Source organism: Priestia sp. HNGD-A6, assembly GCF_045784335.1.
In the GTDB taxonomy this organism is placed as follows: domain Bacteria; phylum Bacillota; class Bacilli; order Bacillales; family Bacillaceae_H; genus Priestia; species Priestia zanthoxyli.
The window spans coordinates 4,346,101-4,403,771 of record NZ_CP138621.1 but is presented as its reverse complement, the minus strand read 5'-3'; the positions used below and the strand labels follow the sequence as shown (position 1 = coordinate 4,403,771).

The 57,671-nt window shown below is 35.8% G+C and carries 60 protein-coding genes and 1 pseudogene (2 of these 61 only partly in view); 20 read left to right on the top strand and 41 right to left on the bottom strand.

Annotated features, from left to right (window positions below; translation table 11 throughout):
* Positions 1-422, bottom strand: the start of a protein-coding gene (locus SCI76_RS22585) for a DMT family transporter (RefSeq protein ID WP_221832310.1). 493 nt of this gene lie to the left of the window's left edge; 422 of the gene's 915 nt are visible here — the first part of the coding sequence; its start codon is at positions 420-422; its stop codon lies off the left edge, out of view.
* A 514-nt stretch (positions 423-936) separates the two neighbouring features.
* On the opposite strand from SCI76_RS22585, the gene SCI76_RS22580 reads away from it, so the two are divergent.
* Complete coding sequence (locus SCI76_RS22580; RefSeq protein WP_221832307.1) at positions 937-1,779, top strand: C40 family peptidase; 843 nt, start codon at positions 937-939, stop codon at positions 1,777-1,779.
* Between the two features lie 57 nt (positions 1,780-1,836).
* On the opposite strand, the gene SCI76_RS22575 is transcribed toward SCI76_RS22580, so the two are convergent.
* Together SCI76_RS22575 and SCI76_RS22570 are read right to left on the bottom strand one after the other, a co-directional pair.
* Positions 1,837-2,508: an MOSC domain-containing protein gene (locus SCI76_RS22575; RefSeq protein WP_221832305.1), complete on the bottom strand. Its 672-nt coding sequence runs from the start codon at positions 2,506-2,508 to the stop codon at positions 1,837-1,839.
* 54 nt (positions 2,509-2,562) lie between these two features.
* On the bottom strand, positions 2,563-2,778 hold the full coding sequence (locus tag SCI76_RS22570) for a hypothetical protein (RefSeq protein ID WP_063247517.1): 216 nt from the start codon (positions 2,776-2,778) through the stop codon (positions 2,563-2,565).
* A gap of 467 nt (positions 2,779-3,245) precedes the next feature.
* Here SCI76_RS22570 and SCI76_RS22565 point away from each other — a divergent pair, with 467 nt between their 5' ends.
* Entirely contained in the window at positions 3,246-4,421 is a 1,176-nt protein-coding gene (locus SCI76_RS22565) for a NupC/NupG family nucleoside CNT transporter (RefSeq protein WP_025750788.1), read from the top strand.
* 51 nt (positions 4,422-4,472) lie between these two features.
* On the opposite strand, the gene SCI76_RS22560 is transcribed toward SCI76_RS22565, so the two are convergent.
* The 9 genes from SCI76_RS22560 to SCI76_RS22520 form a co-directional block, all read right to left on the bottom strand.
* A complete protein-coding gene (locus tag SCI76_RS22560; protein ID WP_048019387.1) occupies positions 4,473-4,793 on the bottom strand; it encodes a hypothetical protein in 321 nt (106 codons plus the stop codon).
* A gap of 761 nt (positions 4,794-5,554) precedes the next feature.
* Positions 5,555-7,027: a GntP family permease gene (locus SCI76_RS22555; RefSeq protein WP_407545247.1), complete on the bottom strand. Its 1,473-nt coding sequence runs from the start codon at positions 7,025-7,027 to the stop codon at positions 5,555-5,557.
* A gap of 182 nt (positions 7,028-7,209) precedes the next feature.
* On the bottom strand, positions 7,210-9,198 hold the full coding sequence (locus SCI76_RS22550) for a YjhG/YagF family D-xylonate dehydratase (protein ID WP_168761099.1): 1,989 nt from the start codon (positions 9,196-9,198) through the stop codon (positions 7,210-7,212).
* Positions 9,199-9,304: 106 nt separating this feature from the next.
* On the bottom strand, positions 9,305-10,234 hold the full coding sequence (locus tag SCI76_RS22545; RefSeq protein ID WP_168761100.1) for a dihydrodipicolinate synthase family protein: 930 nt from the start codon (positions 10,232-10,234) through the stop codon (positions 9,305-9,307).
* Between the two features lie 308 nt (positions 10,235-10,542).
* Positions 10,543-11,847 (bottom strand): MFS transporter, encoded by a 1,305-nt coding sequence (locus tag SCI76_RS22540; RefSeq protein WP_098999713.1) that lies wholly within the window; start codon positions 11,845-11,847, stop codon positions 10,543-10,545.
* A gap of 101 nt (positions 11,848-11,948) precedes the next feature.
* Positions 11,949-13,415, bottom strand: a complete 1,467-nt coding sequence (gene gucD, locus SCI76_RS22535; RefSeq protein WP_168761101.1) for an alpha-ketoglutaric semialdehyde dehydrogenase GucD — start codon at positions 13,413-13,415, stop codon at positions 11,949-11,951.
* A gap of 103 nt (positions 13,416-13,518) precedes the next feature.
* Positions 13,519-14,412, bottom strand: a complete 894-nt coding sequence (locus SCI76_RS22530) for a fumarylacetoacetate hydrolase family protein (RefSeq protein ID WP_108674813.1) — start codon at positions 14,410-14,412, stop codon at positions 13,519-13,521.
* Positions 14,413-14,486: 74 nt separating this feature from the next.
* Positions 14,487-15,251: an IclR family transcriptional regulator gene (locus tag SCI76_RS22525; protein WP_140451195.1), complete on the bottom strand. Its 765-nt coding sequence runs from the start codon at positions 15,249-15,251 to the stop codon at positions 14,487-14,489.
* A gap of 355 nt (positions 15,252-15,606) precedes the next feature.
* On the bottom strand, positions 15,607-16,611 hold the full coding sequence (locus SCI76_RS22520) for an AbaSI family restriction endonuclease (protein WP_407544395.1): 1,005 nt from the start codon (positions 16,609-16,611) through the stop codon (positions 15,607-15,609).
* A 433-nt stretch (positions 16,612-17,044) separates the two neighbouring features.
* Between SCI76_RS22520 and SCI76_RS22515 the strand changes: the two genes are divergently transcribed.
* A complete protein-coding gene (locus SCI76_RS22515; RefSeq protein ID WP_168761103.1) occupies positions 17,045-17,596 on the top strand; it encodes a DUF4352 domain-containing protein in 552 nt (183 codons plus the stop codon).
* A gap of 354 nt (positions 17,597-17,950) precedes the next feature.
* Entirely contained in the window at positions 17,951-18,610 is a 660-nt protein-coding gene (locus SCI76_RS22510) for a Crp/Fnr family transcriptional regulator (protein ID WP_168761104.1), read from the top strand.
* Positions 18,611-18,780: 170 nt separating this feature from the next.
* On the opposite strand, the gene SCI76_RS22505 is transcribed toward SCI76_RS22510, so the two are convergent.
* Positions 18,781-19,023, bottom strand: a complete 243-nt coding sequence (locus tag SCI76_RS22505) for a hypothetical protein (RefSeq protein WP_168761105.1) — start codon at positions 19,021-19,023, stop codon at positions 18,781-18,783.
* Positions 19,024-19,393: 370 nt separating this feature from the next.
* Positions 19,394-19,783 carry a carboxymuconolactone decarboxylase family protein gene (locus SCI76_RS22500; RefSeq protein ID WP_168761386.1) on the bottom strand — a complete coding sequence of 130 codons (390 nt, stop codon included), beginning with the start codon at positions 19,781-19,783 and terminating at the stop codon, positions 19,394-19,396.
* Positions 19,784-19,891: 108 nt separating this feature from the next.
* Here SCI76_RS22500 and SCI76_RS22495 point away from each other — a divergent pair, with 108 nt between their 5' ends.
* Positions 19,892-20,275: a MerR family transcriptional regulator gene (locus tag SCI76_RS22495; protein WP_168761106.1), complete on the top strand. Its 384-nt coding sequence runs from the start codon at positions 19,892-19,894 to the stop codon at positions 20,273-20,275.
* Between the two features lie 279 nt (positions 20,276-20,554).
* On the opposite strand, the gene SCI76_RS22490 is transcribed toward SCI76_RS22495, so the two are convergent.
* Both SCI76_RS22490 and SCI76_RS22485 read right to left on the bottom strand, forming a co-directional pair.
* Positions 20,555-21,403 (bottom strand): sialate O-acetylesterase, encoded by an 849-nt coding sequence (locus SCI76_RS22490; RefSeq protein WP_048019639.1) that lies wholly within the window; start codon positions 21,401-21,403, stop codon positions 20,555-20,557.
* 91 nt (positions 21,404-21,494) lie between these two features.
* Positions 21,495-21,722 carry a hypothetical protein gene (locus SCI76_RS22485; protein WP_034267138.1) on the bottom strand — a complete coding sequence of 76 codons (228 nt, stop codon included), beginning with the start codon at positions 21,720-21,722 and terminating at the stop codon, positions 21,495-21,497.
* 501 nt (positions 21,723-22,223) lie between these two features.
* Between SCI76_RS22485 and SCI76_RS22480 the strand changes: the two genes are divergently transcribed.
* Entirely contained in the window at positions 22,224-22,412 is a 189-nt protein-coding gene (locus tag SCI76_RS22480) for a hypothetical protein (RefSeq protein ID WP_014458940.1), read from the top strand.
* A 263-nt stretch (positions 22,413-22,675) separates the two neighbouring features.
* On the opposite strand, the gene SCI76_RS22475 is transcribed toward SCI76_RS22480, so the two are convergent.
* The 7 genes from SCI76_RS22475 to SCI76_RS22445 form a co-directional block, all read right to left on the bottom strand.
* Positions 22,676-23,161 carry a tetratricopeptide repeat protein gene (locus SCI76_RS22475; protein ID WP_048019386.1) on the bottom strand — a complete coding sequence of 162 codons (486 nt, stop codon included), beginning with the start codon at positions 23,159-23,161 and terminating at the stop codon, positions 22,676-22,678.
* 123 nt (positions 23,162-23,284) lie between these two features.
* Positions 23,285-23,578, bottom strand: coding sequence for an RNA polymerase alpha subunit C-terminal domain-containing protein (locus SCI76_RS22470; RefSeq protein WP_048019385.1), 294 nt, complete (start codon positions 23,576-23,578; stop codon positions 23,285-23,287).
* 148 nt (positions 23,579-23,726) lie between these two features.
* Entirely contained in the window at positions 23,727-24,434 is a 708-nt protein-coding gene (locus SCI76_RS22465) for a DNA alkylation repair protein (protein WP_407544390.1), read from the bottom strand.
* A 40-nt stretch (positions 24,435-24,474) separates the two neighbouring features.
* Complete coding sequence (locus SCI76_RS22460; protein WP_407544388.1) at positions 24,475-24,846, bottom strand: iron chaperone; 372 nt, start codon at positions 24,844-24,846, stop codon at positions 24,475-24,477.
* 140 nt (positions 24,847-24,986) lie between these two features.
* Positions 24,987-25,580, bottom strand: a complete 594-nt coding sequence (locus tag SCI76_RS22455; RefSeq protein ID WP_047750227.1) for a YdeI family protein — start codon at positions 25,578-25,580, stop codon at positions 24,987-24,989.
* Between the two features lie 165 nt (positions 25,581-25,745).
* Positions 25,746-26,051 carry a hypothetical protein gene (locus SCI76_RS22450; RefSeq protein ID WP_034267166.1) on the bottom strand — a complete coding sequence of 102 codons (306 nt, stop codon included), beginning with the start codon at positions 26,049-26,051 and terminating at the stop codon, positions 25,746-25,748.
* A gap of 94 nt (positions 26,052-26,145) precedes the next feature.
* Entirely contained in the window at positions 26,146-26,313 is a 168-nt protein-coding gene (locus tag SCI76_RS22445) for a hypothetical protein (RefSeq protein WP_407544385.1), read from the bottom strand.
* Between the two features lie 271 nt (positions 26,314-26,584).
* On the opposite strand from SCI76_RS22445, the gene SCI76_RS22440 reads away from it, so the two are divergent.
* Positions 26,585-27,493 carry a DMT family transporter gene (locus SCI76_RS22440; RefSeq protein ID WP_407544383.1) on the top strand — a complete coding sequence of 303 codons (909 nt, stop codon included), beginning with the start codon at positions 26,585-26,587 and terminating at the stop codon, positions 27,491-27,493.
* Positions 27,494-28,062: 569 nt separating this feature from the next.
* A complete protein-coding gene (locus tag SCI76_RS22435) occupies positions 28,063-28,263 on the top strand; it encodes a cold-inducible protein YdjO-related protein (protein WP_033580116.1) in 201 nt (66 codons plus the stop codon).
* A gap of 234 nt (positions 28,264-28,497) precedes the next feature.
* Here the strand turns inward: SCI76_RS22435 and SCI76_RS22430 are convergent, their stop codons facing one another.
* The 3 genes from SCI76_RS22430 to SCI76_RS22420 form a co-directional block, all read right to left on the bottom strand.
* Positions 28,498-28,698: a cold-shock protein gene (locus tag SCI76_RS22430; RefSeq protein ID WP_033580115.1), complete on the bottom strand. Its 201-nt coding sequence runs from the start codon at positions 28,696-28,698 to the stop codon at positions 28,498-28,500.
* Between the two features lie 1,071 nt (positions 28,699-29,769).
* Positions 29,770-30,960 carry an MFS transporter gene (locus tag SCI76_RS22425; protein WP_407544380.1) on the bottom strand — a complete coding sequence of 397 codons (1,191 nt, stop codon included), beginning with the start codon at positions 30,958-30,960 and terminating at the stop codon, positions 29,770-29,772.
* 357 nt (positions 30,961-31,317) lie between these two features.
* Positions 31,318-31,596 (bottom strand): helix-turn-helix transcriptional regulator, encoded by a 279-nt coding sequence (locus SCI76_RS22420; RefSeq protein ID WP_034267237.1) that lies wholly within the window; start codon positions 31,594-31,596, stop codon positions 31,318-31,320.
* Positions 31,597-31,879: 283 nt separating this feature from the next.
* On the opposite strand from SCI76_RS22420, the gene SCI76_RS22415 reads away from it, so the two are divergent.
* On the top strand, positions 31,880-32,758 hold the full coding sequence (locus SCI76_RS22415) for a LysR family transcriptional regulator (RefSeq protein WP_168761113.1): 879 nt from the start codon (positions 31,880-31,882) through the stop codon (positions 32,756-32,758).
* Positions 32,759-32,937: 179 nt separating this feature from the next.
* Here SCI76_RS22415 and SCI76_RS22410 read toward each other — a convergent pair whose 3' ends face one another.
* The 3 genes from SCI76_RS22410 to SCI76_RS22400 form a co-directional block, all read right to left on the bottom strand.
* Positions 32,938-33,357 carry a MarR family winged helix-turn-helix transcriptional regulator gene (locus SCI76_RS22410; RefSeq protein ID WP_168761114.1) on the bottom strand — a complete coding sequence of 140 codons (420 nt, stop codon included), beginning with the start codon at positions 33,355-33,357 and terminating at the stop codon, positions 32,938-32,940.
* Positions 33,358-33,585: 228 nt separating this feature from the next.
* Positions 33,586-34,773: a CynX/NimT family MFS transporter gene (locus SCI76_RS22405; RefSeq protein WP_168761115.1), complete on the bottom strand. Its 1,188-nt coding sequence runs from the start codon at positions 34,771-34,773 to the stop codon at positions 33,586-33,588.
* 436 nt (positions 34,774-35,209) lie between these two features.
* Entirely contained in the window at positions 35,210-35,701 is a 492-nt protein-coding gene (locus SCI76_RS22400) for a hypothetical protein (protein ID WP_154973988.1), read from the bottom strand.
* A gap of 259 nt (positions 35,702-35,960) precedes the next feature.
* Between SCI76_RS22400 and SCI76_RS22395 the strand changes: the two genes are divergently transcribed.
* Complete coding sequence (locus tag SCI76_RS22395) at positions 35,961-36,128, top strand: gamma-type small acid-soluble spore protein (protein ID WP_033580113.1); 168 nt, start codon at positions 35,961-35,963, stop codon at positions 36,126-36,128.
* A 51-nt stretch (positions 36,129-36,179) separates the two neighbouring features.
* Here the strand turns inward: SCI76_RS22395 and SCI76_RS22390 are convergent, their stop codons facing one another.
* Complete coding sequence (locus SCI76_RS22390; protein ID WP_221832282.1) at positions 36,180-37,220, bottom strand: zinc-binding dehydrogenase; 1,041 nt, start codon at positions 37,218-37,220, stop codon at positions 36,180-36,182.
* Between SCI76_RS22390 and SCI76_RS22385 the strand changes: the two genes are divergently transcribed.
* Both SCI76_RS22385 and SCI76_RS22380 read left to right on the top strand, forming a co-directional pair.
* Positions 37,206-37,745, top strand: a complete 540-nt coding sequence (locus SCI76_RS22385) for a nucleotide disphospho-sugar-binding domain-containing protein (protein ID WP_260505721.1) — start codon at positions 37,206-37,208, stop codon at positions 37,743-37,745. The genes SCI76_RS22390 and SCI76_RS22385 overlap by 15 nt on opposite strands.
* A gap of 234 nt (positions 37,746-37,979) precedes the next feature.
* Positions 37,980-38,441, top strand: a complete 462-nt coding sequence (locus tag SCI76_RS22380) for a hypothetical protein (RefSeq protein ID WP_407544376.1) — start codon at positions 37,980-37,982, stop codon at positions 38,439-38,441.
* Positions 38,442-38,473: 32 nt separating this feature from the next.
* Here SCI76_RS22380 and SCI76_RS22375 read toward each other — a convergent pair whose 3' ends face one another.
* Together SCI76_RS22375 and SCI76_RS22370 are read right to left on the bottom strand one after the other, a co-directional pair.
* Positions 38,474-38,695, bottom strand: coding sequence for a response regulator transcription factor (locus SCI76_RS22375; protein WP_407544374.1), 222 nt, complete (start codon positions 38,693-38,695; stop codon positions 38,474-38,476).
* 376 nt (positions 38,696-39,071) lie between these two features.
* On the bottom strand, positions 39,072-40,172 hold the full coding sequence (locus SCI76_RS22370) for an L-dopachrome tautomerase-related protein (RefSeq protein ID WP_221832280.1): 1,101 nt from the start codon (positions 40,170-40,172) through the stop codon (positions 39,072-39,074).
* Positions 40,173-40,603: 431 nt separating this feature from the next.
* On the opposite strand from SCI76_RS22370, the gene SCI76_RS22365 reads away from it, so the two are divergent.
* A complete protein-coding gene (locus SCI76_RS22365; protein WP_407544371.1) occupies positions 40,604-41,383 on the top strand; it encodes an SDR family NAD(P)-dependent oxidoreductase in 780 nt (259 codons plus the stop codon).
* A 374-nt stretch (positions 41,384-41,757) separates the two neighbouring features.
* A complete protein-coding gene (locus tag SCI76_RS22360) occupies positions 41,758-42,246 on the top strand; it encodes a CBO0543 family protein (protein ID WP_255219759.1) in 489 nt (162 codons plus the stop codon).
* A gap of 780 nt (positions 42,247-43,026) precedes the next feature.
* On the opposite strand, the gene SCI76_RS22355 is transcribed toward SCI76_RS22360, so the two are convergent.
* The 9 genes and pseudogenes from SCI76_RS22355 to SCI76_RS22315 form a co-directional block, all read right to left on the bottom strand.
* Complete coding sequence (locus SCI76_RS22355) at positions 43,027-44,304, bottom strand: MFS transporter (RefSeq protein ID WP_407544369.1); 1,278 nt, start codon at positions 44,302-44,304, stop codon at positions 43,027-43,029.
* A gap of 129 nt (positions 44,305-44,433) precedes the next feature.
* Positions 44,434-45,405, bottom strand: coding sequence for a sugar phosphate isomerase/epimerase family protein (locus SCI76_RS22350; protein ID WP_407544367.1), 972 nt, complete (start codon positions 45,403-45,405; stop codon positions 44,434-44,436).
* Positions 45,402-46,580 (bottom strand): Gfo/Idh/MocA family protein, encoded by a 1,179-nt coding sequence (locus SCI76_RS22345; protein WP_221832270.1) that lies wholly within the window; start codon positions 46,578-46,580, stop codon positions 45,402-45,404. Before SCI76_RS22345 ends, SCI76_RS22350 begins: the two co-directional genes overlap by 4 nt.
* Before the next feature lie 182 nt (positions 46,581-46,762).
* Positions 46,763-47,944: a Gfo/Idh/MocA family protein gene (locus SCI76_RS22340; RefSeq protein WP_221832268.1), complete on the bottom strand. Its 1,182-nt coding sequence runs from the start codon at positions 47,942-47,944 to the stop codon at positions 46,763-46,765.
* Between the two features lie 131 nt (positions 47,945-48,075).
* Complete coding sequence (locus tag SCI76_RS22335) at positions 48,076-48,897, bottom strand: sugar phosphate isomerase/epimerase (RefSeq protein ID WP_221832266.1); 822 nt, start codon at positions 48,895-48,897, stop codon at positions 48,076-48,078.
* A 352-nt stretch (positions 48,898-49,249) separates the two neighbouring features.
* The gene (locus SCI76_RS22330) at positions 49,250-50,251 is read right to left on the bottom strand and encodes a LacI family DNA-binding transcriptional regulator (protein ID WP_221832264.1); all 1,002 of its coding nucleotides are present in this window, start codon (positions 50,249-50,251) and stop codon (positions 49,250-49,252) included.
* 193 nt (positions 50,252-50,444) lie between these two features.
* A complete protein-coding gene (locus SCI76_RS22325; RefSeq protein WP_221832262.1) occupies positions 50,445-51,155 on the bottom strand; it encodes a LytTR family DNA-binding domain-containing protein in 711 nt (236 codons plus the stop codon).
* Positions 51,130-54,117: a substrate-binding domain-containing protein gene (locus SCI76_RS22320; RefSeq protein WP_221840393.1), complete on the bottom strand. Its 2,988-nt coding sequence runs from the start codon at positions 54,115-54,117 to the stop codon at positions 51,130-51,132. The genes SCI76_RS22325 and SCI76_RS22320 overlap by 26 nt, the downstream gene beginning before the upstream one ends.
* A 295-nt stretch (positions 54,118-54,412) precedes the next feature.
* Positions 54,413-54,705, bottom strand: a pseudogene (locus tag SCI76_RS22315) (arsenate reductase); the annotation flags it as partial.
* A 281-nt stretch (positions 54,706-54,986) separates the two neighbouring features.
* Between SCI76_RS22315 and SCI76_RS22310 the strand changes: the two are divergent.
* From SCI76_RS22310 to SCI76_RS22285, 6 genes are all read left to right on the top strand, one after another.
* On the top strand, positions 54,987-55,232 hold the full coding sequence (locus tag SCI76_RS22310) for a hypothetical protein (protein ID WP_048019374.1): 246 nt from the start codon (positions 54,987-54,989) through the stop codon (positions 55,230-55,232).
* A gap of 16 nt (positions 55,233-55,248) precedes the next feature.
* Positions 55,249-55,617 (top strand): spore coat protein, encoded by a 369-nt coding sequence (locus tag SCI76_RS22305; protein WP_016766279.1) that lies wholly within the window; start codon positions 55,249-55,251, stop codon positions 55,615-55,617.
* Positions 55,618-55,635: 18 nt separating this feature from the next.
* Complete coding sequence (locus SCI76_RS22300; RefSeq protein WP_048019373.1) at positions 55,636-56,772, top strand: zinc-dependent alcohol dehydrogenase; 1,137 nt, start codon at positions 55,636-55,638, stop codon at positions 56,770-56,772.
* A gap of 17 nt (positions 56,773-56,789) precedes the next feature.
* Complete coding sequence (locus SCI76_RS22295) at positions 56,790-56,984, top strand: hypothetical protein (RefSeq protein ID WP_048019372.1); 195 nt, start codon at positions 56,790-56,792, stop codon at positions 56,982-56,984.
* Between the two features lie 18 nt (positions 56,985-57,002).
* The gene (locus tag SCI76_RS22290; protein ID WP_048019371.1) at positions 57,003-57,302 is read left to right on the top strand and encodes a spore coat protein; all 300 of its coding nucleotides are present in this window, start codon (positions 57,003-57,005) and stop codon (positions 57,300-57,302) included.
* A gap of 152 nt (positions 57,303-57,454) precedes the next feature.
* Positions 57,455-57,671, top strand: the 5' end (the start) of a protein-coding gene (locus SCI76_RS22285; RefSeq protein WP_168761117.1) for a DUF3231 family protein. It continues 818 nt past the right edge of the window; 217 of the gene's 1,035 nt are visible here — the first part of the coding sequence; its start codon is at positions 57,455-57,457; the stop codon falls past the right edge of the window.

Here is a 57,671-nt window from a genome sequence, read left to right as displayed (position 1 = left end):
ATGCTGATGGTAGCTACACCTACAAAACCAAGAAGCAAGCCACCTATCTTGACAGCGTTCATGCTTTCTCCAATCCACATCCATGCAATGATGCCGATGAGCACCGGCTGCAAGTAGACAATCACGCTGAAGACCCCTGCTGGCATAAACATAAGTCCAATCGTTTGCAGACCGTAGAATAAGATTGAATTAAATAGACCTGATACCATATATTTACGCCAGTTCTGCTTCCAGTGAAGCTGTTTAGATCTTGGCAGTGCGACTGCTAATAAGATGATTCCCGCACTTAATGACCGCAGTCCAGATAACAAAATAGGCGATGAATAGCCAAGCGCCAGCTTCGACATCGGCCACGTTAATCCCCAAATCAGTACAAGAGCAGCTAAAAGAATTCCATTAATAAAAGATGATGACTGTTTCATACAACAACCACTCCTACATATATGAATGTAAATGATTCACGCGTTCATTACTCCTTGTATACTACGCTTCTTTTTCACTCGCTTCAACTGGATGCTTTTGATGTAATTTATGTATAGCAGTTAGTAACTGAGTTTCTTTTATGACAGCGTATCTTTCTTCTCTATGTGTTCATTTAGAAAAAAATAAAATGCGTCGCTAGGGAACAATATCACTTTTTACCTATAGCTTTTATACATCCTAAAAGCCTTGAAGCCATTCAGCTGCTGGGTTTCTGCTCCCCTTTTTCATTTAGCTGACATATTTTCTAATAAATCTATGAATCTCCTAAACATTTCTACCTAGATGAATTGTCAGAATTATTACAGAGAAGGTGACAATTCTACTTATATCGCCCTTTAATATTAAAACTATGTTACAAAATGTCGTAATTTGGAATTAGATGTTTACTTTTCCTTTCAGGATTGATAGACTCACAGTTGTGAATAAAACAAGTTATGGAAAGGGAGAAAGAACATGCTAAAGAAAGCAAATCGTACAGTTATGAATATGGGGTTAGCAGCATTACTTGTTCCCGCTGCCCTAACATTTAGCACAACTTCAGCAAGTGCAAATGACGGAGGCGCTGCACCAGCACCCGTACAAGAAAAGGTAACGCCAAGCGTACCTCAACAACAAGCAACTACTACTAATCAAAAAGTCATCGTAAACGTGAGTGCGTTAAATATTCGTCAAGGAGCTAGCTTTTCATCTCCAGTTGTTGGAACGGCAACACAAGGCCAAGAGTTTGCTATTTTAAAAGAAGCAAACGGCTTAGTTGAAATTGCACCAAACAAATGGATTTCAAAAAGCTCAAGCTACGTAACAATTGCATCAGGTAAACCAAGCGCAAGCCAAGTAAAAGGTGTAAGCACATCAACTCCTTCTACTTCTACTTCTACAGCATCTACATCTGCAGCAAAAGAAACTAGCACACCAGCACCTGCTCCAACAACAAGCACGGCTTCTGGAAGCACAGTAAATGTTGCACGTAGTTTAGTAGGATCACCTTACCAATGGGCAGGAAACACACCAAGCGGATTTGACTGCTCAGGCTTTATCGCATACGTGTTCAACCATAGCGGTCACAGCATTTCACGTACAAGCGTAGCCAACTACTGGAACATGGCGACAAAAATTTCGTCTCCACAACCAGGCGATCTAGTATTCTTCCAAAACACATACACAAGCGGCCCATCTCACATGGGAATCTACATCGGAAATGGCCAAATGATTCACGCTGGTTCACACGGTGTAGCTGTAGCTGACCTGGATGTTTCTTACTATCAAGATCATTTCTTAGGATACGGACGCTTCTAAGAAAAAAATGCCCTCCAATCGTTAGATACGTTCTAACGATTGGAGGGCATTTACTTTTTATCGCTGCGCGACAGAAAGCGCCTTTTCAATCCGCGTTTGAAATTTATTTTTCCAGTCTTCCGCAAGCTCAGCCACTTCTAAAGCCCGCTGCATTCCTTCTACATCTTTTGAATGATGGAAATATAAATCAAGCGTGAACCACACGGATACTTGGTCCGGATGAGCTTGAATTAATTTCACTTCCGCGTCTTTCGTAATCGTACCTTCTTTCAGCACGCGGCAAAGATAGCCGGTATAGCTTGTCTCAATCATTCGTTTTAAAATCCCTTTAACGCCCGTTCTCTTTGTAATCGTGTCGCATGGATTTCGCCCTTGCGTCACTTGAATAACGGCGTCTCCCACTTGATAAACGTCTCCAATGCATACGTCTTTTTCAACCATGCCCGCTAAGACAAGATTTTCTCCAAACGCAGACATGGGCAGCTCCGTATCAAACTCTTCGTTCCATTTTTTGTAGTGCTCATACGGATACACGCACACCGCACGATCCGGTCCGCCGTGATACCTTAAGTCCGCTACGCCGTCGCCTTGAAACCCTTCTTTTGCTAAAAACGTTTCGTCTACTTGCTTTTTGCATATACCTGTCCGCATTTCTTTGTCAGAGCCGTATGCCATTTGTTCGGGCATGCCGGTTGCTAAATGAATCAGCTTTCTCTCAGGTGTTGTCATTATGTTTACACCTCTTTTATCATTTTTACTAGTTTACCACATTTATAGAGCGTTTTATTTACTGGATGTACTCATGAGCTGTCTCAGCGGTTTCCACTTAAGTCCTAGTGCATAATTAATAGCGGTAGCTGCGACAAATCCAAGCAGCACTCCCGAAACGGTCGGCATAAATAAAGATGGAAACACGGCTACGCACGCTAGTGTTACCACAAAATTTCCTGTATACGACCATTTTGGATGCTTTGAAAAAAATGTTTGAATACTATTCATTGTTAACTCCTTTATGCGATTGCTTTATAATCCCTCATGAATATTCTACCATTAAAAAGGAAAAGTTTCTCTAAAACGACGTATTATAGGTCATTTTGTCTCTTTTTTACTTCTCATGCTGTAATTCCAAGAACCGGAAGTATCATAAATTTTTAAAAATATTTCACAATTATATTAAAAATATCTTCATTTCCCCTTTTTCTTTTGTTCAAAATGATTTAAGATAGTAGAGGCTGTCGAAATATAAGTTATTATGTCAGTTCTGCATGTTTTTTTACATATTAGCACATAGTAAATATTATTTTACAATTACGTCATTTTTTATAATGGCCTAAAAAATTTTGCCCATTTTTAACAAAATTGGCGTAGAAGTTCCGTTTTTGTATAAAATAGAGGCCGATTTACATAGTCATTTCTATGCACGTCCCTCTTTTATAAATATAGAATACATGTAAGGAGAAAAGTAAATGTCAATTTTAATGGGAATTATCGGGATTGTAATTATCTTAGCAGTTGCATTCCTCATGTCAAACGACAGGAAACTTATCAACTATAAAGGCATCGCAGTTATGCTTGTCATCCAGCTTGCTATCTCTGCTTTTATGATGAATACATCGATTGGTCGCAAGGTGCTTGACTTTATCACAAGTGTATTTACAAAGATCTTATCATTTGGTAACGACGGAATTTCGTTCGTGTTTGGAGATCTTGCAGGAAAAGGCATTTTCTTTATCCAAACGTTAGTTATGATTGTATTCGTTTCAGCATTATTAAGTATTTTAAACTACTCTCGTATTTTACCCTTTGGGATCAAATATATTGGAGGACTTGTTTCAAAAATTACCGGACTTCCCCAAATTGAAAGCTTCACAGCCGTGAATGCGATGATCTTTGGTGATACAACGGCGCTAATTGCGGTGAAAAACCACATCGGAGGTTTAACACCAAACCGTTTATTTATCGTTACAACAACATCTTTAGTATCCGTTTCTTGTTCAATTCTTGGTGCATACATGCAGATGATTCCGGCTGAGTACGTATTAATTGCCCTTCCGCTAAACGTATTCTCTGGCTTAATCGTTTCTTCTATCGTTGCACCAGTAAAAGTAGAAGATGAAAACGAAGTCGATATTAAAGCGCCTGCTAAGCAAGGCACGCTGTTTGAAGCAATCGGTGACGGTGCCCTAGACGGCGGACGCGTTGCGTTAATCGTAGCAGCTATGCTTGTAACGTACGTTGGTCTTTTAGCATTAGTGAACTACGTATTAAACGGCGTAATCGGATTAACGGTTCAAGACATTTTAGGCTATATCTTCTACCCAATTGCCTTTATCATGGGTATCCCGGCAGACGAACTGATGAGAGCCGGCGGCGTAATGGGAACAAAAGTAGTGGCAAACGAATTCGTTGCGATGCTTGACTTCCAAAAAATGATGCCTCACCTTTCTGAAAAAACAGTCGGTATCGTATCAGCTTACTTAATCTCATTTGCAAACTTCAGCTCAATCGGGATCGTTCTTGGTACGATCCAAGCAATCAACGGCGAACAAGCTTCACGCGTTGCGAAATTCGGCTTGAAGATGCTGTTAGTCGCTACAATGGGATCGATTTTAACAGGGATTATGGTTGGATTGTTTATTTAATGAGGAAAGCACTCACGTTGGTGAGTGCTTTTTTAGCTTTTATATCTATTTTTAATTCATATCAACAATAGAAGTAACGCGGTAGTTATCATTGTAGCTGACGTTTACTACGTATTGCTTCGATTCGCCTTCTTTCACCTTTCCCGTTACCTCTATATACTCAAAACCACGGTCCGCAAAATCTGCTTTTTCCACCACTAAGTCTTTATGTCTTTTTTCTTTAAAGTATGTAACGGCTGCCTGCTCTGCCTTATGGAACATTTGATCATTTTGTTTTTGCTCCATTTGTTTTTCTCTAGAATGATCTATGTAAATCCCTCCTCCTAAGAGTAGGAGTATAAGAACTGAACAAAAAATGAGAGCTTTTTTCATTATTTTTCTCCTTCTTTATATGGTTACAGACTGCATTCTCAATATCCATATAAGAGATTTTCACCTTTTACGGAGATTTTGAAGTAAGCTGAATTGCGATTGGGGCATTGCCTACTTCCCTTATCTAGACATTCATTGGATTAATACACTTTATCAAGATTTATCTCTTCCAAGCTAATCACTCTTTTCTAATTGCCTATTATTAAATTATCACACATAAGAGTAAATAAAGGTTAGAATTTAATTATCCTATTTATCATTTTGCAAACCTTATCATACATCATAATTTTAAAAACTGAAATAGCTAATAATATGATTTTTCGGTGAGTTTTGTTTCTATTTTTTATGAATCACCCTGTTTTTTTCTAAAGGTCACTGTAGACACTGGTAGTCTACGTATCGTTTAAACCTTAATGAATACGGTCTTTGGGATTTAAAAATAAAGACTAGTATTAGCTGGGGCACTATTTCGTTGGTAATAGTTTGCATAGAGGGTTTTAAAAAAGATAATTATGTTTGAGGGGGAACTGATGAATAAATTACATGGTAAATTATACAGTAAGTAATGATACGAAAAGAAAAATTGAAAAAGTTAAGTATTATGGACTCAGATATATTTCGAGTGCAAATGATCGTACAAGGAATGTAATTCAAATTGTTCAATTTCACTAACAAGGCAACCAAATATATAGCTGCCTTGTTTAACTCCATATCTTCAAAAATATAAAATCACTATTTGTCTTTTAAAAAGCTTTACACCTTTATACGTCTAAAACGTCGTTTTTATCCTTAGGTTGCTTGAAAGGTTTGTTAAATATACTGAGATACATTGCTACTGTGCTAATGGAAATTATTAATATTATTGAGATAATTACAGATGTATCTAATAATAAAATAAACCCTAATCCTGCTATGGAAGTAATAGTTGAAAGTATTGTCCATGTTGAAAATGTTTCTTTCATACTTAACCCGAAATATTCTTTAATCATCCAAAATCCTGCATCATTAACATGTGAGCATATTGAGCTTCCCGCTCCAGTTGCAAGAGTTACTAAGGCTAAATTAGCATCGTATTGAGACAGCATTGGAATAACTAATCCTGCAGTGGATATAGCGGCAACTGTGGCTGATCCTAAAGAGATACGTAATAATGCAGCAACTACCCAAGCAAGTATGATAGGTGACATTGAAGTTCCTTTAAACAATTCTGCTACATAATCTCCTACACCACCATCAATTAGTACTTGCTTGAAGGCACCCCCGCCTCCAATAATTAATAGCATCATACCAATTGCAGCAATTGATGATGCACAGGAGTTCATAACTTCTTTTATAGGAGTATTTCTTGCTATTCCCATTGTATAAAATGCAAGAATTAAAGATATCAACATTGCAGATGAAGGGTTTCCTATAAGACGAATTATTTCAATCGTTGTATCATCTTCAAATCCTACTGATTTTTGAATCATATCAAGAATTGTAGATATAGACATTAATAAAACAGGAAACATTGCAGTTAATACGCTTATGCCGAAACCTGGTGTTTCGTTAAGTTTGAACGTTTTTTGTTCACCTAAAGAAGCTATATTACCCGTCTTCTTGAATGCATCAGGTACGATTTTTTTAGCCATCTTAGTATATAGAGGACCTGCTATAATGACGGTTGGTATTGCAACAATAATACCGTAGAGTAAAACTAATCCAATGTCAGCACCATACTCACCAGCTATGACTGTTGGTCCTGGGTGTGGGGGAAGGAAACTATGAGTTGCTAATAAAGCTGCAGCCATAGGAATACCTAAGTGCAAGATAGAGGCTCTTAATTCTTTCGCAATCGAAAATACAATTGGGATTAATAAAACTAATCCTACTTCAAAAAATAAAGCTATACCTACAATAAACGAAGCAACTACAACAGCCCACTGAATTCTTTTTTCTCCAAATTTGTTAATTAGAGTCATGGCGATACGCTGAGCTCCCCCGGCGTCAGCAATTAATCTACCAAGCATTGCACCAAGTCCAAATATTAAAGCTATATGACCAAGTGTACCTCCTAATCCAGCTTCAATTGATGTGACAACCTTTTCCATAGGCATTCCAAGTGCTAAAGATACAATAAAAGATAAAATTATTAATGAAACAAATGTATTTAATTTAAATCCAGTAATCAAAATTAGCAACAAGATAATCCCAATCGCTACTATAAATAACGGCATGATATACCTCCAAAAAATAATTAAAATATTTTCACTTGCTTGCTCCACTTACTGAAACACTGACGCTATATTTTAATTAGTAAGTAACTCTAGGACGCTTATTCTATTTTGTTTACTAGTCATAAAGTACAATTGTTTGAAAAAACGCCCTTTAGTAAACGCTTTCAATTAAGACCTTAAATATCTTTAAAATTAATAGGTTAATTCTGGACTAGTGTTTTTTCTTTGTCTAATGCTTCTACCCCTGCTTTTAGAACCTCAATAATTCGATCTGTGTCATAGATATTTCCACGCCACGTTCCTCCACTAACTGATTGAAGCGCAGCCCACAAACGAGTATCATCTGGAAGACCCGGATCCGGTTTTAGCTCTGGATGAAGGTCACGTTCTTGCAAGACTTTAGTTGCTTTTTCTAAAGAAAGTCTTGTATTCTCAGTTCCAACAAAATTAACTGAACCCACTAATTGATTACGGTCAATAATGATTTCAATTATGTCTCCATCACGTAATCTTCCAATTGGTCCCCCAGCTAATGCCTCAGGTCCAATATGCCCGATACAGGCACCAGTAGAAACACCAGAGAAACGCGCGTCTGTAATTAAGGAAACATGTTTTCCAAAAGACAAATGTTTTAAGGCCGATGTTAATTGATATGTTTCCTCCATTCCGGTTCCTGAAGGACCACCGCCCATAACTACCATTATATCTCCTGCTTCTATGCCTCCTGTTTTAATCGATTTTATGGCTGCTTTTTCTGAAGTAAAGACCTTTGCTTTTCCTCTATGTCGATATACCCCGTCTTCTCCTACCACAGATGGATCAATAGAAGTTGATTTAATTACTGATCCTTCAGGGGCGATATTTCCTTTCGGGAATGTAACTGTGGAAGTTAGACCTTTTTCTTTTGCTTTGGCTGGATCCATAATAATATCATCAGGATTGATTCCATCAGCCTCTAACAATTGTTTTTTCATCATTGCACGTCTTTCTGATTTTTCCCACCAATCTAGGTTTGAACCAAGAGTTTCTCCAGTAACTGTTAGCACATCTTCATGCAAGACACCTAATTTTCTCAAATGAAGCATTACCTCCGGTACTCCACCTGCTAAGAATACCTTAACAGTTGTATGACCTACAGGACCATTTGGTAGTACATCGACTAAACGAGGAACTTTTTTATTGATTCTAGTCCAATCTTCAACGCTAGGTATCTTACAATTAGCTGCATGAGCAATTGCTGGAATATGAAGTAATAAATTTGTTGAACCCCCGAAAGCTGCATGAATTACCATAGCATTCTCTATAGCTTTATCTGTAATTATATCTTTGGTGGAAATCTTTTTCTTCTCCATTTCTAAAGCCGCACGTGCTGATTGCTTAGCCATCTCCATCCATACTGACTGGCCTGAAGGTGCTAGTGCCGAGTGGGGTAAAGCCATTCCAATTGCTTCTGCAACAACTTGAGAGGTACCAGCTGTCCCAAGAAATTGACATCCTCCTCCCGGTGTAGCACAAGCACGACATCCGAGATCAGCAGCTTCTTGCAAAGTAATTTCGTTATTTGCGTATCTTGCCCCAATTGTTTGAATCTTGCCTGCATCTTCTCCATTTGTAGGTGGAAGAGTAACACCTCCAGGAACAATGATAGTTGGCAAGTCATGCATTGATGCCAGAGCTACCATCATTGCTGGAAGACCTTTATCACATGTAGCTACTCCGATAATTGCTCTGCGAGTAGGCAATGAACGAATTAATCTTCGATAAACTATAGCCGCATCATTTCGAAAAGGCAGTGAGTCAAACATACCAGTAGTTCCTTGGGAGCGGCCATCACATGGATCACTTACGAAACCTGCAAAGGGCACGCCGCCTTGTCTACTAATCTCTTGGGCTGATGCCTTCATTAATAAACCTATTTCCCAGTGCCCAGTATGATAGCCTAATGCAATTGGAGTACCATCATGATTCCTGATTCCACCTTGAGTACCGAGAATTAGAACTTGTTTTCCCAGTAGATTTGAAGGTGCCCAGCCCATACCAACATTTTGGGATAATCCAAAAAGGTCACCACTTGGTGAGTCTAACAACATTTCGGGTGTAAGTGGGAGTGAACCATCTGCTCCCTTCGAATGAGTTTGAATTTTATAAAGAGATACATCCTCTTTGCCAAATATCGATTGCAATGACATATGTATTCCTCCATTAATAATTTTTTTTTTTTTAAAATATATGTTTTGCTGCTCATACCCTCCTTTATTAACTAGAGAATATAAGTTTCTTGAAAAACACTTTTTATTAATAATTGGTAAAATTTTTTTCTGCCCCTAATACTTGACCTAGTATTTGTTTTACTTGTTCTTTTTTTTCTTCACTAAGTTCACGAGCCGGAGCTATCATGTTTGTAGAAACTTTTATCCCTCTTAAGGAAAGAGCTTCTTTAATCACACTTACAAAAGGCTTATCTATTTGATATAAGGATAATAAACTTGATAACAGACGATGAGCTTCAATTGCGCGGGCATAGTCTTTTTCCATAAAAGATTGATAAATATTTATGGAAATCTCTGGTGCAAAATTAGCAGTACCAGGAATGGAGCCATCTCCGCCAAGAGATAACGTATTTAAAAAGTGATCATCGTATCCTGAGAAAACAGCGAAATCAGGATAGGTAGCCTTTACAGTCAAGATCATTTCCCTTGTATGAGCAACTGCATCAACAGTTTCTTTAATACCTACAATGTTGGGATAAGATTCGACTAACTTAAGAACAAATTCCGGAGATAAATCTTGGCCTGTTAATGCTGGAAAATTATATAAAAGGGTGGGCATATTTACTTTTTCAGCAATTTGGGCAAAATGCTGAAAAAGATTATCCTCGGATAAAGGCCAATAATATGGGTTAATGACTACGATTCCATCCGCCCCTATTTCTTTGGCATGCATACTTAGTGAGATAGTCCCTTTTGTACTTGGAGTACCAGTGCCAATTAGAACTGGCAGACGTCCATTTACATATTCCACTGCAAATTCCGCTACTTTTTTCCTTAAAGAAACTGACATTTGACTGAATTCTCCACCTGATCCTAAAAAAAACAGCCCATTCACTTTAGAATCAATTAGAAAATCAATTAAATTTTTCATTCCTTTTTCATCTAAACATTCATTTTGATCTACTATTGTAGAGACAGGCGGAATTACCCCATGAAACCTTGTTATTTTTCTCATTATATTTCCATCCTTTTAAAATTTAATAAAAACAAATTTTTTAAGCTCATATAAAAACTCAACTTAATTATTTAAATATAATTTTGTTGTATTTTGGCAAAAAGATATAGGAGATTGCTATATCTTCTATTTGTTAAGAGGTAACTTTCTTCTAGTAAAGGATCTCTTTAGATACGTGTAGTAGCTAGAATTGTTTCTTTTTAAATGCTTTAATTAACCTAATAAAAATTTAGTTATTATTGGCTAAGCAATATTATTATAAATCTTTGCTTAGCCTTATTAATATCACATCGTTTATAATCATTTTATTATTCTACTCTCTCTTGAATAGGGTTTTTCACTAAAAACCAATAACAAAATGCTGCACATCCTGCAATAATACCACCGGATATGAAGGCAAGAGAGTAAGATCCAGTCTTATCTACAATTAAACCTGCTATAAAGGGTGAAAGTGCTCCTCCAAAATAACCTCCAAAGTTTTGTATAGCGCCTACAGATGCAACCATAGAAGGAGGGGCAATATCTCCGGCAAGCGCCCAAGCACTTCCTGTAATTGCCGAAATAAAACAAAGTGCCAGTGTGAATAAAGTTATTTTCATAGTAAGACTATCCACAAAAGGAACAAAAATCACCACAATAGCAGCTAATATAGCACAGATGCTAATTAGCGCACGTTTTGCCTTAACTGGAGACGTTATACCCTTATCTACTAGCTTTTTTGTAAGATACCCTCCAAAAATAGCACCAAATATTCCACCCACCCACGGGATACTTGCATAAATGCCTAGCTCTTGAAGGGTAACTCCATGCACTTCAACGAGATACAGAGGAAGAAAGACTAAGAAGATATTCCAAATCCAAATGGTACAGAAGAATCCTAAAATCATTCCCCAAACAGTTTTGTATTTAAATAACGATCTCCATTTAATCTTTGAATTTACTAGGTTTTCCTCAAAGCCAGCACCCTCTGATTGAATATATTCAAATTCTTCTTTAGAAAGTTTTCTGCTATGTTCAGGGTTTTTATAAAAAATCCAAAAAGCAATACTAAATAACACTCCTGCAATACCGGTAATATAAAATAATGATCTCCATCCAAAAGCCAACATGATTGCGACTAAAAGAGGAGGAGCAATAGCCGGACCCCATTTCGATGACGAATCCCAGAGGCCTGTTGCAAATCCTCTTTCTTTTTTTGGAAACCAGTAAGATGTTATTTTTGCACCTGTTGGCCAGCAAGGGGCTTCACCAGCCCCTAGAAGTAACCTTACAATAATAAATGAAGGTAGCTTACTGAAGAGCCCCATCATAAATGTAGCTCCACTCCACCACAAGACTGCAATTGAATATATCTTTTTTGTACCAAAACGATCAATTAGCCAACCAGCAGGAAGTTGCATTAAAGCATAAGACCATGAAAAAACTGTACCTAAAAGTCCTATATCTGTTTTTGTTAAATTTAACTCTTTCATCATTTGCGGAGCAGCAATAGATAGATTTGCCCTATCTAGGTAGTTGATAAACCCACCTATGATTAACCAGATTACAACCGTCCATCTCCAATTTTTTTTGGGTGCAGCAGAAAGCACGGGCTCTTTAGTTTCAATTTGCATTTATTTATCTCCTAATCAATTAAAATAGATGAAAATAAAGGAAGTGATAGTTATGCACCTCCTTATCATTATTTGATTTCATACATTGATTAAAAATGGAATTACGGTTTTACAAATACGGTTTTAATAGAAGTAAAAAATTCAATTGCAGCTTGCCCTTGCTCACGAGAATGAGAGCTAGATTGTTTCATTCCTCCGAATGGTGCTTGCAATTCTACTCCAGCAGATTCCGCATTGATACGCACAAGGCCAGCATCCATCTCACTTACGAATGAAAGCATACGCCCAATTGATTTCGTAAAAATGGAAGCACTCAGTCCAAACTTTACATCATTTGCAACATCCAGTGCTTCTTCTAACGTTTCAACCTTCATAAGTGCAAGTACTGGACCGAAAATTTCCTCTTGAGCAATAGTCATTCCACTAGTCACATTTTCAAATATAGTAGGCTCCACATAAAAACCATCAGCCAGCTCTCCTTCATCTAGACGCTTACCACCATAAGCTAACGAAGCCCCTTCTTCAACACCTTTTTCTACGTAGGCGAGTACTGTGTTAAGCTGGTCTTCACTTGCACAAGGTCCCATCCAAACATCTTTTTCAAGGCCGTTCCCAACTTTTATTTCTTTCACTTTATCAATCAGCTTTTCTTTAAACTCTTCATAAATTTTACTTTGTATAATTACCCGACTCGTAGCTGTACATTTTTGGCCAGTGGAACGCAAACCTCCACTAATAGTTGCCTCTACTGCTTGTTCAATATCAGCATCGTTAGCAACGATAACTGGATTTTTCCCTCCCATCTCTAATTGATATTTTGCACCACGTTTTAGTGCACCCAAACCAACTTGTTTACCAACTGCATCGGATCCTGTAAATGTAATTCCTTTAATATCTGGATGATCAATAATGCCTTGTCCAATAACAGAACCAGAACCCGTTACCATATTAACCACGCCACTTGGCAAACCTGCCTCTGCAAAACATTCCATAACTTTTGCAGCAGTAACTGCTGCTTCTCGAGCTGGCTTCAATATGATAGCGTTTCCATATATAAGCGCGGGAGCAATCTTCCAAATAGGAATAGCTACTGGAAAGTTCCAAGGTGTAATAACACCCACTACCCCAAGGGGAGCTCGAGTCGTGTACATAAATGCTTCAGAGTCTGTTGAAGGTAAAACATCTCCTATCTTTCTTAGACCCTCTCCTGCATAATAGCGTAGAATTGCAACGCCTCTTGCAGTTTCACCTTTTGCTTCTGAGAATGTTTTTCCCATCTCGCAGGTCATTGTCTTTGCTATTTCATCTAAGCGCTGCTCAAGCATATTCGCTACTTTATATAAATACTGACCACGATCGGCCCCCGATAGTTTGCTCCAAGCAATTTGAGCTTTTTTAGCAGAATTGACAGCCCTATCTAAATCTTCTTTTCCAGAGTGCTGTACATACCCCACTACTTCATTCCGGTTGGCTGGATTAATGCTGCTATCAACTCTCTTAACAGAACCAGGTACCCACTCGCCAGCAACATAATTTAAATACATTTTTTCTTCCGTTTTTATACTCATCGTATTTTCCTCCATATATCTAAATTAAAAGTTATTTAATTCTTAAATTTCTGATATTTAAAAATAGAAAAGTAGTTTAATAATTAAGTTTGAATTTATTTAATTAGACCGAAATTTTATTTGGTAACGTTACACTATTTTTTAATATACCAATACTGGGAATTTCAATTTCAATCTGATCACCCTCTAATAATGTAAAGTCATTTGGTGGTACAATACATGTGCCCGTTAATAGTACGGTCCCATCAAAAATTTCATTATCACGAGCTAAGAAGGAAACCAATTCTTCAAATTTTCTTTTTAATTGACGCGTACTAGCTGTTCCTTCTACTACAAGGTTTTCATGGCGATAAATACGACATGTAATATCAAAGTTATATGGATCTTTTACGGATTCCGCGAGAAGAATAGCTGGTCCAATAGAACAAGAGTGCTTCCACATTTTTGCCTGTGGAAGATAAAGCGGATTTTCTCCCTCAATATCACGGCAGCTCATGTCGTTTCCAATTGTATAACCAAGGATTTCGCCTTCCTGACTAATAATCAAACCGAGTTCTGGTTCAGGAATTTGCCATTTAGAGTCACTACGAATATAGACTTCCTGATTAGGTCCAACTGTGCGAGCAGCTGTAGATTTAAAGAAAATTTCTGGACGTTCTGCGTCATATACTTTGTCGTAAAATGTGGTAGCGTCTAAATTTCCATCTGTAGCTTCATAGTTTCTGGCATCTCGGCTCCGTTCGTAAGTAACTCCCGAAGCCCATACTTCTTGGGCAATAATAGGTACAAGTAGTGAAAGCTCTTCAATAGATTGTGGGATAGGCTTTGACTCAGAAATCATATTTTGAACAAAAGAAAGGGGAGAAATGTTTTGTGCGTGCGCTTGGTGGATTAGTTGCATAAACCCTTCCTGCTCGAGGGGGTAAACTATTCCCTCTGATGTAAGGGCTGCCAAAATGGGTTTTAAATCTTCACTCAAATATCGAATAATACGCATAGAAAAACCTCCATTTGTTTTATAATATAAAACCTAGTTTTTTAATATAGACAAAAGAGAAGGGACCCTCTTTATTAAATCGGTATCCCATGTCCCATCTGCTCGGATAATTCGGAAGCTGCTTGTTTCAGTTGTTGAACGAAAATACCTAACTGGATGTCATCTACTCCTGCTATAAGTGTAGAAAGGCTTATAGCAGCTATAACTTGATTGTCGTGGTTTCGAATAGGTGCTGCAATACAACGAACACCAGGTTCATTTTCCTGATTATCAACTGCATAGCCCTGACTTTGAACTTTTTCAAGTTCCTGCAAAAATTCAAATTCGTTTGTAATAGTGAATTCAGTTTGCTTAGTGTACTCATATCCAGCTAAAATTTTTTCTATTTCATCTCTTTCTTTAAAAGCTATTAGAGCTTTTCCTACTGCAGAACAGTGAAGTGGAATTCTTTTTCCTATTCGGGAATAAAGAATAACCGCCAACGGACCTTCTACTTTATCAATATATGTTCCTGCTTTACCATCTAAGATGACTAAATGTGTAGTTTGTCCTGTTTTTGTTGATAAGTCTATCAGATATTTTTTAGCTAATTGTCTAATATCTAAAGACTGAATAACATAGTTTCCTCTTTCGAAAAGTTTCATCCCTAGCCCATACTTTCCATTCTCGAGGTTTTGACTAATATAGCCACGTTGTTGAAGTGTTTTCAATAATGAATGAACAGTACTTTTATGAAGACCCATCTGATCACTTATATCTGTTATCTTTAATTCTGTTGTATGTTCATCAAAGAGGTCCAGAATACGAAGGGCGCGATCTACTGATTGAATAATAGGCATGGAGTTCCACCCTTTTGTTTTATATTATAAAACTTGTTTTTATTATTACAAACAATTTTATAATATAACTATAATACCTATTATTCAGAAAAGTCAAATGATTTTTTTAACTTAACCATAATATAAAAGTCTATACCTCAAACTGAAATTAGGAGTTAGCATTTCATGAACACCTTTTAACCAAATTCTCATAGTAATTCTTAAAAGAATGTGTACAAAATAGAACAGGAACATTTAAACAAAACCTAGCATATTTCATTTCATAGAAGAATAACAGAACTCATTACTGGAATAAAACGATTGAAGCATTAATTGTAACAAAATAAAAAAGTGTAACTGACCATAGCCAATCTTTTTATGAATACGATATTATCTTATATCTCTCTTTATATTTGTCCTCAAATTTTCTAACTTGATTTTCTGTATAAAAATGTGCTACTTTATATTCCTCATTATTATAGGCTTCTGCAATTCTAAGAGGTTGTTTAACATCTTTTGGATAGTAAGTTGGCATTATTGTAGATATACGATTATAAGTCAGAATGCCTGTCTCTTTGCTTTTTTCACGATTTAATACATAAAGCCCTTTAAATATCGCTTCAAAGCGTCCAGAAGAAGTTTTAGCATATGCAAATATTGCAATCTTCTGATTCAGCTGATACATTCTTTTCTGAAAGTAGGCTTCGTTCTCTTCTGGAATTGTATTATATTCAATAAACAGTTCTTCATTTTCAAGAAGTTGATTGTTCCACGTTTCATTAGGGAAAAATTTTAACCTTTTAATATCTGTATCTTCTTCAAACTTGTGTGGTGCTCCGCTTTTTTGAATTCCGTGAGCATAGCCAGCTCCAAACACATTGCAACAGTCTGCAACTAACCGTAAAGAAACATTGTCATCAGCATCTATATATCCTTGTTCAATATAAGTATTTGGATCGTATTCCTTCTCCACATCCCATGGAATAAACCATTTTTCCTTTGTTAGCAGATTAATTTTTTCTACTATCTGGTCAATCTTTTCGTGAATCTTTTCAAAAGATTGAGTAGCATCTATTCTAATAAATTCACAATCTAACGCATTTACAATATCGTTTTTTCTAATTTCATCCATTGTTTGATTTATATCGTTCTTATGATGGGCTTCATCAATCTCAATAGCCAAATTAAACTGTGGAAAATATAAATCAATTAATCCGTATTCGACCTTTTGGTTTTTATTTGAACGTACTACATACTGTTGAGTATTTATTTTTATATCGTAATTATCAAGCAAATGCCAGATCCTTGTAATGATATAATTCTCATCGTTTTTTTTATTTGTTTTCGCTAATTGTCTTTTAATATAGTCATATTTGTTCATTACTTTTCTAGATCCTCTCTTTTTACTCTGCTGTAGCACTATAAAAATGAATGCCTAAATAACCATATCCAAACGAGGAAGGGAGTGCAACTCTTTTGATGAACCCTCTACTGGGCCTCGCCTTTGTAATTCATCCCTCTTGTTGCTATAAGTTTTTGCTAAGTATTTTGATATACATACGTACAAACTATTTTTAATATCTATATATTGGAAAAATAATTTATATATACTAAATTTAACCATAAAAAACATATCAAGGCTTAATTTCAGGATAATAAGTCCCGATTAATGTATATTAAGCAGTTTGATCTAACCTATTATAAAAATAAGGAAATTTGATATTGTAATATAACTATTTATATGTAAAGATTAAACATGCATTATAAATACATAATAAATGCATGTTTAATGGTACAGGAGGAAATGCACTAAAATGAAAAATTTTTTTAAGATTGGCTGTTTAGGATTTATTATTCTTATTGCACTTATTGTAGTAATTGCTGTCGTAGCATCAGGTGGAGACGATAGTGGTTCTGGATCTAATTCTAACTCTTCAAAATCAGAAGAACAAAAAGCTCATAAAGTGGGAGACACTTTTACAGTAGATGATAAAGCGGAAGTTTCTGTAACAAAAGTAGAGGAAAGAGAACAAGTTGGAAACCAATATGCAAATAAAAAAGCTTCTGAAGGCGGTACACTTGTTGCTATTCAATGGACTGTTAAAAACATCTCTGACAAACCATTAGGTGCTTTTTCAACCCCAACAATTAACCTCGTTGATGAAAAAGGTACAAAATATGACGCTGATATTGATGCAACATCAAATTATGCAGTTGAAACTAACATTGATGACTCTAAGATTGCAAGTGATTTAAATCCGGGTATTAAAGTTACAGATGTTGACGTATTTGAGGTTTCAAAAGATAGTTATGCAAAAGGTAAATGGTACATTGAAATAAACGGAAGTAAAGTTCAAATTAAATAATACTTTTCCATACAGTAAAAGCTCACTAAACGTTCAACATTTAGTGAGCTTTTACTCTTTATACTATTATCCTTACCCGTGACAGAGTATATATTGGGAAACGGCCCCTTTTTCTGCAGAGAATGTTGAGTATTAAGGGGATGTTATATACTTACTTTAGGCAGATGCAATTTGTGTACCAAAATTATAAATAGAGTCCCTTAATGTAAATAGATGCGATATTCTTAGCAATTTGTTCGACAGGGTGCTCATATTCATTACGAACAATTTCCCAAAGATACATTTCATTAGTGAAAAACCACCCTCTTGCTACTAGCTCGTTATGTACATCTTTACGTATAGAAAGGTGATTACATGGTAAACCTTCGATACATATGGCGTCCCTTTTTAAAGTATGGACAGATGATAAAATTAGAAGAAAACACCACGATCTATTATCAAGGAGAAGTCGGTAAAGGATTTTATTATTTAGATAAAGGAAGTGTAAAGATTACTCTCTTAACTGAGAAAGGAGCAGAACGTACGGTTAACTATGTACCTGAAGGCATGTTATTAGGGGAAAACGGTATTAACAAAGAGCCTTATTTAACAACGGCGGTAACCACAGCTCCATCCGTTTTATATTATTTTACTAATGAAGCAACGTTAAAAATATACGGGGAGGAACCGAAAGCAGTCATTCTCTTTACAAATTCTCTGCTTTATAAGTTTAGACTACTAGCAGAAATTATTACGTTTCTTAACCTCCCCATTGAACAACAGATGGCTCATTATTTATTAAAGCTCGTAAAAGAAAATGAGGAATTTCCCTTTAATCAAACATCCTTTGCCCGTTACGTTGGGACTTCCCGTATTACTGTGAATAAAATCATTCAAAAATGGAGTAAAGAAAACTGGATTGAGCTTTCTAATCAAAATATCTATATTAAAAACATCAGTAAACTTAAAGACATAAGGGATCAAAACAGCAAAAATATAGGCGATTTAGATATGCTGATGCTGCCATTAATGTGATTATAAGTATGCTTGTGATGGTGCTTCGCACATAGAAGGTATGGCGGAAAATACAGGGCAAATGAAAATATAATTGAATAACAAAAAAACGAACCACGAATCAAATATGTTGATCAACGGTTCGTTTTTCACTTGGGCTAAAAATACTTTTCTCCGCCTCTTTCACCCTTTTAATATGCATGTGTAACTAATACAAAAATGAAAAATAAAGACCAAACAGTTCCGAAAACCATAAGCGAGATACGCAAAAGTTTCTCTGCTGAAACCCTAAATATTTTTCCGATGATATCAAAGAAGATTTCTGCTATCCAAATATCCGGAGCGGAACTAATTTCATCATACGGACGCTTCCATCCCCCATAAATAAAGAGGAACCCTACTAAAATCATACAACAAATAATAACAACTGCCATTTAAGTCCTTCTTTCTTTTATCTTTAATTGTATATGTTATATATATTGTTATAGATACAGCTTACTTATCAAGCACTATTTTGTCACCAGTCTGTGCAAATGTCTGAATCGCATCCAATGGCTGATGAAATTAAACGGCATCATGGAAGTTTGGGGTTTGACTTTTATGTTCAAATATATCGTTTGCTAACGCATGATAGGCGTTTTCAACGTAATCTTTTGGATGATTGTTTTTTTGCTGAAAAATATATTTATTCTAAGTTTAACCTCATATCACAAATCATGTTTCCCAGAGTACCACTACGATTTATTGTGTTTCATCCCACTCAAGACGTACCTCTGAATCGCCTTGCCATATATACATATGCCTTTATTTCAAAGTTAAGGTTAATTCTCTTTCTGTAAACACTTGTTTAGCAATAAAAATAGCATTTAACACTCTAGGAAAGCCAGTGTATGGAATACAGTGAGTAATGGCTTCTACTATTTCATGTGGTGTGAGACCTACATTAAGCGCAGTATTAATATGAACATTTAATTGTGGTTCACACCCTCCTTGTGTCGTGAGCGAGCTTATTGTAACTAGTTGTTTTTGCTGTAGGTTAAGCCCTTCTCTTGTATAAATATCTCCAAAGGCAAATTCAATGACATATTTCCCAATGTCAGGAGCAATGTCTTTTAATGATTCAATTACTCGTTTTCCTCCCTCTCCATCTACCTCCATTAACGTTTTCCAACCATTTTCGTAACGTTCATTCATCAACTGAATCTCTCCTTACAACTGAGTTATTTTATTTACAAGTTAGATATTACGCTTTAGAGCGCGCTCTAAAGCAAGCATTTTATTTCTCATGTTATAATAATTAATATGGAAAATTTACTCAGTATTCAACAAGTAGCAAGTATGACCGGTCTTTCTACACATACTTTGCGTTATTACGAAAAAATTGGGTTAATAAAAAATGTGCAAAGAGACCAAACCGGATATCGACAATATACAGACGTTGATCTAGCTTGGATTCAGTTTTTAATTCGTTTACGTGTTACAGGAATGCCTATGCTTAAAATGAAGCAGTTTTCTGATTTGCGACAGAAAGGAGATTCTACTATTACGGCAAGAAAGGAATTGTTAGAGGAACATTATAAAGATGTCTTAGGCAAGATAGAGGAACTAGAGTTAAATTCGCAGAGAATTGAAGAAAAAATTGCGCACTATAAAAAATTAGAGATAGCGGAGAAACAACAATCTTAATAACTATAAAAAAGACCTTGAAACAAATCTTTCAAGGTCTTTCTTATAGTAACTAATATAACATTAAACAAAAAACGCTGAATTTATATATGTAGCAGATTTGAAATATTCCCACCTAACACTCTTTCTGCAACTTCTCCACTAGTTGCATTTGAAAAATTTGCGTGTCTTGAATCCCGGCTTTTTGGAGCCCCTGTTTAAAGGATTTTACTTTTTTAGTTTTAATAATTAACAAATCTATACGAACTCCACTCCTCATAAAATGGGATTGATTTTGCTTTACTTACTTTCATTAATAATAGAGATATTAAGAGAAAACTCCTCAAAACTTACTTGTCCCAAGGCAAGCTTCATACTTTCAACAAATATACGTTCATTTTTAGTTAGTTCACGCTTTGCTTCCTTTTCAATCCATTCATGCTCAACGTCTAAAATATCTAACACATGCTTTTGTTTTGAAAAAGCCTCATAGTATCTTAATCCAAACTTTCTTTGGGAAACGGCATTAATATGAATGCCATCTGGATTTGCTGTTAAGCCTTTTGATGTTACAAAATAACAATTTTTTTCAGCATGGGCAACTTTAGATAATATCTGATTTATTTGTTTATATTCTACGGCGCTTTTTCCAAATCCGACTTCTCCAAGGTAATGTCCCAACTCACCAATAATAATCGGGATATCTGGTGCATTCAATTCTTCTCTCAAGTGTTTAAATAACGAAAGCAATTTATCTTCATACGTCTTATAACGTTCTCCGTAACTGTCGCTTTCTCCTTGATGCCACAGAATTCCCACTAACTCACTTGTTTCCATTGCGAATTTCGCTTCAGAAATCGCGTGTCTGGTTAATAGTCCGTCAATTGTCCACTCATCAATTGAGCTTCCCCCCTCGGCACATGGTATTAACCCAATGGACTCGCCCGGATGATCCTCTGTCCAAGCTTGAGCAAAAGAGGCTGCCGGCCCAACACCAGATATGTGACGATCAAAATTAAGTGGTTCTGCCATCGTTTGCCACCTGCCGTTTCGTAACATATGTATATGCTCATTATAAATCGGCGGTACGTCCCCAATAAATCCTCTGCCTGCCATATTTGATTGTCCAATTAGTAATACAGATTTCATAGAAATACCTTCTTTCTTTGCCATGTTAATCACTTTTTTCTAATTTGCTCGTGCTTATACTTATAGAATTAGTTACACTCTGATATATAGCTTAATTAATGGCTTCAAGAGCTTGTTTCAAATAATCCATTTCAGAGGTTATATCATCTATTTTTTGGTTTAACTGACTTACTTTATTAAGAGTATTCTGTGCGTCTAATAAATTAATTTCTAACATCAAACGGCTTGCTTCGCTCTCAAGTTCCAATCTCTTTGCAAATAATACCTCGTGCTTTTTTATAATTTCCGATTTTAAATTCTTACTATTGGTTTCTTTCATACTTCTACCTCACTAACTTGTAATAACAGTATTTTATTGAGCTGTAAATTTCCCTATATAATTTAATAATTACCTACAGGGAAGTTTATGACATATTTAAAGTTGCCTTTTTCACTTACAGGAAAACCGCATTTACATAAGATAAATAATAAGAACCAATTAAAATAAAGTCCATTATTCAGTTTCCTTGGATGGCATTCATAAGTTCTTGGTGTTGACATTCAGATACATAATGAGCGCTCAAAAGCTTCTCTAACTGTTAAAAATAAATACAACATTCCAAAATAAGGGAAAATTTAAATCGTTTGGTTTTTTTTGCAGGAAAAGAAAGCGCAGTATATAAAGATAACAGTATGCATCAAAAAGTGTTGAGAACATTTTATCATCATTTTCTATCAGCACGAGAGCAATAATTTGAGAAAAGAGCTTATATCAGTCCGTGTCTTAAGTATGCCTATTATATAGAATGGGTTACTTAGTAAATAAGGGAAGGTGATTTATATGTTAGGGGAAGAAGATTTAAAAGTAAATTGTATATCAGCTGCTATAGGTTTACTAATCCAACATAATATCATCACTCACCAGGAACTGGACAAACTAACTAAAACAAATTATCACGTTTTTTATCATTTTCTCATGGATAAGCTAATTGAAGAAGAGTTTAGTAAGGATAGGGTTGTACAAACATAAGTGCTTCAACAAAGAAAGAAGCGCAAGATCCAAAGCAGGAATCTCCTATTTCAAATGTAATTCTTATAGGGCTCCTTACATATTAGACATATATAATATGTAAGGGCTTTCTTACCCAACAAAGCCTCCTATAGTTTAAATGTATTTCTTCACAGTCTATCATTTTAAAAGTCATTTTATCAAAGGAGACCTGCCAATATTGTTACAAAAAAGTCCTCTCCTCGTTTCAGGAAAGGAACGTATATTTCAGTGAATTTTATAAGCTACTTCCAAGTCTGATCTAGTTTATCTGAATAGAAATGTAAGGCTTTTTTATAACTTAGTATTTCATTGTCATTTGTCGTACTTATTAAGCATTTCAGTAACAGTTCCATCGCTTTGCTATGTTCTTTTAAATTGTATAAGGTCATGGAATAAAACACTTTAATTACATGATTATCTGGGAATAATTCTATTCCTTTTAAAAATGTCTCTTTTGACTTTTCATACTCCCCCAAGGCTCTATATGTGCTGCCCAATCCTAATACTGCACCTTCCATATCTTTAGGAGGTAATCCTATCTTTATGGCATTTTCGTAAAAGGGCACTGCCTTTTCTTCTTCTCCTAATACATCAAAGCTCCAAGCACATTGATAGTTATATAAAGCATTGTCTGGACATTCCTTAACTAATTCACTTAGCAATTCGTTAGATTCTTTGTGATTTCCATTCTTTCGTAACGCTAATGCTTTATCTAGTTTGTTATTCATCACTTAAATCTCCAACCCTTCTTTTTCCCCCTATTTATCTCTTAACACCCTTCCATATCCAGAAATTCAGCGTATTCGTACACTTTATCCCAATCTATTTCTTATTTTAACTATCCTTGATGTTTAATTTTTAAAGGCTAACCCATTGGTCTGCAAAGCTTCTCTAAGTTTAGGTAAAGAAGCTGGCCCCATACCGTGAAATTGTAATATCTCTTTTTCACTAAATGTTGATAGCTGCTGCAAAGAAGTTATCCCGTTGCTTTCTAATGCTCGTCTTGCTGGTGCTGATAGCACTGAAAGAAATCCATTGTCAGGTTTGTTTTCTTGCTCACAGGTTGGGCAAGTCGGACAGTTACTGCTTTTATAATATTTGTGTCCTTTATGACAGATTCTTAGATTTTCCTTTTGGGTTTTCATTTTTATTCTCTCCTTTTCACAAGAGTTTTTTAGCTTTTATCCCCTGCCACTTCTTCAATGGATGGTTTGTGAAGGAACAAAACATCCTACGTATAGTAAGCTAATTATTAGTCTCGTTTCAGATAGCGCAGCTCCATTACAAATCATGCTAACACCTTACATGTTTGCGTTTGAAACCAAGTCGTCCTCTATCTATATCCTTTTGAATGTTTTCACACGCAAGAAGAATACTACTTTTTTTCTTATCCTTCTTAACTTCGACTGGACCTACTGTCTTTGCCGTTTCAAGCGCCTTTTCATGAAGTGGCAAATATGAAACACCAACTGTATAGATAAAATTATTCATAGCCGATTTCGTTCGATCTGGAGAATCGTGAATCGTATTTTCCACTTGATTAAGCATCTCGGCAATCTTGCTTGTGCTAAATTCATCGTCAGGACGATTACCCAAAAGCCAGCAGTAGCAACTCCAACCTGCCGACATTTTCAATTCTTCATCGCTTGCCACCCATCTATCAGCAACAGCTTGCACAAAATCGGTTTCTGACAAAGTTACCGCAACTACATAATCAGATAGCATGTAAAAATACGCTTTATCGATCCAACGCTCAAAATCCTCCGCAGTCATCTCTGTTGGGTCTGCAATGATACCAGCAAAATACATAGCATCATAATTGCCAGACGCATAAAGCTGCTCAGCTAAAGCCTGATTTTTCTTGATTTTCTTTGCAATCGGCTTCATTTTTCCTGTTGCCACTCCAAAAAGTGGATCGTGTGCACCATTGTTTATGTAAGTCTTTTTAATTCGTTCCGTACCAAGCGCTTCAAGTTCTTTCATAACCATTTCAAAATCCATCTTTCTGTACCCTCCTTCTTCTCCGTTCATAATCTGCTTTTTATTTCCGCCAAAAAGTTGAACAGTCTTCCTTATCTAAAATATTAAACTCGATTATTTTTTTTAGTAATTCATAGTTTACCCGCTCAGTCCATAGAATTCGAAACAGACCTTTGGTAGCGCTATATCCAGCCTGAGCGATGTCATGATTAAAGTGCGCAATGCCTGTTTCTTCAGGTGAAACGCTCAAATGATGTTTTGCTGAGGAAAAACCGATGATAAATGTTCCATGATCAGTAAACATTGGAGTATTCCATTTAATTTGTGGTTCCAAATTCGGGAAAGTATTAGCAACCCAAGCCAAAACCTCCTCTGTTCGGTCACGGTGGTCAGGGCTATCTATACGCGCTAAATATTCTGCAAAAACTTCCATAGCATCTTCTCCTCAAATAAATTTTTTTAATCTACTCTACTTTTACACAAAGCGAACATCAGTCAGTTCACTTAGCCCTATTTCATTTTTAACTCAAATACATTAACAATTTATATTCGCCATGTTTTAAATAAAATGTACTAATCATTTAATCCTTTTCCATTAAGAATGTTTGGAATGCATTTTTCAACTCTTGATGCTCGAGTCTTAGATTGTTTTGCCGCAGAAAAATGAAGAATATATGCTCTTTGCCGTCCTGGAGTCAATGTAGTAAAAGCATCTTTTAGAGCAGGTATTTCATCAAATTTATGCTGTAGCTCTTCAGGAATAATGAGTTCTTCAGGCTTTTTAGCTTTGACTTTTAATCCGGCTTTTTCCACCTCAATGGCCTCATAAATATAAGCTTTCAACATAGCCTCCTTTTCAACTATTTCTTGCACATTGGTAAACCGAATTTGTCGTGCCCCTTGTACATTCTCCGTTTGTTGAATTAGAATACCATGAGAATCTTGTAACAGAGAACCTTTAGGAAACAGCAGCGCACAGTATTCTTTAAAACCATGTATTAAAACAATGTTTTTTTTCTCAAATGTATAACAAGGATTCATCCACTTAAAATCTTCGGTCAACTCACAGTCAAGAACAATCTTTCTCAACGTCTCATATTCTTCTTTCCACTTTTTAGCTTTAGTTAAAAATTCATCAACCTTAGGATTCATTTTACTATTTGTCATCAAGGAACACTCCTCTTCAATTTTTTAACCTGTCGCTCTCGCAATGGTATAGTCAACCTTCAATTCATTTAATGGTGTTACTATTCTTCAAATGTAGGAAATGCCCTTCTTCAATTGACTTGATAGTTATTAAAATTATAAACACTTCAAGCAGGAAGTTAGGATTTATTTTATCTTGAATATGGTCTTTCTATGATCCTGCTTTATACGTTTCAAGCGCAGCTCTATTTTTCTATCTAACATTTTATGTGCGGTTTGGAAAGTTACACATATGAACAGTAAGATAATAGCAATAATTATAGCCTCTGGCACTTGAAAGCAAAAACATAATACTGCTAAAAGAAAAGATATAGTACAAGTAAAGTTGATTATCCATTTTTTATTTCTATGAGCTTGAAGACTTTTTTCAAGCAGCTGCTTTTGTCCTTCTTCCCTTTTTATATCTTCTGAATTATTGAGTGTAGAGTTCAATGTTATTCTCCTTAGAAAACTAATTTTATATATTGGTTACCTTTTCCTTTTAAGATGATGGTATAGTTGGGTGTTCTTAAAGGGAAAGCCAAATTTAATTAATCGTTTTGGCAAGCGCATGGGCTTCTTTTACGCTGATTACAATATCCTCCAACAAGCTCATCTTCTCCTCTTCTTCAACGTTTGCGTTTAATAGAAAAAAAGAAAGCATGGAATACCTTAATGTCGATACATATAATGACTCTGTTTGGTAGCTGCTCATAATCAATCCAAAAAATCTATCAAAAAGAACATTCGTTCTCTATATTATAAAAGAACAAACGTTCCCTTTTCAATAAAAACTCTAAACTTTTCCCGAATTATTCCTATGAATAACGTCAAATTTATTATTTTATAAAAAAAGAAACATTTTATATACCTAGAGAAAGATATCGAGATAACGAAAAAAACATAAGAAAATCTTCTAAAAGCGAAATTTCAGAATGAAATAATCAACAAAATTTGCCATAATAAGTGAAGTAAGGAGGTGTATTATGTTTCGATTGTATGGAGCCTTAATTGGGCTTAGTTTCATATGGGGTTTATCTTTTGTATTTATGAAGTGGCTGCTTCCCTCAGCTGGAATATGGGGAATTGTATTTTTTCGTTGTTTAGCAGGTGCCATCATCTTGCTTCCGTTTCTTTGGTGGAAGCGTAGAAACGTTAAGGAGAAACTCCCCTGGAAGGCATTGATTGTTGTTGGTATATTTAACTGTGGTTTGGCTTGGGGATTAATTTCCTTAAGCGAAACTGAGATAAACAGTACAACTGCCTCTATTCTAAATGCGACTACTCCAATCTGGACAGGTCTTATCGGATTTATTCTTTTTTCTTATCGACTTACCGGACGTCAGTGGATCGGTATTCTTATCGGGTTTTTCGGGATACTCGTCCTTATGGATTTTCAATTTGGTCAAATTTTCGGGAAAGGATTTGTCGGAATTGGAACAATGCTTGTTGCTTGTATCTGCTATGGGCTTGCTGGGCAGTTAACAAAGCGGTTTTTGTCTGGCGTGAGCGTATTAACTATAACAACCTTCACCTTACTAATAGGTGCTATCATCGGTTTAATTGGAATGTTGTTTACTGAACCATTCAAATCAGATTTGTTGATTCATCCACTTCCGCTTCTGGCAATTGTGGGTCTCGGCTGTTTTGGCTCAGGATTGGGTCAGTTAATCTATTTTTATATCAATAAAAATGGTGGCCCTGAATTAGCAGCGACGGTTACTTATCTGATCCCTGCCTCGGCCATGGTATGGGGTTATTTGCTACTAGGAGAGACGATTACTCCAAACGTAATCGTTGGACTACTTATTATCTTTGCTGGCGTTTATCTTTCATCTAGGAAATCAAAAGGTAAAACTCCGCATGTCACTCTTGTTAGTAATAAACAAAATTAAGTAAGTAGATTTTACAATGTGAGTCTTTAAAGTTATCTATAAGAGAGGAATTAAAAAACTGAAGGACTACAGAATATGATATATTTCAAATGAAATTCATCATATGTGATGATAAGACGTAATTCTAGTTGTTCAATTTTGTTTAAAAGGCAGCCTTCTATTTGGCTGCCTTTTTTAGCTACAATAATGAGCACAAATGTCAAAACAATAAGTATCATTTTTTTTCTTTTTCTCTGTCTTCCTGTGCTAAATTACTCACATTCGTTCCCACTCTTAACAGCATTATATTACGATTGGAATATTTTTAACTCACAGTATAAAAAAAAGAAGCAGGGAACTTCCCCTGCCTCTTCTCCCTTTGTTATATGTTTTTGTTATTTATCTGCACTGCAAAATGAATGTGGAAAGTGTAGAAGGAAATACAGTAAAAAATAGAGACTCTCAGATTAGATACTGGACTGCATGTCTAACTTTTAAACAATAAAATTCCCCATAAGAAAACGTAAAAGTATAAAGTATTTATGCCCTCTTTATAAGGCATACTTCTAAAGAGAGGAGCAGTGATTAATATGCATTATAGTAAAAGAAATCAAGAACCTCCGATTCAAGAGGAAACAGAAATTTGGGAATGTACAGTAGAAGAGTGTAAAGGCTGGATGAGAAAAGACTTCTCTTACGACAGTCATCAGAAATGTCCTTTGTGTAAAAGTCAGATGGAAGCTAAAAAACGGCTTATTGATAAAATCCCCCGTAATCCGCATAAAAAATAATATAAACCTATGCTTTCTAAAAGATTAAACACTATCTATCCATAAAAAAAGCTTGGTTCATCTTTGCTTTCTATTTCTATTGTATGTTATAACTAATTAACCTTGTATCGATCGTCTTGTCTAAAACCCAGGTTTTTTTAAAGCCTGGGTTTTTCTATTGAACCAATAGTATGCTAATTATGAGACCATAAAAAAAAGACCCCTTCATAGGAGTCTTTTTTTTATCACTTTTGATTATGCTTTGTGAACGTTAGCAGCTTGTGCTCCGCGTTGACCTTGCTCGATATCAAAAGTAACTTTTTGACCTTCTTCTAATGATTTGAAACCTTCACCTTGAATAGCACTGAAATGAACGAATACATCTTCTCCGCCTTCAACTTCGATGAAACCGAAACCTTTGTCTGCATTAAACCATTTTACTGTACCTTGTGTCATAATGTTGCCTCCTGCTGTGGAATACTCCACAAATGTATTACTAATCTTGCCCAAACATACTATTTCAAGATAAAAACTTCTACTTAGGGTTTTTTCTTTTCTCAATATACCGAACAAAAATAAGTTATCTGTAGTGTAACACATAGTAGGATTGATAGCAAACAAGAAAAATATCCCCTTCAAAAAGTTCTACCTATTCATCTTTCCCCTACCAAGACTTATGGTAGGCATATGTAGCATAGCTTATAAATGCTCGAGCGTATTGAATATGTATATATCTCCATTTATTATAGCTATTCATGATAATTCACTATTTAACCTTTCTTATAAATAAAGGATATATGTAATCCAAAAAACACCTGTTAACTTTACTGAATTATAAAGAGGCTGTTGGGATATTCTATTTAGGGAAGAAGGAAAACAAGTTATTGATTACAACTAATCATTACAAAGCTTCTTACATTTGGGATGAGGTGTCTACAGCAGGCATATTTCAGAAAACCTTATTGTAAATCGATGTATGTTTGATTCATAAGGGGATGGTAGTCATGAACGTAGTAAGAATATATATAATGGGTAGACAATAATATTCATTTATCACTATACAAATGAGGTGTTTGTCCCAGACCAAGAACGATTTCGTTCACATTGTATATTTTTTTAGCTCAATGCTTAAATGAGGTGTTTGTTAAAGAGAATATACTTTTTCAAGTGACTGTTTCATTAGGCAATGGAATTACGTAAATGAGGTGTTCCTTAAAGATCATATGCTGCATTAAAAGCTGATTTTTCCTTCTTCACATGACGGGATGCATAATCGTTTGCATCTCGTTTTTGTTATACATAATATCTAAGGTATACTGGTTTATTTGTATGTAAGGCTTCCATTAAGGTGTACAGAGTTTTCTTTAATTGTATCCATTTCAATGGATGGTTTATGAAGGAACAAAATGAGGTTAAGCGGTTTAATCAATGTTCGCTTTGTATAGTGATTCAAAACAAAAAAATAGCCAACGTAAAAAGCCACTTGTATAAAACAAGTGGCCTTTTGCTACTTTAGATATGAGACTTTTATTTCTCTACACAAAGATTGCTCTGAGTTTGTTTAGTCTGTTTTCGTTTAGATAGAACGTTGTCGGCAACGATTACTACGACAGAAACGGCAAGAGCAAAAGCCCCAATCCAAGGAATATAATTCAACAAGCCATTTTTGACAGCAACACCGCCGATACCAGCTCCAGCTGCCATTCCAAGTTGTCCAAAAGCACTGTGTAAACTAAGCACAATGCTTGCTGCAGCAGGAGCAAGGCTTATAAGCTGAAATTGTATTGGCGCGCCGGAAGACCAAGCTGAAAGAGCCCAGAAAATAAGCAATACATAGAAAAGAAAAGCAAATTGACCGATAAACGGGAATAGCAGTAGTGCAATAGCATGGAGTAATATTCCTCCAGTTAATGTACGAAATGATCCCCACTTATCTGTACTAAAACCTCCTAATTTGGATCCAATAGCGCTAGCAATACCAAATATAAAGAGAGCTGTAGTTACCCCTTGATTGCTCATTCCGAATGTATTTAAGAAATACGGTGAAATGTACGTAAATACAATGGAATATGAACCTAACCATAGAAACGTGATGAGCAAGTATGCTGAGATACGTGGTTTCATAAGAAATTTAAACTGCTCACGCAAAGGTACAGGTTCTTCAGCAACTGTTTTTGGTATAGTAAACGACGCTAAGGCGGCGAAAAGTAATCCTACTAAACCAAGCCCAATGAATATTACATTCCAATCATAATGCGAAGCCACAACTCTTCCTATAGGTACACCTACAACCAAAGCAGTACTTTGCCCCGTAACAACTGTAGCAATCGCACCTCCCTGCTTTCCTCGAGCTGCTAAAACTGCAGCAAGGGTTAGAAGCGTAACTTGAATAACGCCGGCACTAAGCGCAGAGATGATTCTAGCTGCCATTAGCATTTCATAACCTGTTATAATCGCAATAAGAATATTGATGACAGAGAAAACGGTTAAAGCATAGACGAGAAGCTTTTTTCGTTCCAGTCGAGCAGTCATAGCAATTAGAAAAGGTGTCCCTGCACCAAAAGCTATTGAGAACACGGTAATTAGCTGTCCTGCAGATGAAACTGAAATGTTATTGGCCTCAGCAATTCTGTCTAAGATTCCAGCAATAACATATTCTGATGTACCATTAAGAAAACTAATGGCAGCTAATAAATAAATTTTCCATATATTTGACAAAATAAATCACACCTTTTGTTTTTATATTTCGATATTTCTAGAAATACAGATTTAAGTTCGTAAATTAACCGAGTGTTTGAAAAGTTAACTGTAAAGAGCTGATCTTTGCGCGTAGACAAAGTGACCTTTACAGTTTCTTAAAAAATGTTTTATAAAGGTGACACACCATGAATTTAACGCGCTTATGATAACGATAAGTGATTTGCTTTAGCCTTTTTATCTAAAGTACCAGTAATGGATATACTCAGAATTTAGATGAGGATACCTATTAAGCACTTTAGCCATAATCCAGACAAGAAAAATCATACCTCTTATTTCTATATTTCCTTAAGTATAGAAATATAGAAATAAGAGAAATTACTCCATCACATATGGAGCATACTTTCCAATTAACTCACGGTCTAGGCTGTAATATATATATGTGCCTTCTTTGTACGTACTCAGAAGTCCGCAATCAGTTAATTGTTTTAAGTGATGGGATAGAGTTGATCCAGCAATTGATTCAAGTTTTGTCCCAATATCCGAACAACATAAATTTGCTTCATTAGCAAGCAAACGAGCAATTTTTAATCGTGTTGGTTCACCGAGTGCTTTATATATTTTTATCGCTTGCTGTAACTTCGAGTTATTCTCCATTGTTAGCACCCCGCTTTCCTAAATCAATTAGATACATCATATGAGTACAAGCTAACATTACAGTAGCAAATACACTATTGAGATCTCATCTGCTAAAGCCAAATGCACTTTAAAAATAAAATCCTCAAAACAGTACTATAAGCACAAATGAAAATAATTTATTACAATCGCTAATCCTAATTATCTTCGGTTAATTTCTTGAAGTTCAATTCTCTTTCATGATACATTGGATTCTAATACAAATGAAATGCATATTAATTATACAGGAGATAACAAAATTGATATGAACAAATCACAAATTGAACTTATTGTCCGAATATCAGAAACAGGAAGTTTTACAAAAGCCGGTGAAGAACTACATATGACACAACCTGCAGTAAGTCGTGCTGTAGCAACAATTGAATCGCAACTAGGAACGAAGTTAATCAAGAGAGATAAGAAGAATGGATTATCTTTTACAGATGTAGGAGAGCGCGTATTACTTACTTTTAGAACAATCCTGAGTGAATTACAAAAAGTAGATGAATTAATTGTGGCTGAACAGGGGTTAGAAATTGGGAAGGTACACATTGGCGCTTACCGAACTGCTTGTACTAGGTTTATTCCTAAGATCATACGTACAATGGAAAGTCAGTATCCTGGTATAGAAATCAAACTTTCGGAAGGTAGTGTAGATCAAGTCAAAGAGTGGTTACGTTCCAAATGCATTGATGTAGGAATTATTATTCCTCCTGATAAAGATTTTGATACCGTACCTTTAATGAAAGATCAACTGATTGTACTTATGCACTCAAGCAATCCTTTATCTCAGAAAGAAACAATAAGTATTCCTGACCTACAAGGTGAAGATATACTAATTGGAAAATGCGGTTATGAGGTACAGATTCATGCTTTATTCAACGAGTATAACTTGACTCCTAAAGTACGATTTGAAATGGATTATATAGAGACAGGATTAAGTATGATACAAGAAGGGTTAGGAATTACCATTACAACGAAACAAAATATTTGGTGGTTGCCAGACCAAGTCGTTTTTCGTGAGTTAAAACCAGATACGTTTAGAGATATCAATATAGCAGTGCTAGATATGAAAGATACCTCCAAAGCAACAGATGCCTTTATTCAAACAGCTCTCACTCTTTTTGCTCAAGAAGATGCTTAAATAGCACTTAAAGAAACATGTGTTGCTATTTAGTGCATATAAAAAAGACAGCCGGTTGATTCAAAAAGTGGCTGTCTTTTTTATTTCTACTCTTTTTAATCGTTGTTAATCAAACAAAAGGATGATGGAAGAATCCTTATAGGATCCTGATTAGAGAAAGGAATATTCAGTAAAACCGCTTATTGTATACCGTTATATACCTTGTTTAACAATGTCTTTAGTTGAGTATTTTCTTCATCACTTAACTGACGCGTGACGAAGAGGTGAGCGTCTTTAACTAAAGGTAAAAGAGTTTTCTTTAACTCTTCCCCCTTTTCTGTAAGAAACAGATAGTGTAAGCGACGATCTCGTTCACTGTACATTCTTTTTATGAGTCCTTTTTCCTCCATCGCATAAATCATGTCTACAATAGTTGTTTGTTTCTTATCAATTGCTTCTGCTAGTTCTGTTTGGGTTATCCCTTTTTGAGAGTCTAGAACACTAATGATGCTCCATCGTACTGGAGTCATGCCATAAGGTTTGAGCTTTTTCTTGAAATAGTTCATTGCTCTTACATCTGTACGATGAATAAGATGGCTTGTTAAATCATGTAAATCCATAACTTCACCTCAGAAAGATAGAAAAATATGTATTAAGAATTGAGTCAGATAAGTCTTTATTAGTAGGCGATACCCACACGTGATTCTATATAATCGCTACTATTTATCTGACCAAATGTATTCATGGGACCCCCCTCTTGCACCCAGTAATATCACTCTATACTTTAAAAGTTGTTATATCCGCTTTTTCAAAAGTTAAAATAAAAACCACGATTTACTTCGTAGTTTTTATTTCACAGGTAGACCCTCTGCTTTACCCCTAGCTGATTTTGTGATTTTCCATCCTAATAAGATGGCAATGAACCCTATAATTATAAGAAGATATAACGTCGGAACAAAACTTCCTAGATAATCATGAAGAAATCCAATTATGAACGGGCCGACTGCACCGATCATATATCCGATTGCTTGAGTCATTGCTGACCAAGTACTTGCTTCCATAGGGGAAGATGCCATATCTAATGGTAACAACAAAGTTAGCGACACAAGACCACCGGCACCAACTCCTAAACATATACTTGAAACAATAGGTGTTACGTTTGTAAAACATAAAAGGGATAAACCAATTATTATACTTAAGGTAAAGGCTGTAATCCAAAACCTTCTGCTCGGTAGCACTTTTAAAAGATTAGGTAATAAAAAAGTAGCTGGTAGCTGTGCAATCATAGCGATTGTCCCTACAAGACCACCAAATGCTGGTGTCCACCCTTTTTCCTCTACAATGGCTGGTAGCCATGCTGAAAAACAATAAAACAACAGAGTTACAATCCCTACAAAAGAAGTTAATAGCCAGGCTTTTTTATTTTTTAACGGTAAAGAAACCTTCGTCTTTTGTGAAAAATTACTCGCAGGAATACGAGATTGTTTTATCACCACAAGCCAAAGTGGAATAGCGAGTAGCGCAAGAATACTCCAAAATGCTAATCCATTTTTCCATGAATGATTGAACCAGTGTTGAAGTGGTGTCGTTAGCCCAATAGAAATAGATGCACCTACTACCATTGAAGTAGAGTATATGCCTATCATCGATGCTGCCTTGTCTGGAAAATGACTTTTAATGAAACCAGAAAGCAAAGGGCTTACAACACCAATTCCTGCACCAATTAATAAAGCCGTTATTAACAGGTAAATTGAGGAATTTGTAAAGGCCCTTAGAAACGTTGCAATACCTATGCAAGTTATAGCAAAAGTAATCATCTTCTCTGGTTGATAGCGATTTGCTAAACGACCAGCAAATAACGAACAAAAACCAAAACATACCAAAGGAATGGAAGTGAGCAAACTAGCTAAAGTTGAACTCATACCTAAATCCTTCGTTATTCCATGCAAGACTGGGCTAACTGAAGTTAGACCCGGTCTAAGGTTAAATGCAGCTAGTATAAGTGCAAATAGAAACAATTTATGACGATTGACCATACTAATTACCTCCGGTTGATTTCTTGAAGTTTAATTCTCTTTTATGGTACATTAGGTTCCAACATAAATAAAATGCATATTAATTATATGGAATATAACAAAATTGATATGACAAAATCACAAATTCAACTTATTGTTCAGATATCGAAAACCGGAAGTTTTACAAAAGGCGGTGAAGAACTACATATGACACAGCCTTAAGTATGGTACAAGAAGGATTAGGAATTACGATTACAACGAAAAAAACTACTTGTTACTGCCAGAACAAGTAGTTTCTCGAGAGTTAAAGCCGAACACGTTCAGAGAAATTAATATAGCAGTGCTAGGAAAGGTACATCAAAAGAAACGGATGCCTTTATCCAAACGGCTCGTGCCCTGTGTACTGATGAAGATGCTTAGATATTTTTATCACTTACCTAATAAAGGAATGCTCCTATTAATGCTCCCCATTATCCGGCTTTACCTCTAGTTTCTTCGACATTATAAACTCACTCATATGTTGAAAACCATATAACAGGAGTTGTCTAACAGTCAAAATGGTTACGTACTGAAAAGGATTAATTTTCTTAAGCTTAAAGATGCTGCCCTTTTTTAATTTAGGTACAACTACAAATGTAAATGTAGTATGAATCATAAAGTTTACAGCTATATACAGAGGCAATTTACGGTATGTGGATTTAAGCACCCACATGGATACAGTAAAAAAGGGCCCCCATGTCCACACATCTTCACCAGGAATTTTCGGATGTATACTTTGTTTAAAAGACCAAAAATTCTTTCTTTTAGCATAAGAATTAAGGTATTTAGTTACCATACAAATAGCAATGGACGCTGGAAGAAAACGTTTAAAATCTTTGCCTTTCATAAATGAAAAGCTGGACCAACAAGTGATAACTAACAGTATTAAAAATAGTCTATTCTTTTTCATGATTTTATACACCTCTCTATTTTAAGGTGTACATCTATTCTAAAATTACACAACGAATTATCTTAAGAGCATGCTGTCTAAGAATTATAATATATAATCGGTAAAAATTTGAACAAACTATTGACGATGTTTTCTTGTACATGTTGCCTCATAGTGATATACCCAATACTTCCTGGAATTTTCAATTTTTTCTTACCAGGTACTTCTAAGGATACTGTCTCTCCACTTGGATATATTAATTCTTGTGGAGGTGATAGTAATGGAAAACAAATACTCTAACAAGACAGCTTCAGGAACAGATGTACAACACGTGAAGCAAAAGAATGCTCAAGCATCTTCTGGCAAATACGGTACGGAATTTGCTAGCGAGACTGACGTACAACACGTTAAACGTCAAAACGCTCAAGCAAACAAAAACCAAAAATAATGTTAAAAGGGTTCTTTCATGCTCGTTGAAAGAACCCTTTGTGATACAAGGTTATTCTTCGGGAAGTAATAAAATCTTCCCTAACTTCCCTTTATTTTTAAAATAAACTTGGGCTTCTTTTGCTTTGTCTAAAGGGAAAATTTTATCGATAACTGGTTTAATTTCCCCCTCAGAAATGGCCTTAAGCATATCTTTAAACTCTGCTCTCGTTCTTAACACAGATCCATACATTGTAATATGTTTTAGATACAATGTTCTAAAATCAAAGTTTGTATGCTGACCACCTGCAGAACCTGAAATGCAAAATTTCCCTCCGTTTTTTAAAACTTGAAGAGATATGGAAAACAAAGCATCTCCTACAACATCTAGAACGGAATCGACCGGACCTCCGTTCAGTTCTAAAATGTCTTCTGAAAGAGTATCAGATTTATATGATAATACGTGCGTCGCTCCCAATTCCTTAATTCTTTCTTGATTCTCTAAGTCCCCCGTGATTGCAATAACTTTAGCACCAAAGACTTTAGAGGCAATCTGTACATTTAATGATCCCACACCACCATTTGCTCCAGTTACTATAACTGTCTCACCTGGTTGAGCTTGAATTTGGTTGACCATGTGCCAAGCAGTTAACCCACTTACCGAAAAAACAGCACTTTCTGAATAGCTTGATAGGGGCATGTCAAAGCAAAGTTCAGCAGGCCAGACCACATATTCAGCATAACCACCATCGTATTCTGAACCTATAAAAGACATATCATCAGAAATATGTTCGTACCCTTCTTCTCCACTAGATATAAAAGGGAATAACACAACACCTTTTCCCACTATAGACTCGTCTACTAACTTTCCTGCTTTTACTACTTTTCCCGTTATATCAGATCCTGGTGTACGTGGAAACTGGACTCCTTCCGGTCGCCATCCAGATTTTGAGTCAGTACCGTAAGCACCCTCTCTCATCCAAATTTCTGTATTGTTAATAGCACAGGCCTTCACTTTTATAAGAACTTCATTTTCTTTGGGTTCAGGTATAGGAATTTCTACTAGGCTTAATTTACTTACGTCTCCATAACCTGTTACTTGTACAGCTTTCATAGAACAGTCCCCTTCTTTTTTACGAATATAGTTTTTAATATATTTCATACGGCTGCTTATAGTTTAGAAGCATTCCAAGAAATACAAGCTACAGTTATATTATCAGTAGGAAAACATACGGACATTAGCCAATTTAAAGATATTCCATCCAATTTCATTATACGTAATTATGTACCTCAGTTAGAAATACTAGAACAAGCCGATGTTTTTATTACTCATGGTGGAATGAATAGTACGAGTGAAGGACTTTATTTTGGTGTTCCTCCTGTGGTTATGCCTGTTGTGGGGGATCAGCTAATAGTAGCTAATCGGATTGAAGAATTAGGAGCTAGTCTACAACTTAATCGTCAAGAATTAGACGCTACTACATTACGAAACAAAACAGAACAAGTGCTATCAAACGCTTCATTTAAAGAAAAGAGCTTGGAAATTGGAAAATCCTTGAGGAATTCTGGAGGATACAAAAAGGCAGTGGAAGCCATTTTAGAATTTAAAAAGAATGCAAAAATAGAGGATCTTATTTAATTCTAACATTTAAATCAGTCTGGAAATAAAGAATTAATAAATATTGAAAAGAAGTCTCCATGGAAGACTTCTTTTTTATCACTGCCTATAAGCTGTTTTATTTTAATTAAAAAGTAAAAGCTACTGAACAGGGGTCAGTAGCTTTTTAACGAAGCATGTTGTTAACTCAACAAGTAATGAGGATTTCCAAACAGAAGCTTCACAGCGTCATAAATAGTCTCCCCTAAAAATTATTTGTTATTACCCATTAAAGAATTAGCTGATCAGTATGATGTAAGTACTCGTACCATTCAATCAAAGATTAAGAAATTAGGCTATGAATGGGACAGTAAGGAAAGTATTTATCGCTATGTTGGAGAAGAATCAGAGCCTTTAGATGTTGATTTTAGTACCCTTATCTCTAAAAACAGTAAAATGCCAGCAGAACAAAAGCTAGCTACTAGCGAAGTAGCAGCTAGTACAAGCTATGTTGATGAAAGTGAAAGTACGAGCACTAGCTCTTCAAAAGCTAGCACAGTAGATGCAATTGATTTGTTGCTGCAAAGTCCAAAAGACCGTTCAAAACGAGTCTATCGAGGTTTTTATTTTGATGATGATGTGTTAAGTATTATTGATCGAGTCCCAAAAAGTTATAAATCCGAATTAGTGAATGAAGCTCTGAGAAAAGTGTTTAAGGAAAAAGGATTATTAGACTAAAAAGAAAAGCAGGCTTAAAGGCACTTATATGGTTATGAAATGCGTATTATCTTCTGTGAAGGTTCTTGATGTAGGTTTTGAAACTGTTGAACGGCCTCTGTCATAGATTCCGTATTTAATTTCTTTAAGATGCTTTTTCTTTGATTTTTTATAGTGCTTTCTTCTTTATGGAGAAGGTTTTGTATTTCTGAAATAGAATGACCATCAATAGCAAGAGCAAAGACTTCTTGTTCTGCTTTAGTAAACTGGTTCATAAATACTTTCTCTTTTAGGATTTTGCATTCTTCTTCAACATTCTTCTTCTACATTCTTCAGTCGAACAACTTCATTAACTAAAGAGGTGTTATGTTAACTAGATATGTATGCAGTATTCATGTTATTAAATAAGCTTATAAGGATTACCATGCTTGAGATCCAAACGAACAGATCCGTTTGGATTTAAATAATATTAATACTGCATTGAATTTACCGATATTATAAAACATTTCCTGGAACAGTTTAACACTAACCAAATAAACTGTTTCTATTAAACCATTTTGATGTTATTTGGCAGAAGTAAATAAAGCTAATACTTCTTGCTTACTCGTGTTTGTTTTACACTATATAATGAAAACAATTAATTGACTATTTTTATGATGAAAAGGTTGGAGCAGGAAATTCATCAATTTTGATACGAAGTAAACTATAAGGTTTCTCTCGAAAGTCTTTTCCATAATGAAATCTAGGCTGCCGATGTAATTGGTTCACAATGACATACAAATATTGATCCGGACCGATTGAAAAAGTATCCGGCCACAAAATTCTCGGATCATGTGCGATAGTTTCCATTATGCCATTTGGAAATATCTTACGAATACTGTTGTTTTCGTAATCTCCAGCATAAACAGCTCCCTTTGCATCGGTGATCATTCCATCAGAAGCACCTTTTTCTCCCCAATACTCCACATGATAAATTAAATCTTTATCTGGTATAGTTCGGTTCCTTAGAACTTCTGTTGGAATCGAGAAAAGATGACGACTGGTTAGTGGACAAAAAAATAAAACTTTGCCATCGGGAGAAATCGCTATTCCATCAGAAGCCAATCTAAATGGGGAAGTTGAGCCATCTATGTTTCTATTCATCAAAATTTCACCTTCTACCTTCGGTAAAAAATAGGGATCGGGTGAAGTTGATTTTGCTCCATTTAACCGTCTAAACGCGTTTCCATTTGATAAATCTACGACAATAATAGCTCCTGGTCCTTTTGAAGAAGAATCTGTTATATAGGCATAACCTGCTTTTCCAACACGAAAATCAAAACGGACATCATTCAGATAAGTTGTAGGTAGAACAACATCTTCTGTAAAGGTATATACTTTTCTTATTGTATTGGTTTCTAAATCAACAGCGACTAATTTCGCTCCCCCTTTAATAGGTTCAGAAAAATTGGGTGCTGCTGTATCTAATATCCAAAGCGTTCCCCTTCCATCAGCGACTACACTTTGGACACTGATGAAAGTCATTGTGATATTTTCGGAGTTAACCAAATTGGTTTGTAAATTGGGATAAGACTGCAATTTATCTTGAACAATTTCCGCCACTGTAAATTTAACATCGTCTCCCCATTTCGGAAAGCAAATGAAAATACGACCGGTTTCTGAAACAGTAACACCTGTAGGCATAGCCCCATAAAATGCATAAACTAGTTCTAAATTACCGAAATATTTTTCACTAGGTAACATAGGTTTCATAATACCCTCCTCAAACATTCAAACGGGATATCTCATATATATGATCTATATTTTTTCTAATGCATGTTTCTTAATAAGGTTTTCTATACGAAAAGATGATTGAATTGATTGTTTTCGAAATTTAATAAGTCTCTCAGAAGAAAGGAAACATTTTAATTTAAAGGTCTCCAGATGAAGTAGAATTCAATTAGCAGTTACTGAAGTTCAATGTTCCCGTATCAACGGTAAGCTGTTATAAATAAGAAATTAGGAAAATTTTCTTTTTTAACTTTATGAAGAAATGTATTTAAGCTAAACCGCCTCTTTAGCAATTTAAGTCCCCTACTCTTTTATCATAGCTTTGCTTTTTAAAGAAATTTCGTATAAAGTGATGATTACCTAGAATACTGTATCAGTCAGTGGTTTAATAACATTTCGGAGGGAAAATGCCAATGAATACAAAAGAGTTAAGAAATATCCATGCACTCGTAACAGGTGCTTCAAGCGGCCTAGGATTTTCCATGGCCGAGGCTTTGCTTCAAGGTGGCGCCACGGTGGCGTTAGCTTCTAGAGGTGGAACTAAATTGGATCAAGCAGTAGAGAAATTAAAGCGCGAGGGTTATCCTGCTGTTGGAATCCCTTTAGATGTTCGATCAGAACAATCCGTCAATAACGCGGTCGAATGGGTGAAAAGAGAATGGGGGAAACTCGATGTTCTCGTCAATAATGCGGGAATTGGGATGAGGACAGTAAACCCGCGTTTTTTAGTCGAGCCTCAGCCATTTTTCAAAGTAACACCAGAGGGGTTTCGAGATTTAATTGACATCAATCTCACAGGATATTTTTTAGTAGCTCGAGGGTTTGCTCCTTTAATGATGGAACAAGGTCATGGGCGAATGATTAATATTTCTATGAACCATGAGACTATGAAAAGAAAGGGTTTTGTACCTTATGGACCATCGAGGGCAGCTACTGAATCACTCTCATATATAATGGCCGAAGATTTAAAGGAATATGGAATTATGGTGAATATGCTTTTACCGGGTGGTGCCACTACTACCGGGATGATTCCGGACGAAGTTCGAAAAGAGATTGAATCAAAATTCCAGCTATTAGATCCAAAGGTTATGGCCGAGCCGATTGTTTTTTTAGCCTCAGCTGCTGCAGAGGGAATCACAGGTAAAAGAATAATTGCCACCGATTTTCAAGACTGGCTTCTTAAAAGAAAATAAGTTTTTAATCACAGGGGCGGATCCTTTCCTCTTTGAAAAAGTAGAGCTGTCCCTATGATTATTCTTTTATATTTTATAGAATGTCCAGCTCCAGCACGGGTATCAGCCAATCCGTCAAGAAGACTAAAGAGCAAACCTTCTCGCCAGCTTGTCTAGAGTCACGGTGACCGTTCCTATTTCAAATAAGTGAGAAAGCGATTGTACATATTAAGCATTTGCCACCCGTTAGTTTAAGTGAAAATGTTCATAACCAGGAAACAATTTTATATCAAAATAGAACCTTGCTTATTCACTGTTTACTAATCTAATTATGGAATTTCCTTAGTATAACCTTCTGCATTAAAGATAAACTATCTTTGTGGAGGTGCTAAACATTGGGTCGAAAATTTGAAATAAACCTTATAAAATTCCTTTATCTCTTTGGTATTAGTTCTTTTATATATTTAATAAAAAAACCACTTGCAAAGGAATGGCTCCTTGTTTTCTTTATAAAAAGTTACTATGCATCATTGGTCGATAATCTGATTGTAAAAAGAGGCTATGTTCAATATCCCACCCGATTTCCAAGACAAGTTAAAACAAGCGTGTTGTTTGATTACATACTTTTCCCAATTACTTGTGTCTTTTATAATCAACTAACTAAGGATTCCCGCATCATTCAGTGCCTTTTAAAAGTTCTGTATTTCAGTATACCTATGACTATTGCTGAGCTATGGTTAGAAAAAAATACACGCCTTATTAAATATAAAAATGGATGGAATTGGAGAACTACTTTTTATTCTCTCTCCTTTTCCTTATTATTGGTTAGATTTACAATGTCTGTTATAAGACGTATTTTTAATAATGAGTACGATTTATCTTAGATAGTGCTTGTTAATCAACAAAAAGAGGCAAAAAAATATAGGAACATTTGAAGAATGATTAAATCTGCCTATTTGTTTCAATTATTCGCAATTTGCTCTCTACATTAACTTAAATATCCTACTGATTTTCTGTTAATAAGAAACAAAAACGGTCAGTTGTATGGAGAATTTTTTTTAATGCGTTAAAGGTATCAATAGTTTCTTTAGTCACTTCGATAATTTTGTATGTAGTTACAATTCGATTGTTTCTTTTATCAGTTGATACAGCAAGTAGTCTTGATATTATAATTAAGGTTACTGTGCCTATTCTATCTTTAGCTACAATCTTAGAGTTTATTTATTCTTTCTTTATCATCAATAGAAGAAACACGTCAAAAAATTGAGCTTTACTCTACAAGAGCAAATAGGTAATTGCTTTATTAAATGTGGAGGAGATCGCTGACTAAGAATTAGAGCAGCAGCGCTAAGAAAGAAGAGTTATTTATTAATTTTGCATATGAACAACCTTAATACAATGGATACTTTATTTCTGCAATTATCTCGTTTGATTCATACACTTTAGGCAGAGATTCTTTAAATGGGAGTATAAAATAACTCATGCATTGCTAACATCTCTAAAGAATTCACCTGTTAACTTGTCCATTAGGAAAATAAAAAAATCCATAAAATTATTTGAATTTCATGGACTTTTTTATTATATTTGCTATATGACATCTACTCACTTAAGTACTTGGTTAAAACAGTATAAAAGCCTGTCTGCCATATTGATTGTCCTTACTTTCAACCGACTTGTTTCTCAGGTGAATAACTGCTCTTGTTTTGTTTTTTTTCACCTGGTAATTTCATAAATATCATCAAAATAGCACTAACAAAATACAAACCAGCAAATATCCACATGACTCCGTGTACACCCATGCTACCAATGAATGTTCCTACAATTGCAGGTGCAATAAAGTAAGACATTCCAGCCCCAAAACTTACAATAGCCATAGCTGAGCCTTTCTTTTCGGGTGCTAATGAACTTACTAGAGCAGAGAGTGGTACATAACCACATAGAACGATTCCAAAAATTATGCCTACCACAGTTAATGCCCAGAAATTATGCCCGAACATTTGAGGAGTATAAAGCATAACCAGAGTCATTACACCGCAACCGACACTGCCAATCCACATAATTGTCTTTCGCCAACCTAACCATTTGTCACTGATATAAGGAATGACTAAGTTAAAAGAGATATTGGCCACCCACATAGTTCCCCATACTTGTAACCATTCTTCTGTACTGTATCCATATTCAGAGGACAAGTATAGAGGGAAAAAGATTGGAAGAGCACCTACGCCGGTGGAGTTTATTATACGAACAACTCCGCCTATTGCGATTTTTGGCTTTTCAATACAAATAGTTAGTCCACTGAGTAAACTTTTCAATTTTTCCTTGCCGTTACCCTCACGTTCATGTACTTGGCCTTTTACAACAACAACTCCAATTAATCCACCGATTAACACCCATACGACCGCACTCCACATTAATCCGATATATCCGATTTTCGGAATCATATAAGCTGGAAAATAACTTCCAAAAACATAAAGACCGCCACTCCATGCTGCCCAAAATAGCCCTATTGCCGTAGCTAAAATACGTTCAGGACTGCGATACGTAACCCAAACTAAAAACGAATAGCAAAATAAAGGATAACCAAATCCTCGAATAGCATAAGTCGGTAACATAACTGCATAATTATGCGGTTTTAGACCATATTCAATAAAAAGAATTTGACCTACTAACCAGATAACCAAGCCTGCTATCATAACCTTTCTTGGTCCCCATGCTTCTGTAAGGACACCCGAAAAGTAGGAGGCGATTGCTAATATAGCTCCGTATGCTGCAAAGAGAGTAGAAGATTGTTGAACGGTTAAGCCATGTTCAATAAGATACGGTGAAAGCCAACCATGTTCGAGACCATCTCCTACCATAAAAATTAGAGTTGCGATATAGCCCCAAATCATAGCTGATGGAAGACCTTTGGTGTTTTGCTCTCTTTTTGAAATCGCATTCATTTTAATCACCTCAAAATTATATATTTAACAATGCTGATAGTCACATTTACTCATTAGATGGTTCTCTTCAATGGTTAATGATAAATACCCGGCTGGGTATTTATCATTAATTATATAGAAAATATACTGTTACGCCCACCACATTTCAGTTAATTGTTCTTTAAATTGTGCGCCTTTTAATAAAGAGACGGCCTTACTTAATCCTTCATCTAACGAAGCTAGCATATCTTCATGTTCAATGGATATCACATAGTCATATCCTACCGCACGAAGCGCACTCACCATATCTTTCCATACTTTTTCGTTTTGCCCATATCCTACGGATCTAAATGTCCACGAACGATTCAAAGTATCACTGTAATGTTTTGTATCTAATACCCCATTACCACTAATATTTGCCTGATCCAAATACGTATCTTTTGCATGAAAATGAAAAATAGCCTCTTCTCGACCAAGTTTTTTAATGGCTTCTACTGGATTAATTCCTTGCCAAATCAAATGGCTTGGATCAAAATTAGCTCCAATACTTGGCCCAGCATGCTCTCTTAATTTCAAGAGAGTTTCAGGGTTATACACAACAAAACCCGGGTGCATTTCAAGTGCAATTTGATGGATACCGTGTGACTCTGCAAATTTCACTTCCTCTTTCCAATAAGGAATGACTACTTCATTCCATTGCCAATCTAGGATTTCTGTATATTCCGGCGGCCAAGAGCAGGTTACCCAGTTCGGATTTTTGGCACCTGGGTGGTCACCTGGGCACCCAGAAAATCCGTTAATCACCGGCACTTCTAAACGTTCAGCTAATAAAACTGTTTTTCTCCACACGTCATGAGCCTTTTTGGCAACCATCTTATTTGGATGCAGTAAATTGCCATGACAACTTAGACCACTTATTGTAAGTCCTCTACTTGTAAGGGCAGCTTGAAATGTTTTTAATTTCTCTGATTTCTCTAGTAATTCATCCGGATTACAATGACTGTTTCCTGGATAATTGCCTGTGCCCAATTCAACGGCCTCTACACCCATTTCACATAGTTTGTCCAGCATCTCTTCAAAAGGCAAGTTTTGATAAAGAACTGTAAACACCCCTAATTTCATACACGTACCTCCTGCTTTACCTTCACTTTCATCCATTTTTGTTGTTCATGACTTGCTAAAATGGCGTCGGTAATGCACATGGACATATGTCCATCTTCAAATGTCGCGAAAGTGGCTTTATCACTTAAAGGATTTTTACCTTCTCGAATAAAGGTATAGAAATTCAACAATCCATTTTTTAATGCATCTGGCCAGCCTTCATTATGGCCCCCAGGATGATGAATGGACGATTTTGCTTCCGGATTAAATAAAGTAGGATCTGCAAGGAGAGTTTGATTTGGTTGATCTCGATAGCCAATCCACAGCTTTTCTGGTTCTTCTTGATTCCAAAAAGCAGAATTTTGACTGCAAGCGATTTCGAAGCTTAGCCTATTTTTTCGCCCTGCACTTACTTGAGACACAGTAAATAAGCCTTTTACCCCGTCTTCAAAACGTACAAGAACAGATGCATAGTCTTCTGTGTTAATCGGAACATCTTCATATGCTTCTTCTTGTCCTTTTTGTCCCCCAAAAGTAGATCCTTGAGAAGTAGATTTTTTTCTTACTGGTATAACAGTTGCTAAATCAGCAAAAACTTCGACGATTTTTTTACCTGTTACATATTGAACTGTATCACACCAATGAGAACCGATATCCGCTACCGCTCGTGATTTCCCTCCGACTTCAGGAGCTAAGCGCCAATTAAAGTCTGTTTCGAACAATAACCAGTCTTGTAAATAACTTCCGTGCACTAAGTTGACTTTCCCTAACTCACCGTTTCTGATCATCGTTTCTAATTGCTTTACAATCGGAAATTGGCGATAGTTAAAGTTTACGCCATGTACGACCTGGTGCTCTTTAGCTAATTTCAATAGCTCGGCTGATTCTTCACTAGACATAGCTAATGGTTTCTCCGATAACACATGTTTGCCTGCTTGAATAATTTCTTTATTAATTTGAAAGTGAAGGTGATTAGGTGTACAGTTATGAACAACTTGAATCTCGCTGTCTTTTAACATGTCACGATAATCTCCATAAGCTTTCGGAATTCCAAGTTCAACCGCTTTTTGTTCTGCTACTTCCTGCCCATGTTCTGCTAATCCAACTACTTCTACAAAACCGAGTCTTCTGATAGCCTCAATATGAGTAGGTCCAATAAACCCTGTCCCAATAACTCCAACTTTTATTTTTTCCATTTCTTTCTCCACCTTAATAAACTGTATTTTCCATAATTTCTTTTACTCACGTAGTAGCTAAAAAGAGAATTAAACCTTTATAGCCGCTTGCTGACTTGTCTCTATTGATCCGAATCACAAATCAACAACTCTATTTCTAATAAAGGCTAGTCTACTAGGACTAGCCTCTACTAAACTATTATTTAAGCTTTCACTAAATTTTCTGTAAGATTAACCCACACACCTTTTTCAGCTGATTCAAGGATAGCATCTGAAATAACGGCGATTTGATAACCGTCTTCAAAATCTGGTGATACGCTTGTATCTTCAGCGATTGATTTGAGGAAATCATATGTTTCAATAATTTTTGTTTCTCCGTACCCAATTCCTAATGCTGGGATTGGCCATAGACCTTCTCCATATGGATGTGCAGGTCCTGTATAAACCGTTCTGAATCCGCGGCTATCACTTGGATCATCGGAGAAACATACTTGAAGCTCATCACGGCGTTCATAATTAAAGTATAATGAACCTTTCTCTCCGTGAATTTCAAATGTTAAGAAGTTGTTGCGACCCCAGGCATTACGGGTCGCTTCAATACTTCCTACTGCGCCGTTATCAAATTTAATTAAAGTTGAAAACTCATCGTCTACATCAACTTTACCTTTTGGTACATCAGCTTCTGCTTTTACAGTTCCTAGTTTATCTACAGCACCACTTTGAATCGGTCTTTCACCAACCCATGTCTTTGCAACAGCCATTACCTCTGAAATGTCACCCACAAGATATCTTGCGTAGTCAATCACATGTGTTCCGATATCACCTAATGCACCTGAACCAGCTCGTTCTTTTTGGAAGCGCCATGATAAAGGCGAGTTAGGATCCGCAGACCAGTCTTGCAGGTATGTGCCTCGGAAGTTTAAAATTTTCCCGATTCTTCCTTCCTCAATATATTTTTTTGCTAGAGCAACGGCTGGTGTTCTGCGATAGTTAAATGCGACCATATGTTTAACACCTGCTTCTTTTACTGCGTCAAGCATTGTTTTTGCTTCTGCTGCAGTTCGTGCTAACGGTTTTTCTGAAATGATATGTTTACCTGCTTTGGCAGCTGCAATGGCAATTTCTGCATGAGAGTCATTTGGTGTTACAATATCAATAATATCAATTTCAGGATCTTCTACTACCTTTCTCCAATCAGATGAATAGTTTTCAAATCCTAAACGTTCCGCTGCATCTTTTGCTAACTCTTCAGTCACATCAACGACTGTGTGTCGTTGAGGAACTGCTGGTGCCGGCCAAAAAAACATTGGCATACCTGCGTAAGCGAGTGCATGCGCCTTTCCCATAAATCCTCCGCCAATCATACCTACGTTTAACTTTTTCATTTTTGTTCTCCTCCTATGAAAGTAGTCTATTTATTCGGATCTACTATCTTTTAAATAACATTTTCTATATCGTTATGGTAAATTAGACTTCAAGTTTCTAATATATTATCTCTGCTCCTTTCTTCTTGACCTTAAGCCTTATTTGCCTTTTCAAAACTTAATAAGAAGTTAAAGCTGATTTCTGCTCCTTTTTTCGGATCATTATAGCTATCTAATTCTACTGTAAGCCATTCATCATATCCAATTTCATCCAGAAGTTGGATCATCTGATCAAACTTTTGATGTCCTTCTCCTAAAGGAAGAAATTCTCCATTATAATAATCTTTGAAATGAATATATTTAATGCGATCTGCATATTTTTTAATTACTTCTACTGGATTCCCTCCACCTGCTTCGATATGCGCTGTATCCGGACATAAATTAATCGTTGTTAGTGCCATTAACTTGTCCAGCTGGTCTGGGGCCTCTACGTTTGTTCCTAAATGCGGGTGATAACTTGGAATAAGGTTATATTTCTCTGCAATTACTACTACTCGATTAAGAGCATTGCCTAAATCAGTGTAATCGCTTTCTAAAATACCGTTCGTACGGATAGCTCCTCCGCCAATTACTAGATGCTGCGCCCCTAGTTCAGAAGCAAGAGCTGCAACCTCTTCAATTTTTAATAATTCTTCTTCCAAAATATCCGGGAAAATAAAATTCCCTCCAGTGTAAACTCCAATAAAGTCTAAAGAGTAACGGTTCAGCAATGCTCTAAATTCTTCTTTTCTATCTTTAAATTCCATTAGATTTCCGTCAAACATTTCAAATCCTTTATATCCAACTTCTGCAATATCCTTTAAAGCTTCTTTTGTTGATCCATTTGCAAGGTAATAAAGGTCTTTTATCGAAGTGACTCCGGCAGGATGCCCTACTACCCCGCCCCACGTATTTGTCTGATATCCTAGTTTCATGGTTTCTCCCCTATCTTTAAAGATTCCTTATGAGTACATGGTGTATTAATACTGGGATTTCATCACCTCCCTAAATTAATTTAGATAAGAAATAATTGAACCAAGACACATGTAATCGATTACAAAGTATTCTAGAAAAAGATTATATTTTTTAATTTATTATAAGAAGAAGGTGTCTTTACTACCTGTACTTGTGATTGATTGTACTTATCAAAAATATAAACTAAAAATCCCTTTTTAATCGGATATTAAATAATTCTTTTTCCAACCATTTGTAATCGATTACATCTTAATTTTAAAAAACAAGAAGGTTTAAATCATCAGATACATTTTCAAAAGAACTCTTATTCCCTTATGAAAGATGTGTTGAGCATGAATCACGTATGATAAGCTGATCTTCCATTAAATATTGATGTCTTTCAATTTCTTCCTTATTCATCAACTTTATAAGTAATTTCATTGCCATCGTGCCCATCTCAAAAGCTGGCTGTGAGATGGTTGTAAGAGCCGGTTTGAAAATAGATGAAAATTTTATATCATCAAATCCTACTACGGAAATATCATGTGGAACACTTAATCCTTTTAAAGAAATAGCATTTATAGCTCCAAATGCCATCTCATCATTTGCTGCAAACACGGCTGTTGGAGGATGATTAAGACCCAAAAATTGATTCATTATATTAAAACCGCTTTCATAAGAAAAATCACCCTCCTGCACTAGAATGGACTCAGTTGTCAGGTTGTATCGTGTCATTGTCTGATTAAATCCTTTTAATCGATCCTGGCCTATCACTCCGCCTAGGGGACCTGATATAAATCCTATCCTTTTATGCCCTAACTTAACCAAATATTCTGTTGCTTTTTGAGCCCCGCTGATATTATTAATAGAAACGGTGGGGATGGCTGAACCTTCTATATATTCACATGCCAAAACTACAGGATATTTGAGAGCCATTTCCTCAATGTTCTTCGATTCCATTCTCGCCGTTAGTAAAACCATTCCATCAGCTTTTTTTTGGAGAAGTATATTTAAATACCCGTTTTCTCTTTCCAAATCATTGCCCGTATCCCCAAGCAGAACTTGATATCCTTTTATGACGGCTACAGACTCAATTCCTCTTAATACCTTAGAAAAAAAAGGATTTGTTATATCAGGTACAATGACTAGAATGGTTTTGGTTTCTAATGTTCTTAACTGGCGAGCTAATGCATTTGGCTGATAGTTTAATTCTTTAATTACTTGTAATACTTTCTCAGTCGTTTCTTCCGTTACAGTGTTAGGTTTACTTAGCACTCTTGACACTGTAGCAGTTGAAACATTTGCTTTTTTTGCTACATCTATTATTCGCACCATTTTACGACTCTCTTTTCTTGTTCTTCTCTATAACAGAATTGTAATCGCATACAAAAATATTGTCTAATTGGATTCAGACAACATTTTCTGAGGTTCAAACTCTTTAAAAATCCTTTTAAGCGTCGTTTTTATCCATATAAACAAAAAAACAACAAATTAAAAAAACTCAGCACTTATTGCTGAGCTCCCTGTTTTATAATAATTTGTACCTTTGCAGATTGTCTACTTTATGCTTGGAAATCCTTGCAGTTTCCTTATAATCTTTAAAATAGGCTTTATACATTTGACCCGTTGCTTCGATTCTTGTTAAAAGTTCCACATTTATAATATAAGATCTATGAGATATCATAAACCTAGAATCAACGGCACCTTCTAAGTTAGTTAAAGCTTCATTTGTCTCGAATTTACCATTTTTAGTATGAATGACAGATTTCCGATCAAGTCTTTCAATAAAGATAATTTCTTCTAATGGAATAAAAATTATATTTTTCTGCTGTTTAATCATTAAATCCTTTTTAAATGAATGTTCTTTATCGACTAGTGAAATAGACACTTGGGAGGCTCTCTCTAAAGCACCATATAAACGATTTCTATCAATTGGCTTTAAAATATAGTCTACTGCCTTTACGTTAAATGCCTCAAGTGCATAATTATCATGACCAGTAATAAAAATAACTTGTAAAGCCGGGAAAAGTTCTTTACATGCTTTAACTGCTTCCATCCCATTCAATAAGGGCATTCCAATATCGACTAAAGCAAGATCCGGTTTTTCTTTCGTAACATAGTGTATCAATTCTTCACCGTTGGCGGCCTCTCCAACAATTTTATATTTGGATAAACTCCCAATAAAGTACCTTAACAATTTTCTTGAGGTAACATCATCGTCTGCGATCAATACTTTCATCTTGTTGTTCCCCCTTTTCCCTAGCGTTTCTTGATTTCGCAACACTTTGAATAATATCTGGAGCATCTTCATTATAAACGAGCTGCCAAGCATCAATTACATTTTCTTTCATTACTTTTAGAGACGGAACGGCTACATAGGGTGGCGCTTGTTTTCCAAGTAGGGCATACCCTGCTAGAATCGCTTCGGCGACTCCTTGCTGGTATGGTAGCTGGGCACCTAGTCCTTTAATAGGTCCATCCTGTGCAATTTCCAAGGCGACGTTCATACCCAAATCCATTGTCGTAATGACTAAATTGCTTTTTTTTGCAGTACGAGTTGCCCTCAAAGCTCCTTCAGCCGGGACATCCCATACAACAAAAATACCATTTAAATCCTGATGTTCAGCAATCATACCGGATGCCACTTTTTCTCCATCATTCGAATCAGTAATTCCCCTGCGATCGACAATTTGAATATCAGGGTACCTTTCCTTTATCGTTTTTTCAAATGCTTCCGTTCTTTGTTTGGTTGCAAAAAAATCAGCATCATGATAAATAATCCCGACCTTACCTTTTCTATCTAATTTCTCAGCCATGATATTAGCCGATTCAATGCCATTTCCATAATTGTCAGCAGAAACAATACTTACATAATCTTTCCCATGCTGCAAACCATTCGGTGTATTGTCCATAAACACCAGCTTTACACCAGCTTGGGCTGCTTTTTGATACACACTTGCAGTCAATTCTGGATCAACTGGAATGCTCACCAGGATATCCGGTTTTTTGGCTAAAATGCTTTCAATGTCGGCTACTTGCTTTTTCCATTTAAATTCTGCATTTGTCACGGCTACTACCTCAATGCCCATTTTCTCAAAAGTAGTTTGCATTCCTTCCAATTGGGACCTTGACCAATCACTTCCAGTATAATGCATAGCAATAGCAGCCTTATATTTCTTTTTCTTAATTTTTTTTAGCTCTTTCAAAGATAACCGCAGTGTTTTTGCTGAGGCAGCTTCCTCGCCATGTGGTCCTGTACTTAAAATTTTATGATCTGGAATATTTTGATTAATTGTATTGTTTAGCGTTTCACTTAGGATTGTCAAAAACTCTTGTACATGAATGGGCTTTGTTAAATAGTTATCAAATCCTTTATCCAATGTATATTGAATATCCTTTGGCATTGCATTTGCACTTACAGCGATGACAGCAATATCTTTCGTTTCTTTGCCTGCTTTTAAAATTTCAAATACTTCATATCCATTAATATCTGGGAGGTTAATATCAAGAAGAACCAAATCTATTTTTTCGTTTGCTACAATTTCTATTCCTTCTTTTCCTGTACGAGCTGATAAGAGCGTATAGGAAGGCTGCGATTTAATGATGTTACTTACTAAGTGCAAGTTGGATTCGTTATCTTCAATATATAGCAAACGATAGTTATCTTCCTTCCTATTATTTGTTGGAGGAAATTCAGTTTGTTCACCCCATTGTATGACAGTCTTTGAATCATTTGGAAGAGGAAGGCTAAAACAAAACTCACTTCCTGTTCCTTTATTGCTTGTTACATTAATATCCCCACCCATTAGATGCACCAGCTGTTTAACTAAAGATAACCCAATCCCTGTACCTTCTTCTTTTGTATTTTCAATTCGATAAAATGGAACAAACACTTTAGTATATTCCTCTACAGAAAAACCTACACCTGTATCTACGATATGAATGTACTGCTTATTCTCTTGTAAACGACAGAAAACGATGACTTTTCCATTTTCTTGATTGTATTTAATAGCATTATCAAGTAGATTCAGCAATATTTGTTTAAGACGTATAGGATCAGCAAGAACCATCATATCTTCCCATTGATCCAGTTGGCTATAAATACTAATATTCTTCTTCTTAGCCAATGGTTGTACAATATTGATACATTCCTTGATGACAGTTAAAAGATGAACTTCCTCTACAGAAATCTTTAAATTTCCTGTTTCTATTCTTGACACGTCTAAAATATCATTAATTAAACTTAATAAATGGCTTCCTCCGCTTAAAATCTCCTGTACAAAATCACGCTGTTGTTTATTTAAAGATTCATCCATCTCCAATAATTGAGCAAAACCCAGAATTCCATTCAGCGGCGTACGCAGTTCATGACTCATCTTAGACAAAAAACTTGATTTGGCCATGTTCACTTTTTCAGCCTCTTCTTTTGCCTGAATAATAACTCTTTCCATTTTTTTTTGTTCTGTGATATCCTCAAACTCCCATAAGTAGCCTACAAAATCATTTTCCTCATTTAAAGGAAAACAATTGCAGCGTAGTGTCATACCTGTATCTATTTTAATCTCTTTTGTAGTTCTCGTTTGTTTTTCTGTATTTTCCAGCTTAATTTTATTAATTTCTTTATCAAAAAGGTAATGTAAATCCGAAGCGTGCATCCCAACATGACAATCAATTTCACCCTTCAACTGGAAAAGTTCGTAAAATTTCCTATTTAAGAGCCTTATTTTTTTATTGCAATCTGTTACTGCAATCCCACTATCTAACCAATCAATCAAACTACGCTGGAATGCATAGGAATTCATTAATTTTTGTTCTTGTTCTTTTTGAAAAATGTCCTCTCCCATAATCTTTTTGTTAGTAATGTCCACACAAGTTCCGACTACTTCAGCTACTTTATCCTTATGAAATAAAGGTCTTAAATAAATTACATAATAAATACCTCTAAATTTACCTTCATATTCAATGTACTGTCCTTCCCACGCTTTTTTGTAATAACTGTTTAGTAAATTGGCAGTGTCAATATCATCCCAATACAAATCATGAAGCGTCTTTCCGACGATATCCTCTCGATTAACCCCCAATGTATACAGTAATTCTCCCTCGGCAAAAGTATGAATAAACTCGTTACTTTTTTGTACAAACTTAAAAACCATCCCGGTATCAGTAAAGCCTGGTTGTGCAATATATCTGGAATCCTTCATTCGTTTCGCCCCTAGTTAGTTAAAAAAATATAATATGGATTCTATATGATGAATCGCTTACTTTATGTTCTTTATGGTGCTTAAAGATTAATTTGAAACCAATTATTCATTTGTAATAATTATTGTAATCGCTTTACAAATTATACTTTTCTTATTATAAGCTTCACTATATTGATTAGTCTAACAATACTTACCCATGGGGCTGCCACACCTTTATTAAAGAAGGAAGAGATCAAAACAGAGAGTCGTCTTTTTGACATTACTAAAGGGAAAGATATTTATGTCGTTAATCCTTCTATGGAGCTGTATATAAAGACTTCCAATTATAAATGCATTTTTCTTCATCTGTTTCTTCTGCTTTTGACGGATCGCCAAAGCCCCAGTAAACTCGTTTCACATGTAGAAAAGTTACAGATCAATGCTCTACTGCGTGTCCGCATAGTGTCACAACTAAAGCAGATTATTAAGAATTTCAGGATTGATTACATCAGATGTTTGGTTTGAGATATTGATTCCTACTTCTTTTATTGTTTTTACGGCATTAGGATTTAAAGCATGAACTTCAAGTCCAGCACTTTTTACCTCCCACTATTTCCCTTGATACTTTTTAGCCTAACCTTCTTTCATGCCATATTTAAATCAAAAAGTTTGATGTAATTAAAAGAGTTCTTGTTTGACTAACCTATCTGTTAGCTAACAAGAAAAAAGACCACAAAAGCGTTTAGCCCCAGATAATTCCAATTAATTTTCCGGATTATATGTACATTATAACTACTTAATATAATTCACCTATAAAAACATTATAGAATGTTTCCTCCTATATTCGGAATAATAACATTGTATTTACGTAAAAAGGAGGGTAATCAGAAATGGATATTCAAAAATTAGCCGATCATGAGTCATTGGATCTACATGAAGTTATTAATTTTAAAACCCTTTGCTTAGCGAAATCAAAACTAATGCAAGGACTTGTATTTGATGATGATTTGAGAGCATTAATGAAAAAAGATGTTGAACAATCGATACAAGCGCTGGAAGAATTACAGGCAGTTTATCAACGTGCACCTTTTGAAGCCCCTGTTCCTCAAAACCGGCCAACACCAATAATCAATTGAAAAGGAGGTAAATTCAGTGAATCATGACTATTTAGATCCTATAAACTCGCTACACGTACCAGAGCTCGCAGATACCACATTTGCGATGGACTTTCTTCTTCGTGCCAAGGAAGGTGTTCGCAATATCGCAGTCGCATTAACGGAGTCCGCATCACCTGATGTTAGAACCCTCTTACGAGAACAGTTAATGCAAGGGATTGCCATGCACCAAGAAATTACAGAACTAATGATCAGTAAGAAATGGTTCCATCCATACGAATTAAGTGAACAATATCAACTAGACCAACTCTCTGCCAACAATACATTGATGATTGGCAAAATGAATCTATTTCCTGTTGAGACCAATAGAAAAGGTCTGTTTGACCGAACACCTGATGAACACTAACACTGGAGGATATCTATCATGAAGGCAGTAACGTATCAAGGTATTAAAAATGTTGTAGTCAAAGAAGTTCCAGATCCAAAGATTGAAAAACGAGATGACATGATTATTAAAGTAACCAGTACGGCTATATGTGGGTCTGATTTACATTTAATTCATGGCATGATTCCTAACCTGCAAGAAAACTATGTGATTGGCCATGAACCAATGGGAATCGTCGAAGAAGTTGGTCCAGATGTGACGAAGGTAAAAAAGGGAGATCGTGTCATTATTCCTTTTAATATAGCATGCGGTGAATGTCTTTACTGTAAAAACCATTTAGAAAGCCAATGTGATAATTCCAATGATAATGGTGATATGGGTGCCTATTTCGGATATTCTGGTACGACGGGTGGCTATCCAGGTGGGCAAGCTGAATATTTAAGAGTACCGTTTGCTAACTTTACTCATTTCAAAATTCCAGAGACTTGTGAAGAACCAGATGAAAAGTTAGCAGTTATTGCCGATGCAATGACTACTGGTTATTGGAGTGTTGACAATGCAGGCGTAAAGGGTGGCGACACAGTTATTGTTCTTGGCTGTGGTCCGGTTGGTCTTTTTGCTCAAAAATTCTGTTGGCTAAAAGGAGCAAAGCGTGTCATTGCCGTAGATTATGTAGATTATCGTTTGCAACACGCCAAACGTACCAACAAAGTTGAAATTGTAAATTTCGCACATTTTGAAAATGCAGGAATGCATTTGAAAGAAATGACGAAGGGCGGCGCTGATGTTGTCATTGATGCAGTTGGTATGGACGGTAAAATGACTGATATGGAGTTCCTTGCGAGTGGAATGAAACTGCAGGGCGGAGCATTTGGTGCGTTCATCATGGCTTCACAAGCAGTACGTAAAGGCGGGACAATCCAAGTTACAGGCGTTTACGGTGGCAAATATAATGGATTCCCAATGGGAGATATTATGAACCGAAACGTCAATATTCGCTCTGGACAAGCACCTGTGATTCACTATATGCCATATATGTTTGAATTAGTTTCGACCGGAAAAATTGATCCAGGAGATGTCGTGAGTCATGTACTTCCACTTAGTGAAGCAAAGCGTGGCTATGAGATTTTTGACACCAAAATGGATAATTGTATAAAAGTCTTGTTAAAACCTTGAGGAAGGAGGTAGAAAAAATGAATTACGCTTTACATGAAGTTCTTGAGGTCCATGAAATGGCTGCATTTAAGACCAATTGCTTGACTAAGTCCAAAACGATGAGAGGATTAGTTACAGATCAGCAATTAAAAGATATTATGCAGCAAGACATAGATGTATCTACGAGACAATTACAAGAATATGCTTCTATCCTTTCCAACGCTAAGCAGTAAAATAGGAGATGAATACACATGAATCCAATTATTGAAAATTTAACTGGCATGAATGCCCTATCGGATCAAGTGGTTGCAATGGATTTATTAATTGCAGCTAAAAGTGGAGTTAGAAATTATGCCATGGCAGTTACGGAGGCAGGAACACCTGAAATTAAAGAAATGCTCACTCACCATTTAGTGGAAGCTCTTGATATGCATGAACAAATATCTGCATATATGGTAGAAAAAGGATGGTACCATGTTTGGGATACAAATGAACAAATTAGTTTAGATTTAAATAATATCGATACAGCGTTGAACTTACCCACTCTATAAAAATAAAATAGGAGCAGTTTAACATTACCAACTTAAACTGTTCCTGACAATCCATATATATCTTAAAAAAGTTCTGAAGGGACTTGTAATGTTTACAGGGTATGAAGAATAAAAACAATATAAAAGGCAAGCCTAAGAAAAGGAGACTATAAATGGGAACAATTAAACCAATTAAGATAGGCTTAAAAAAATCGAATCCTGATAGAAAATTGACGGCTCCAGAAATGGGAAAACTCTGGGCAACCTATATGGGTAATAGCATGTGTAATTGTATTTTAAATTATTTTCTACAACATGTTGAAGATCAAGACATAAAAAAGCTAGTAGAACATGCGAAAAGACTAACTGAAGAATTTCAAAGTAGCGTCA

What these genes read in the sequence shown, in the direction of transcription:
- SCI76_RS22355 (WP_407544369.1), bottom strand. Translation starts at nt 44,304, where the DNA reads ATGAATGCGATTTCAAAAAGAGAGCAAAACACCAAAGGTCTTCCATCA.
- SCI76_RS22345 (WP_221832270.1), bottom strand. Translation starts at nt 46,580, where the DNA reads ATGGAAAAAATAAAAGTTGGAGTTATTGGGACAGGGTTTATTGGACCT.
- SCI76_RS22575 (WP_221832305.1), bottom strand. Translation starts at nt 2,508, where the DNA reads ATGACAACACCTGAGAGAAAGCTGATTCATTTAGCAACCGGCATGCCC.
- SCI76_RS22395 (WP_033580113.1), top strand. Translation starts at nt 35,961, where the DNA reads ATGGAAAACAAATACTCTAACAAGACAGCTTCAGGAACAGATGTACAA.
- SCI76_RS22545 (WP_168761100.1), bottom strand. Translation starts at nt 10,234, where the DNA reads ATGAGAAAAATAACAAGGTTTCATGGGGTAATTCCGCCTGTCTCTACA.
- SCI76_RS22490 (WP_048019639.1), bottom strand. Translation starts at nt 21,403, where the DNA reads ATGAAATCTGTATTACTAATTGGACAATCAAATATGGCAGGCAGAGGA.
- SCI76_RS22440 (WP_407544383.1), top strand. Translation starts at nt 26,585, where the DNA reads ATGTTTCGATTGTATGGAGCCTTAATTGGGCTTAGTTTCATATGGGGT.
- SCI76_RS22470 (WP_048019385.1), bottom strand. Translation starts at nt 23,578, where the DNA reads ATGAAAACCCAAAAGGAAAATCTAAGAATCTGTCATAAAGGACACAAA.
- SCI76_RS22475 (WP_048019386.1), bottom strand. Translation starts at nt 23,161, where the DNA reads ATGAATAACAAACTAGATAAAGCATTAGCGTTACGAAAGAATGGAAAT.
- SCI76_RS22560 (WP_048019387.1), bottom strand. Translation starts at nt 4,793, where the DNA reads ATGAAAAAAGCTCTCATTTTTTGTTCAGTTCTTATACTCCTACTCTTA.
- SCI76_RS22525 (WP_140451195.1), bottom strand. Translation starts at nt 15,251, where the DNA reads ATGCCTATTATTCAATCAGTAGATCGCGCCCTTCGTATTCTGGACCTC.
- SCI76_RS22400 (WP_154973988.1), bottom strand. Translation starts at nt 35,701, where the DNA reads ATGAAAAAGAATAGACTATTTTTAATACTGTTAGTTATCACTTGTTGG.
- SCI76_RS22520 (WP_407544395.1), bottom strand. Translation starts at nt 16,611, where the DNA reads ATGAACAAATATGACTATATTAAAAGACAATTAGCGAAAACAAATAAA.
- SCI76_RS22485 (WP_034267138.1), bottom strand. Translation starts at nt 21,722, where the DNA reads ATGAAAGAAACCAATAGTAAGAATTTAAAATCGGAAATTATAAAAAAG.
- SCI76_RS22565 (WP_025750788.1), top strand. Translation starts at nt 3,246, where the DNA reads ATGTCAATTTTAATGGGAATTATCGGGATTGTAATTATCTTAGCAGTT.
- SCI76_RS22350 (WP_407544367.1), bottom strand. Translation starts at nt 45,405, where the DNA reads ATGAAATTAGGGGTGTTTACAGTTCTTTATCAAAACTTGCCTTTTGAA.
- SCI76_RS22405 (WP_168761115.1), bottom strand. Translation starts at nt 34,773, where the DNA reads ATGGTCAATCGTCATAAATTGTTTCTATTTGCACTTATACTAGCTGCA.
- gucD (WP_168761101.1), bottom strand. Translation starts at nt 13,415, where the DNA reads ATGAGTATAAAAACGGAAGAAAAAATGTATTTAAATTATGTTGCTGGC.
- SCI76_RS22320 (WP_221840393.1), bottom strand. Translation starts at nt 54,117, where the DNA reads ATGAAGGATTCCAGATATATTGCACAACCAGGCTTTACTGATACCGGG.
- SCI76_RS22415 (WP_168761113.1), top strand. Translation starts at nt 31,880, where the DNA reads ATGAACAAATCACAAATTGAACTTATTGTCCGAATATCAGAAACAGGA.
- SCI76_RS22290 (WP_048019371.1), top strand. Translation starts at nt 57,003, where the DNA reads ATGAATCCAATTATTGAAAATTTAACTGGCATGAATGCCCTATCGGAT.
- SCI76_RS22330 (WP_221832264.1), bottom strand. Translation starts at nt 50,251, where the DNA reads ATGGTGCGAATAATAGATGTAGCAAAAAAAGCAAATGTTTCAACTGCT.
- SCI76_RS22390 (WP_221832282.1), bottom strand. Translation starts at nt 37,220, where the DNA reads ATGAAAGCTGTACAAGTAACAGGTTATGGAGACGTAAGTAAATTAAGC.
- SCI76_RS22550 (WP_168761099.1), bottom strand. Translation starts at nt 9,198, where the DNA reads ATGTCATTGCAATCGATATTTGGCAAAGAGGATGTATCTCTTTATAAA.
- SCI76_RS22410 (WP_168761114.1), bottom strand. Translation starts at nt 33,357, where the DNA reads ATGGATTTACATGATTTAACAAGCCATCTTATTCATCGTACAGATGTA.
- SCI76_RS22435 (WP_033580116.1), top strand. Translation starts at nt 28,063, where the DNA reads ATGCATTATAGTAAAAGAAATCAAGAACCTCCGATTCAAGAGGAAACA.
- SCI76_RS22340 (WP_221832268.1), bottom strand. Translation starts at nt 47,944, where the DNA reads ATGAAAAAGTTAAACGTAGGTATGATTGGCGGAGGATTTATGGGAAAG.
- SCI76_RS22480 (WP_014458940.1), top strand. Translation starts at nt 22,224, where the DNA reads ATGTTAGGGGAAGAAGATTTAAAAGTAAATTGTATATCAGCTGCTATA.
- SCI76_RS22510 (WP_168761104.1), top strand. Translation starts at nt 17,951, where the DNA reads ATGGTAAACCTTCGATACATATGGCGTCCCTTTTTAAAGTATGGACAG.
- SCI76_RS22325 (WP_221832262.1), bottom strand. Translation starts at nt 51,155, where the DNA reads ATGAAAGTATTGATCGCAGACGATGATGTTACCTCAAGAAAATTGTTA.
- SCI76_RS22500 (WP_168761386.1), bottom strand. Translation starts at nt 19,783, where the DNA reads ATGAATGAACGTTACGAAAATGGTTGGAAAACGTTAATGGAGGTAGAT.
- SCI76_RS22515 (WP_168761103.1), top strand. Translation starts at nt 17,045, where the DNA reads ATGAAAAATTTTTTTAAGATTGGCTGTTTAGGATTTATTATTCTTATT.
- SCI76_RS22310 (WP_048019374.1), top strand. Translation starts at nt 54,987, where the DNA reads ATGGATATTCAAAAATTAGCCGATCATGAGTCATTGGATCTACATGAA.
- SCI76_RS22420 (WP_034267237.1), bottom strand. Translation starts at nt 31,596, where the DNA reads ATGGAGAATAACTCGAAGTTACAGCAAGCGATAAAAATATATAAAGCA.
- SCI76_RS22570 (WP_063247517.1), bottom strand. Translation starts at nt 2,778, where the DNA reads ATGAATAGTATTCAAACATTTTTTTCAAAGCATCCAAAATGGTCGTAT.
- SCI76_RS22430 (WP_033580115.1), bottom strand. Translation starts at nt 28,698, where the DNA reads ATGACACAAGGTACAGTAAAATGGTTTAATGCAGACAAAGGTTTCGGT.
- SCI76_RS22335 (WP_221832266.1), bottom strand. Translation starts at nt 48,897, where the DNA reads ATGAAACTAGGATATCAGACAAATACGTGGGGCGGGGTAGTAGGGCAT.
- SCI76_RS22495 (WP_168761106.1), top strand. Translation starts at nt 19,892, where the DNA reads ATGGAAAATTTACTCAGTATTCAACAAGTAGCAAGTATGACCGGTCTT.
- SCI76_RS22370 (WP_221832280.1), bottom strand. Translation starts at nt 40,172, where the DNA reads ATGAAACCTATGTTACCTAGTGAAAAATATTTCGGTAATTTAGAACTA.
- SCI76_RS22375 (WP_407544374.1), bottom strand. Translation starts at nt 38,695, where the DNA reads ATGAACCAGTTTACTAAAGCAGAACAAGAAGTCTTTGCTCTTGCTATT.
- SCI76_RS22580 (WP_221832307.1), top strand. Translation starts at nt 937, where the DNA reads ATGCTAAAGAAAGCAAATCGTACAGTTATGAATATGGGGTTAGCAGCA.
- SCI76_RS22455 (WP_047750227.1), bottom strand. Translation starts at nt 25,580, where the DNA reads ATGACAAATAGTAAAATGAATCCTAAGGTTGATGAATTTTTAACTAAA.
- SCI76_RS22460 (WP_407544388.1), bottom strand. Translation starts at nt 24,846, where the DNA reads ATGGAAGTTTTTGCAGAATATTTAGCGCGTATAGATAGCCCTGACCAC.
- SCI76_RS22445 (WP_407544385.1), bottom strand. Translation starts at nt 26,313, where the DNA reads ATGAGCAGCTACCAAACAGAGTCATTATATGTATCGACATTAAGGTAT.
- SCI76_RS22530 (WP_108674813.1), bottom strand. Translation starts at nt 14,412, where the DNA reads ATGCGTATTATTCGATATTTGAGTGAAGATTTAAAACCCATTTTGGCA.
- SCI76_RS22505 (WP_168761105.1), bottom strand. Translation starts at nt 19,023, where the DNA reads ATGGCAGTTGTTATTATTTGTTGTATGATTTTAGTAGGGTTCCTCTTT.
- SCI76_RS22295 (WP_048019372.1), top strand. Translation starts at nt 56,790, where the DNA reads ATGAATTACGCTTTACATGAAGTTCTTGAGGTCCATGAAATGGCTGCA.
- SCI76_RS22300 (WP_048019373.1), top strand. Translation starts at nt 55,636, where the DNA reads ATGAAGGCAGTAACGTATCAAGGTATTAAAAATGTTGTAGTCAAAGAA.
- SCI76_RS22465 (WP_407544390.1), bottom strand. Translation starts at nt 24,434, where the DNA reads ATGGATTTTGAAATGGTTATGAAAGAACTTGAAGCGCTTGGTACGGAA.
- SCI76_RS22365 (WP_407544371.1), top strand. Translation starts at nt 40,604, where the DNA reads ATGAATACAAAAGAGTTAAGAAATATCCATGCACTCGTAACAGGTGCT.
- SCI76_RS22540 (WP_098999713.1), bottom strand. Translation starts at nt 11,847, where the DNA reads ATGCAAATTGAAACTAAAGAGCCCGTGCTTTCTGCTGCACCCAAAAAA.